We start from the raw sequence: 57,671 nt of genomic DNA, 5'->3' as shown, positions 1-57,671 counted from the left end.
TATACGCTGCGTTCGCTGGAACGTGGAAGAAGATCGTTCGCAACGTCAAGGCAGGCAACCGGGCTAGTACGTTGGCGCCGGCCCGCACCGGAGGCGGCGGGCTCATTGCCAACCCTGACGGTGAGGGCAACGGATACAACCACGTCGATATCCTCGATGCGTGGAAGGTTGGAGACAAGGCGGCCGTCGGCGATCTGATCGGATACAACGACCTGTCTGGGAACCAGACCGGCGCGCACGTGCACTTTGAGATGTGGAAGGACTGGGAGGACCACAACTCAGATTACGATCCTCGCGACGCATTCGATGCTCACGGCGTGCGGCCAGGTTCCGCACCCAAGGGGATCATCACGCCCGTTGCCTCCAAGCCAAAGCCGAAGCCGAAGCCCAGCACCTCGAAGCCGAAACCCGCCTCAAGCGTCAACTCTCGAGCAGACAACACCGCCATCCAAACTGCCCTGACTTAGATGGGCATCCATGTTGGCCGTCAGGACGGCGTCGACGGCAACCTCATGAAGGCTGGCGTCAAGGTCTTCCAGAAGGCCCACGGCCTCCACGTGGACGGCAAGTGGGGGCCGAAGACTCAGGAAGTATTCGAGCTCAACGAACGCATCCAGCAAGCCCTCCGAGATAAGGGCTACACCATGCAGATCGTCGACGGTTTCAAGGGCGCGCAGACCACCGCCAACATCCGTGACTGGCAGGGCCGCAAGGGCCTGTACGTCGACGGCATCGCAGGCCACAAGACACAGAACTCACTCGGACTCTAGGAGCCAACATCGAAACCGAACTACTCACCACCGTCATTACCGCAGTGTTCGCAATCATCTCCCCCGTCGTCATCCAGTGGCGGAAGCAACCGGGCTGGCCCACCCTGATCAAGGTGGGCTTGCCTGTCCTGGTATCGCTGTTTATCGCTATCGGCTATCTCATGGCCTCGGGCGCGCTGGCAGAGCGGCAGCTCCTCCCGGCCTTCCTCATCATCTACGGCCTGCAGCAGCTCGTGTTCAGTACCATCGTCAAGAACATCGCTGCATTACGCGGCAACGATGGCAAGCACGAAGTTGACGAATCCCTAACGGACGATCAGTAATCAATAGCTCCCCGCCCTCATTCGTGAGGGTGGGGAGTCGTTGTGTGCGGTGCTGATATGAGTATCGCTAAGAATGTGTGGCGCTGAAAGTTGAGAGTGATGTGACGAGAATCTTAGCCTGAGCGAAATATGCAGTGTGTTCCCATACCGATGGGGCATCATAGACATATGACGAGCTCAAATATAGTACGGTCGCAGATCCTCAAACCTGCTGATATGGCTCTCACCTCGAACCCTGTCAAGGGTGGGCACTTTGAAGACTGCATTATCCAAGGACCTGCCGTCATTACTTTTTTAGGAAATACTGAGCTCACTGGATGCGTGTTCGAAGGTAACGCCGAGAGTCTTCTCTGGGAAATTGATGCCGAAAGAACATCGATTCTCGGTGCTGTGGGGTTTGAAGATTGCCAATTTACACGGTGCCATTTTAGAGGCGTAGGTGTCGCAGGGAACCGAGAGTTTCTTGACTCCTTTATTCAACTGTCCGCGTTCGGAGATGATGTCAAATGAGCACTTTCGCTTTGACAATGCCATCAAAAGACAAGCAGCCAATTCTGCACGCTGCAAATCTCCTAGTGGAATCAGCCGGCACATTGCGTGAAATTAATCTACGTGTGGATGAACTGCCTGCTGTCGGACACGCGGATAAAGGATTAGCTGTTTTCAGGTTTGCAGGGGCTGAAGAAGAGCTAATGAAAGTCACTGGCCTAATTGGTACCCGGATCCGCGTCCAAGACGTGTCTCTGACCGCCATGGCCCAGTTTCCAACTCCTCAAATAAGTAGGGCCGGTGAGGATGTGACCAGAATTCAACATCCGAACTTGAGTTTTCGCCAAAAAGTGAGTCTTTTCCTTGATGGGGCCACCTCGATCATGACTCTCGGATCTGAGAAGCCAAAGAAGCTATCTGACGCAGAAGTCCAGAACAGAATTCAACGCCGGCGCAACTCCTACCGGCGGTACATCGGAGGTCGTGAAGAGTGATCTCGCAGCGGACACACGACCAGAAGATCGAGTATGAAACGATGGTGCACGATCAGGCCCTCGAAAATCGTCGGATGACTTACTGGATGCGGGGACAAATCTGGGCTGGTTGTATCACTTCCGTAGCCATCGGAGGAAGCATTGCCGCTCTCTTCTACGGAGCAAACGGCTGGGCTGTAGGAATCATAACTACAGAGTTCGTCGCACTCATGGCACTGTTCCTTAGAAAGCAAAACAAGAAGGACTAAAAGTTTCAAGCCTGCAAAATATTGTCACACCCAAAATCGTGGGTATGTTACAGCAACCACGAATGCGCCCCACCCCTCACCAGGTGGGGCGCAGTTGTGCGCTCAGGAGGATCAAAACTCGGTCGCTAGTTCGCCCCGCGACTAGTCAGATCCGTTCGGTTGGAAGCCACTAATGGAAGCCGCCCAAGCAGGAATCTGGTGCGTACTGACCAATCTGCGTCCAAATGCCCTTTCGGCAAGGCGATCCCTCATGCCGGTGTCAGGCACGGTCGGCAAGCCGGCTCCTTCAAACGAGACCTTAACGGTGTCGCCGATCCGGCGGATAGCGGCGAATTCAATTTGCGGATCTTCTTCCTGCGCCATTGAAGTTATTTCCCGCCATCCAGTATCGCCAAAACTCATTTCTTCACCAGATGATGAAGTAATAACGGCACGCCAGGTTCCCGGATCAATTTTCGCCAGAAATTCTCCATTGCCAACCGTTGCTTCAGGTCCTACGAACTCCCGGTGCAACCCGCGGATACGCAAGTAGATGGGGGCGCCATTGCCAACCGCGTCCACAATAGGAGATAGCATCTTTCGTTCTTCCAAGTGACCGCCCAGAATGACCTCATGCACGCCACTCAATGCGTTGTCCCACGTCACCATGGCTTCACGTTCGCCCTCGGCGCGCTTCGACAGTTGCTCCACTAAGGTGCGGAGGCCTCCAACGCAGGATTCCAGCCCGGCAATCAGTTCATCGATCTCGTCAATCGTCACGGATTCGTGGGCCGGTTTACGACTGCGGAACAAGCGCTTCTGGTCCCCTTCGCCTCGCTCATAGTACGAGTGGACGACACGGTCCCTCATATCATTTAGCTTTTTGATCTCAGCGAGAAGCTGACGAAGACTCATGCCCGGAGAAACTTCAGTATCTATGGGAAAACCAGATTGCCCGGTCAGATCTTTAACGAGTGCCCGTTTCTGATCAAGAGAGTTCTTCCCGACAAGCAGCTGGACACGAGTCGGGTCCAACGGATGGAGTAGGGCGATGAGCGCCTCAACTAACCATTCGTCGACTTCCGCTTGTGTAAGCGCAACGAGACCAACCCTTTGGGCCAGGTCATTGACGCCGCTCATTTACTGCTCGGTGATGTCGAGTTGTGCTTGCGTTCTATGACGAGCGAGTCTCTCATGTGAGTGATCATATCCCAGGCCGCTAGACAGCCTGCAGAATAATTTCCGCGCACAAATCAAATATCAGTTGAATGAGGGGGTGTGCGAATAGCCCGCCTTGGCGATGATGGTGCGGCTGTTCTGGGCTATGCCGCAGCCAGTTTCGGTTCCCGAACGCGCCAGCCGCCGGTGGGCGCATGATGGATCAGCTCCCACGTGACCGGCTCCGATGTCCTGGCACCCAATGAGACTTGGACCTGCCACACAAGCGGATCGATCCGGAACGGGGAAATCTTAGGCGCACGCAGCTCAGACTCCAACCAGTTGAACCGTTCGAACCATCGTGTAGGCTCGGCGACTATATTCCACACGCGCCCCTGCCGACGCACCCTCAACGGCTGGCCAGCCGTCGTGAACTGAACTTCCACACTTTCCATGGGAACGAACATATGATGCGCTTCCGACAGGATAGAACTAGGCTTCGATTCCCACCTCGAAAAGTGAGCGGATTCTGTAGCGGTTTTGTAGCGGATGAGGCGCGACACGCCGGGCTTTTGGGGGCTATTAGACTCCAAGTTGAGACTGTACAAAACAGCCTGCATCCCTTATAAACATAAGGACTACAGGCGGATTGAATGGACGGGATGGCGCGTACGCCGGGTTTTGTACCGCGGTCGGTTACCCGAATCGCGGCGGCGATCATCTATCTAGGAGTACCGTTGCCGGCACCCTCAAGCGGTCCACCCGACTACATAGAGCGAACAACCCAGTAGTCTGTCTGACCTTGCTCCGGGTGGGGTTTACCAAGCCATTCCAGTCACCTGGAATGCTGGTGGTCTCTTACACCACCGTTTCACCCTTACCCGCATGAATGCGGGCGGTCTATTCTCTGTGGCACTAGCCTGCGGGTTACCCCGAGTGGGCGTTACCCACCACCCTGTTCTGTGGAGCCCGGACGTTCCTCGGGCCACTTACGTGACACGCGATCGTCTGGCCATCCCGTCCAGCAAACAAGTCTAGTCGTATTTGAGTGTGCACCTAACCAGATGAACAGCTCCTCAGCACCAAACGAAGGGATCACCACCAGCCGTTGCGTATAACAGCGGGAGGCAAATAAGAGAATGCCCCCACCTCCGACTAGGCTTGATGGGTGCTGATTCTGCTTCCGCCCTCAGAGGGCAAACAACCTGCCGAAAACGGTGCTCCCTTCGACGCTGAGACTCTGCAGTTTGCGGAATTGAATCCGTACAGGCATCAACTGCTCTCGGCCTTGGCTGAAGTTTCCAGCTCGGAGAATGCACTCGAACTACTGGGTGTCGGCAAGTCATTGGTGGCCGAAGTAGTCCGCAACATCGGACTCCATACAGAGCCGGCCGCTGCCGCACACACCGTCTATACCGGTGTGCTTTACGAGGCGCTTGGCTACGAACGCCTCGATGCCGAAGCCCGCCGTCGAGCCGATGCCTCCATTTTGGTCATCTCTGCCTTATGGGGTGCCGTTGGTTTTGCCGATCGGATTCCGGCCTACCGGCTCTCGATGTCAGTGAATCTTCCGGCCATCGGCAAACTGGCTAGTTGGTGGAAACCAAAGCTTACGCCTTCGCTTAATGCTCGCGCGGGAGATGAATTGGTGATCGATTGCCGTTCCAGCACGTATGCCGCAGCGTGGGTGCCACCGGTCGAAACAACGGTCACAGTTTCCGTGTTCCAGCTGCGCGGAGGAGTGCGCAAAGTCGTTTCCCACTTCGCGAAACACACCCGCGGTGAATTTGCCGCTCATCTGCTGACCCGTAAGCAGGAGGTGAGGACCGCCGAGGAACTGCTGGTCGCCGCCCGCGAACGCTGGGATGCTGAACTCGTTACGGGCACCGCGAAAAAGTCCCACCAACTGAATATCATCTTGCCCGAGGACCACGCCTTCCGAGCCGTCGGCAGCTAACGATGCCGCTTCACCGGAGATGCACCACCGGCACGGCATTTATGTTGCCGGGCAATTTTCAGCAGTAGGTTCAACGCCTGGAATCAATTCGGCCGCAGAGTCGAAGCCATCGGCCACCAACTCAATCTCAAAGCGGGTAGCATCTTCAAGATAAGCGGCATAGTGATCCGGTCCCCCGGCAAACGGATGATCCTTGGCGAAGAGCAGCTTGAACCCGCGATCTAGTGCGAGTGTGGTGAGCTCATCAACACGTATGGCATCACCAGCCACGAACGCCAGGTGGTTCACCCCCGGAGCCCGACGGCGGTGGGGTTCAGCGAGCACGTCGGGACCGGCTTCCAGAACTATGTATTCGTCGGTGCCGCGGTAGCTCACTCCGCAAGCCCACGGCTCCCCCGCTACGTAGCCAAGTTCCTCAAAAAGCCAGCCGAGTGTGGCCCGCGCGTCCGCCAAATCCCGAACCCAGATTTCTACGTGATGCAACCTTGACGCACGCCGTTCTCCGGACACGCCGGAGTCGGCGGCGACATCTGGGCCAGATACTTTCGGGTCGGCTTTTTCTACCACTCGGTGCTGCGCACCAGAATGGCACCGGTGTCCGGGCAGAAGACAATGTCATCGGCCGCAGCTGCCTTGATTTCGCTCAGGTCACCGGGGGCCAGCGCCATGCCGCTGGCCTCGGAAGTTCCATGGAACAGACGTGCAGCGCCAACGCCGTTGCGAGTGCGTAGTCGTTCGTACGTGTTGATGAGCGATTCCTCAAAAGTACCTACAAGTTCTGCGCGAGCGGCTTTCGTTGTGGCCAGCTGGTCCTGAATCTCTTTCACCGCTGCGTCGCGGCGCGCAAGGTGCTGATCGTGATCGCTGAGCTTGGCTGCCGTTTCTGCGGCGACGACGGCTGCCTGCTCTTGAACTTCCTCAAGGGTGCCCATGAGTTCAAGCTCATTGTCTTCAAGTTCGTTGCGGCGCACCGTTAGCGAGTCAATCTCGTGGGACAGGGCCATCAGATCGGTGGCAGTTCCGGAATTCGAGTTAATGCGCGCCTGATCCTTGGCGATGTGGGCGGCAACCTTTTCAACCGCCAGTTCCGATGCCTTCAGAGCTGCTGCTGCGGAATCTAATTCCTGCTTGACCTCAGCTTCAGCAGCGCGCGCCTCCGTAAGCGCGGTATGTGCAGCAGCAAGATCTGCGTCCGCTTTCGCCACATCGATCTGGTGGGTGAGCTTGGTAATTTCCGAGTCAAGTCCTGCTACGTCCAAGAGTCGAAGCTGTTCCGCTGGTGCTGCCTTTGCCATGCTGTCCTCCGCTGTGCGCGCCGTGGCGCTGCCAATCCTCATAATGATCCAGCGATCAAGGACCGCTTAGCCCTAACAGTAGTCAGTTGCGCAACTTGGCGCCGCATCTGACCCGCCGAACCAATGGGGCAACTGGGCAGGTCTCGGAGCGTGACGGTGGAGGGCTGCACTTGCGACAGGTTTCTGCCTTGCGCTGCGCGGCGACGGGTGAGGAGGGGGTCAGGCTGCTGCGGCTTCCGGATGAAAGACCCAGTTCCGCATTGGCCTTTGAATCGGGTCCCGCGATTTGGGCAACACCACATACGGAAGGCCATCGATCACCCTGATGGTGAAATGTCCGGCGTGGAAAGCCGTATGGCAACGAATACATAGGAGCAGGCCATTGCCAATGTCGGTCTTACCGCCTTGGGAGAACGGCACGATATGGTGCACTTCGCTGCGATGTGGAGGCATGGAGCAGCCAGGGTTAGCGCACCCGCGATCACGCGCTGAAATGGCGCGCTTTTGTGCCCTTGAGAAGAAGCGTCGTCGTTGGCCTAAATCAAGTGGTTGGCTTGCGCCGCCCATAACGATGGGCAGAATTCCAGCGTTGCATGCCAGGCGTCTGGCTTCGGCGGCGGAGATCTTTTCACCTCGAGCCGTGATCCCGGGCTTCTGTGACAATCCGGTAAGCACATCGTAATCAACCATCACGAGCAGTTCTACCCGAGATCTCATCGGCGTATTCGGGCCATGGGGAGTTTCTGGATCAAGACTAGAACGGATGGAGTCAAGCACGGCCTGGCCAAGGTGTTGAGCCCGGCGGCGGGCATTGGCTGCTTCTGGGCTCTCCCCTACCAAGAGATCTGGGATCCCAAACCCCCATGGGTCCACTCCACTGGGTCGTTGCCCGACATCGGTGAAGCCTGCCCGTGGCCGCAATGCCTCGGGCATATCCGGATTCACGGCCCACGCAGGAATCAATGGTGGCTGGTCGGCCGCATTCGTCTCGATTTGTCCGATGTCAGCGGAAACGCTGCGCTCAGCGGTAGTGCCGGTCCCCGAACGCGGGGCTTGAGTGGGCTTGCCCGATGCGGTGCGTGGGTTGTTTAGATCATCGGCCATGGTGCAGAGCAGTTCATGTCCTTCGGCGTCAACGGTCATTTCCCAGAGGAATCCTGTGGGCTTGTCGCCACGGAATCGAAGCCCCAAGAAGCGCGCGGTGAGCTCCTCAGCGCGTTCGGTGATGGAGGTTTCGAGTCTGATTCGCTCTTGCTTAATGAATTTTCCGACCGTTGCCTCATCTGCAGTGGCCAACGTACGGGCAATGCGCGCTTCAAGGCCGGAACGTGCAGCTGCGGGGTCGGGCTGAGCATCGAGTGCCGGATCGAGGGCGACAAATTTTGCGGCTGCGTTAGCCACCATTCGCGGATCAATCGCACCCTGGGCCAAAATCTGAGCCAGATGCGGACAGGTCGGCGGGTTGAGAGCACCGCTAATCCCGCGGTGGTAGGTCAGCCGTTTACTGCTGTTGATACGGTGCTGGGCTTGGAAGTAGCCGAGATGAAGTTGGGTCTTCAGGAATTCGGCCGGATCGTGATGCAGCGGCTTACGGTCCGCACCGGTGACAGCGTCGGGCGGAAGCGTTACCGCTCCTGAGGCGAAGTCTCCCAGGTTGGCTAGGGTCTGATTCAAAGCACTGAGGCAGGACTCTGTGAGCGTGTTTGCCTCGGTCTCAGCACAGGCGCCGGCGGCCAAAATCTGGCCGTGGGAACCGCTGCGGTAGATACCTTCGGCCAGCTGAGTCAAAGCTGCGGCCCGCACCGGTGACCCATGCACACTGGCAGCTGCATCGTTCATCGCTGCATTGATGGCCAACTGTAATAAGGCAAGTTTCCGTAGCGGATCCACGGGTACGGATTCGCTGCTGGGGGCTTGCCCGGTCCGCGAATCGGTACCCGCTGCGGCGTTGATGGATTCAAACACCGCGGCCACGAGTTCTGCCGACGTCTTCATGAACCCCATGGTGCGCGATGGGCCAGTAGCCGGGCAACCATCACCTCGACAACTGTGGATAACCCCGGGGCACTACGGAGTGAGGATGAAATCCCAAGGATCGGTGTTGATGGCCGAGACCCCAACTTCCACCTCGTGGCCCAAATCCTGCAGGACATTCTTCAACGATTCGGCTGCTGTGGGTAGCCAGAGCCATTCGGAGGCGAAGTGTGAAACGTCGATCAGGTACGGCTTGCCATTTAATGCCGCTTCACGGGCCTCGGAGGCCGGATGATGGCGCAGGTCGGCGGTGACGTAGACATCGGCCTCGGCGGCGCGAACGGCGTCAAAGAGCGAGTCTCCCGCCCCGCCGCAGACGGCGACCTTGCGCACAATCCCTGCGCGTTCCCCTGCTACCCTCACGCCACCGGCAACGGCCGGCATGGCGGAGAAAACGCGTGAGGCGAATTCGTGGAGCTGCAGCGGTTCCGGGAGCATGCCGACGCGCCCGATTCCCTCCTCCGGAAGCCCATCCTTGGACGGTGCAAGCGGCTGAGTATCGGTGAGGCCAAAGATGTCGGCCAGCACGTCGGACACTCCGCCAATGGCCGAGTCCGCATTGGTATGAGCGGTCAGCAGGGCGCAACCTGACTCGATGAGCAGGTGCACCGCTTCGCCCTTAAAGCCGGTTGCTGCGACGGAGTTAACCGGGCGCAGCAAGAGCGGATGGTGAGTGATCAAGAGATCGGTGCCGCGGGCAACGGCATCGGCCACCACTTCTAAGGTGGGGTCAACCGCAAACATGATCCGCTTAACCTTGCGCTCAGGGCGCCCAACTACCGGTCCTACGGTGTCCCACGATTCTGCCAGGGAGGCGGGCCAGAGCTCCTCGACGGCCACCATGACTTGACCCAGCGTGGGGGTGCTCAAGGCGGGCTCGGTTTCTTGCTCGTTCACCGCGTCGGTGACGGGCAAGGATCCGGTGGTCGCTGCCGGTACCCCCTCGGGCTGTCCCGTCTCACCGGAACCGCTGGAGATCCCCGAAGAATCGTTAGAGGAGGAGGCATCCGTCACCGTCGCCGAAGCATCGGTGGATCCGTTTTCTGCCGCATCCGCCCCGGAGACGATTCGCATGCCTTGGGTTTGCTGCTTGTTGCTCTGCATACGTCTACCGTATCCGGATCGGTGGCGATTGACTGCATGAAGGCACGTGCACAAAACCACAAAATATGCGCTTTTCGCCACTGTTATCGCTCGGTGGGAATGAAATGCGCGCGAAGGTGATTGAGTGTAGGTGTGAACGAATTCTCAATCTCCAGCACGCCTATCCGCTTTTCACCGCAAAGCACTGGACCCGATGGTGCAGCGCTGACTACCTTTGTCTTGGCCGGCGGCTGCTTCTGGTGCCTCGATGCGGTCTATCAGCGCACGCGTGGGGTCACCTCGGTGGTGTCCGGATATACCGGCGGCAGCGATCCGGCGCCCAACTACCGAGCCGTCTGCTCGGGAACTACCGGCCACGCCGAGGCGGTGGCCGTAACATTCGATCCCACGGTGGTTCCGGCGGAGGTCATACTTGACATGTTCTTCACCACCCACGACCCCACAACGCTGAACCGTCAGGGCTACGATGTGGGCACGCAATATCGCTCAGCAATGTTCCCTCTGGATGCGGAGCAGGACGCGATTTTCCGTGCCAGTGCACGGAAGTTCGAGGAGATCTACCCCGATCCTCTGGTCACCACCTACGAGGCGCCCGCCGACTTCTTCGTGGCCGAAGGTATCCATCAGGATTACTACAATCGCTTCCCCGATGAGGGGTACTGCCGGGTCATCATCGACCCTAAGCTCGCGAAAGCCAGGAAATATTACGCAACATGGCTCGAAGAGCCCACCGAACCGCGCTCCTGACTAGGCTTGTGGTGAGCATTTCTGCAGTTATTCGGCTGCCGTAGCGAAACCCGCAAGGCCCAACGCCGACCGCCATCTCCCAAGGACTAAGGACACCATGTCGAAGATTTACAACGACGTCACGCAAATTGTTGGCCGCACCCCGCTGGTGCGGTTGAACCGACTGGGCGCCGGACTGCCGGGGAACATCGCGGTGAAGCTGGAATTCTACAACCCGGCCAACTCAGTGAAGGACCGTATCGGCGTGGCCATCGTTGACGCCGCCGAGGCCTCCGGTGAACTGCACCCGGGCGGAACCATCGTTGAGGGAACCAGCGGTAACACCGGCATCGCCCTGGCCATGGTGGGTGCTGCCCGCGGTTACAAGGTCGTATTGACCATGCCCGAGACCATGAGCACCGAGCGTCGCGTCATGCTCCGCGCCTTCGGTGCCGAGATCGTGCTGACCCCGGGTTCCGAGGGTATGCGTGGCGCTGTGGAGAAGGCCAAGGAGATCGTTGCTACCACCGAGAACGCCATCTGGGCCCAGCAGTTCGCCAACGTCGCCAACCCGGCGATCCACGAGACCACCACCGGTCCGGAGATCTGGGAAGACACCGACGGTGAAGTAGACATCTTTGTTGCGGGCATCGGTACCGGCGGAACCATCACCGGCGCCGGCCGATTCCTCAAGAGCAAGAAGGCCTCGGTGCAGATCGTTGCCGTTGAGCCGAAGGATTCGGCAATCCTCAACGGTGGCAAGCCGGGCCCGCACAAGATCCAGGGCCTGGGCGCCAACTTCATCCCCGAGGTACTGGACACCGAGCTGTACGACGAAGTGCTTGACGCCTCGATCGAGGATTCGGTATCCACCGCCCGTGCGTTGGGTGTGCAGGAAGGCATCCTCGGCGGTATCTCAGCTGGCGCGGCCGTCTGGGGCGCCCTGGAAATCGCCAAGCGCGAGGAGAACGCCGGCAAGCTCATCGTCGCCGTCATCCCCGACTTCGGCGAACGCTACATCTCCACGTTGCTCTTTGATGACATCCGTGGCTAATAACAGCTAGCTAGTTCAATTGGTGTCCGGCGCTGCGGGTCAGAAATTTCCCGTAGGCGCCGGTCACCTTTTGGCTTCCACCCGCACTGTTGATCGACATGAGTTCGATCTTCGTCGCACAAACAAAGGCAAAGGTGTGCGTTTCCTTTCCCGACTGTCCGAAGACCTGCAGGGGGCGAGTTCTCACGATCCTGCTGCACGTGGCAACACCGAAAACTTCCTGGCCTATTCAGGGCTGCATGCGATCTGGATCCATCGGCTCACCCACCGGCTGTGGCAGAACCCTCAGACGCGTTTCCCCGCCCGTCTACTCTCGCAGTTCGGACGTTTCCTCACCGGAATCGAGATCCACCCCGGTGCCACCATTGGACGGCGTTTTTTCATCGACCACGGCATGGGTGTGGTCATCGGCGAGACCGCGGAGATCGGCGACGATGTGATGATCTATCACGGTGTCACTCTGGGGGGTCGATCACTGGCCAAGACCAAACGCCACCCGACGATCGGTGACCGCGTGGTCATCGGCGCCGGGGCAAAGGTACTTGGCCCGATCACCATTGGCGCGGATTCGGCGATCGGTGCCAACGCCGTGGTGGTCAAGGATGCTCCCGAGGGGTCGATCATCACCGGCATTCCGGCGAAGAACCGTCCACGGACCGCCGATGAACTTGCTCCGGCCGTTGACCCAGCCGAGTACATCGACCCGGCCATGTGGATCTAAGTTCCTGATCTAAATACTATGAACGGCGTCGGTACCTAGCCCAGTGGTAGGTACCGACGCCGTTTGTTATTTCTGGGCCGGCGCCTGTCCCAACCGCAGCTTTTGACTTGAACTACTAATTGACTGAACAGCAGGGAACGGATTGTCCAGCGATGGATTGTCAGAGATTCGTCGGCGTTCTCCATTTCGGAAGGAATCAACCCGATAACAATTAATCCATGAACTTCTCTTAAGCTATTCGATGTCAGTAGGATTTGAGAACGTCCTAGTCACTGACAGATCGAGTATTCAACTATGAAGCATCGTGCAAAGAATTCCGTTGTTCTCGGCAGTCTCTTATCCGGACTTGCGATCATCGCCCTCAGCGCATGCACGTCAACACCGCCATCACCGGAACCAACGGTTACTCAACCTTTGGAGACTGGGGCAAATAGTGTCCCGTTGAGTCAGTCACAGACACCGTCGCATACGCAAGCTGCCGCTTCAACGCGCTCTAGCCCCCGTTCCTCCGGCGAACTAACTTTCTCTGCAAACTCGATCAAGATCATCGACCACAAAATTGTCGATGATCCGACGGGCAAAAATCTGCAAGTCAAGGTCCGAGCGCCACGCAACACCAGCTTTTTCAGCGGAACCGATGAGGCTGCTTGTAAAGCCAACGTTATCGAGCCTACTTCGGTGGTACCGAGCGATTCCGGCGACGATGCCGAACCTCGAGTGACCTACGAGCTCCAATGCCAAGACCTGAAGCCAACCACGGTAATCACCGCGAACATCAGTTACGGAGATTTTGACTACGAGTTCGTAGTCCCGTTGAAGTAGCACCGTCGTCGGTCATCAGATCGTGGTGGATATCGCCCCAGAATTCAAACAAGCTTCCAGTACAGACGGCTCGTCCCTAGCCCCTGCCTTCCGATAGGCGCTTGCCGGCACTCGCCAGACCTGGACCAGTCTTGAGGGGAAGTGCCCTCGCGTTGGCGATGGATGCCGCGCTGAGCTATCCAACTCAACACCCCAGACAACACCATGCCGTTGTGTAATTAGAGGTTTCGTGCGGGATGTATGTGAGGCGAAAGCCGTCGAGTGGGCAACTTAGTCGCACGATTATTTTCCGGCGCTCGATTCGTTGCCGCGTGAGTCAAACACATGATCATGAACATAGTTCAGCGATCCTCCCAAAATTCCTCCGTTGAGAAGAAGCCACGACATTTTCCTTGACCACTGTGAGTTATTCATGAAGGATTCATTTCAGTGTGTTTGGCTCGACTACATGACTGCCGTGCTGGTCGAATGACTTGTCCATGAAAAGTACCTGACCAGCTTGCAAAATGCACACCATCATCACTCACGGCGCCAGCGCGTCCCACACTCTCGAGAGTTGAAATAATGACGAGGAAAAACTTCATTAGGGCGGGGATTGGGGCCACTTTGGCCCTCGGCCTAGCCGTGGCCCCGGTGGCGATCCCACCGGCATTGGCTTCCCCCGGAGCAGCACCTGCAACAACGACTTCTGCTTCCGTAGATCAGACCACAGCAGCAACGGCTACTCCTACTGCCTCTGAAGCTCCGACCACGGTGGCTTCTGCCTCTGCCTCGGAAGCACCGACCGTAGCGGCAGTGGAAACTCCACATGTGATCATCAATGAGGCCTACGTCAACGGCGGCAGTGCCAATGCTAGCTACAAGAACAAGTACGTAGAGCTGTACAACCCCACCAGTGCAGATATCAACCTCACCGGCTGGTCCTTGCAATATCGCTCGTCCACCGGGCAAGTAGCCCCCACCGGGTTGGCCACTCTTTCGGGCACCATCAAAGCCAATGACTATTTCCTGATCAAGGGAAATTCCAACGGCGTCGTAGGCAGGGACATTCCCACCAGCGATGCTGATGCAAGTGGCTTCTCCTTTGCCGGTGGCGGCGGAACCTTGATCCTCTCGGACCAGGCCGCCAGACTTCCTGCGGACCTGGCCACCGGATCACTGGTAGGCACCGCTAACATCGTTGACTTACTCGGCTACGGCTCCTCGAACACCTTCGAAACTGCGGCCTCCTCGGCGGCAAGCGTGAGCACCTCGCTGAACCGCACCGAATTTGCCGATACGAATAGCAACGCAGCGGACTTCACCCGGGCTGACCCCACACCCATTGGCACCGGTGGCGGTGACGAACCGCCCCCACCGCCGGCGGACTCCGGAACAAAGACAATCGCCGAAATTCAGGGCGAAGGAGCCACTAGCCCCTTGGTCGGTACCACCGTCACGACGACGGGTAAGGTCACTGCTGCCTACCCCACCGGTGGCTTCAACGGATACTTCATCCAAACACCGGGTACCGGCGGTGACCTTGACATGGCAACTCACAAGGCTTCCGATGGAGTATTTGTGTACTCCCCCGCCACCGACGCCGACGTCAAAATCGGCGATTATGTTCAGGTAACGGGACTTGTTAAAGAATTCGGCGGAGCCTCTGACACGGCAACCACCACCGAAATTGATGTCCCCGCCGGTGGCATGACACCACTAACGGAAGCCACCGCCGAGGTGAAGGCAGCTGTCATTTCGGTTCCAACCTCCGTGCAAAAGCGCGAAACCCTTGAGGGCATGCTGGTAGCTCCACAGGGCGATTTCACCATCACGGATAACTACACGCTTAATAACTACGGCGAACTCGGCTTGGCCACGGGAAAAACACCGTTGGTGCAGCCCACCGCCGTGGCCCCCTACGGTTCGGCAGACTACACCGCAGCCGTCACCGAGAATGCCGAACGCGCCATCAAACTTGATGACGGAGCCAGCACCAACTTCTTGAGTGCCGGCGGCTCGGTAGTTCCACTTCCCTGGCTGAGCCATGAAACACCCATGCGTATTGGGTCCACCGCCGAGTTCACGGCCCCGGTCATCTTTGACAACCGCAATAATGCCTACAAATTCCAGCCCTTGGAGGCGCTCACCCCGGCCAATGCCGGATCGGTGCAGCCCATCGTCTTTGGGAATAATCGACAGGACGCACCGCAGCCGGTGGGTGGGGATCTGAAGGTAGCCTCCTTCAACGTGCAGAACTACTTCACCGAAACCGGTGACAAGAACCCCGCCTGCCAGTTCTATACGGACTACAACGGCAACAAGATCAGCGTTCGTGGTGGCTGCGACCAGCGCGGTGCCGCCGATGCGGAGAATCTGCTCAGGCAGCAGGACAAAATCGTTGCTGGTATTAACGCCTCCGGCGCAGACGTTCTCTCGTTGGAAGAGGTCGAAAACTCCGCCAAGTTTGGCAAGGACCGCGACAGCGCCCTTTCCACGCTCGTTGATGCCCTGAATGAGGAGACACCGGGAGTCTGGGACTATGTTCGCTCCCCCGCGGCCGACCAACGACCGGCAGTTGAGGTCGAAGATGTCATCCGCACCGCGTACATCTATAAGAAGAACGTCGCCGAACCAGTGGGCGATTCGGTGATTCTTGATGATGAGGCCTTCACCGGCATCGCCCGTCAGCCCTTGGCACAGTCCTTCAAGCTGGTGGGTGCCGAGGATTCATCCAAGGTCCTGCTGATTGTGAACCACTTCAAGTCCAAGGGTTCGGCGATCGGCAATGACACCGATCAGGGACAGGGCAATTCCAATCTGGCCCGCACGGCTCAGGCCGAGGCGCTCATTGCCTTCTCCACCCAGTTGCAGGCGGAACAGGGCACCGACAAGGTGCTGCTCATGGGCGACTTCAACGCCTATGGCTTTGAAGATCCGATCAAGGTGATGACCGATGCCGGTTATGTTGATCAGGATCCCAAAACGGGAAAGCATTCCTACAGTTATGGCGGGATGGTCGGTTCCCTTGACCACGTCTTGGCATCGCCGGCCGCCGAGGCAATGATCACCGGCGCCGATATCTGGAACATCAACTCCGCCGAATCCATCGCCATGGGTTACAGCCGTTACAAGTACAACGCGACGGATTTCTACACCCCCTCCGCGTTTGCCGCATCCGACCACGACCCGGTGGTTGTCGGATTGTCCATGGATTCCAGCGAATCGAGCACCAAGACGATCAATCTGCTGAACATCAACGACTTCCACGGTCGTATTGATGCCAACACGGTAAAGTTCGCTGGCACCGTCGAGCAGTTGCGTGAAGCATCCGGAGCGGCCAACACCGCTCTGCTCTCCGCAGGTGACAACATTGGCGCCAGCGTCTTCGCTTCGGCATCCCAGGATGATAAGCCCACCATTGATGTTCTGAACGCGCTGGAATTGAAGACATCGGCCGTGGGGAACCACGAGTTCGACAAGGGTTATGCCGACCTCGATGGACGCGTCACCGAGGCCGCCAACTGGGATTACCTCGGAGCCAATGTCTACGCTCAGGGCACCACCACCCCGGTGCTTGATGAATACAAGATCATCACTCTCGATGGCGTGAAGGTCGCAGTAATTGGTGCCATCACCCAGGAAACTCCCTCGCTGGTGACACCGTCGGGGATCTCGATGCTTGAATTTGGCGACCCCGTTCAGGCAGTTAACCGCGTCGCCAAGAAAATCACCGATAATGATTTGGCCGATGTGATTGTGGCCGAATACCACGAGGGCGCCGGAGCAGGAACGCCGGAAAAGGCTACCTTGGAGGAGGAAATCGCCTCTCCTGGTGCGTTCCAGGACATCGTGACGAAGACCAGCCCCACGGTAGACGCCATCTTCACGGGGCACACGCACAAGCAGTACGCGTGGGATGCACCGATCCCGGGTGTTTCGGCTGACGCCGCAGTGAAGACCCGTCCGGTGCTTCAGACCGGAAGCTACGGCGAATTCATCGGACAGATCACCCTGAGTGTGGATACCGCTACCGACGCGGTGACCTCCTACACGCAGGAAAATGTGGCCCGCACCAAGACCGATGACGCGGCCCTGGTAGCCAAGTTCCCGCGGGTTAAGGCCGTCAAGGCCATCACCGATGCGGCCCTGGCCGACGCCGAGGTGGCCGGAAGTGTTCCGGTGGGTCAGATCTCCGCCGATATCACCACCGCTCAGACCCTCGATCCGGTCACCGGAAAATACATCCGCGATGATCGCTCCAGCGAATCAACGCTGGGCAACCTGGTCGGTGACTCCATCCTGGAGGCGCTGAGCTCGGAGCAGAGTGGTGGAGCCGAAATCGGTGTGGTGAACCCCGGTGGGTTGCGCGCCGATCTGCGCTACAGCAACGACGGCGTGAAGGATGGGGTTATCACCTATGCCAACGCCAACGCGGTATTGCCGTTCGTAAACAACCTGTGGACCACCTCCCTGACCGGAGCACAGGTCAAAACCATGCTGGAACAGCAGTGGCAAACCAATGCCGATGGTTCGATCCCGAGCCGCCCGTTTTTGAATCTGGGGCTGTCTTCCAACATGGACTACACCTACGATTCGACCCGTCCGATGGGTCAGCACATCACCTCCGTCACGATCAATGGTGCGCCGCTGGATATGGAGCGTTCCTACCGTGTAGGTACCTTCAGCTTCCTAGCCACCGGCGGAGATAATTTCCGCGTCTTTACGCAGGGAACTAATACCAAGGATTCGGGTCTCATTGACCGCGATGCGTGGATCAACTACCTCGGTGAGCGCTCGGAGGAATCCCCGATAGCCCCCGATTTTGCCCGCCGTGGTGTGGAGGTCATCGGGAATCCGGAAACCGTGAAGGCCAAGGGAGCCGTCAGTTTCAAGCTGAACAAGCTGGATCTCACCTCGCTGGGTAGCCCCAAGAACACCAGTGTGGTGGTGGAGTTCACCGACGCCAAGGGCAAGCGCCGCGTGGTTGACACGGTGGCTGTGACTGATGGATCGGCCAAGGTTGCTTTCACGCTTCCGGCCGATGCCCGCACCAGCGGCACCATCACGGTCAAGGCCGCACCCAGCGGCACCACGGTGAAGCTGCCTCTGCGCATCATTAACCCGAATGAAAAGTGCCAGAGTCCCGCGAAGGTTAAGGCCTGCGCCTAATCCTTCCCGGTCCTAACCAACGGTGCCCGCACCTCCCAGCCATAACTGGGCGGTGCGGGCACCGTCGTGTCTGGGCTCTGTGTGGGGAAAAACAAACGGGGTGGCAACCTCCGTCATGGACGGAGGCTGCCACCCCGTTGAGGTGTGAAGCGTAAAGACTAGTGGGTGTCTTCGGCTTCGATTTCGGTCTTGTCGCCGCTCCACTGGGTGTGGAACGAGCCCTCGGTGTCGATGCGGTTGTAGGTGTGCGCACCGAAGAGGTCGCGCAGGCCCTGGGTCAGCGCGGCCGGCAGGCGCTTGCGGCGCAGGCCGTCGTAGTAGGCCAGCGAGGAGGAGAACACCGGAACCGGCACGCCCATCTGGACGGCGGTGGCAACCACGCGGCGCCAGGCCGGAAGGGCCGTGGCGATGGCTTCGGCGAAGGCCGGAGCGAAGAGCAGGTTGGCTGGCTTCTCGTCCGCGGCGTAGGCCTTGGTGATGTCGGCCAGCAGGGCCGCGCGGATGATGCAGCCTTCGCGCCAGAGCGAGGCGATCTCGTCGAGCTTCAGCTCCCAGTTGTATTCCACACCGGCGCTGGTGAGCATGTCCAGGCCCTGGGCGTAGGAAACGAGCTTGGAAGCGAAGAGTGCCTGGCGCACGTCCTCGACGAAGTTCTCGTCCAGCTCGACGGCGATCTCGTGTCCGGCCAGGACTTCCTGGCCGATGGCGCGCATCTCGCGCTGCGAGGACAGGCCTCGGGCGAAGACGGATTCGGCGATGGCAGAGATCGGGGATCCCAGGTCCAGGCCGGACTGCACGGTCCAGCGTCCGGTGCCCTTCTGGCCCGCGCTATCGACGATGACGTCAACCAGCGGCTCGCCGGTCTTGGCATCGGTGTGGGCCAGTACTTCGGCGGTGATCTCAATGAGGAAGGAGGCGAGCTCGCCCTTGTTCCATTCCTCAAAAATCTTCGCCTGGGCGGCGGGCTCAAGGCCGGCGCCGGTGCGCAATAGGTCGTAGGCTTCGCCGATGACCTGCATGTCGGCGTATTCGATGCCGTTGTGGACCATCTTCACGAAGTGGCCGGCGCCGTCGGTGGAGATCCATGCGCAGCACGGGGCACCGTCGATGGCCTTGGCGGAAATCTTTTCGAGCATCGGGCCTAGGGCGTCGTAGGACTCCTTGGAACCACCGGGCATGATCGAGGGGCCGAGCAGGGCACCCTCTTCACCGCCGGAGACACCGACGCCAACAAAGTGCAGGCCCTTGGTGGCCAGTGCTGCCTCACGGCGACGAGTGTCTTGGAAGTTGGAGTTGCCACCATCGATGATGATGTCGCCCTCTTCGAGCAGCGGAACCAGGGAGTCGATGACCGAGTCAACCGGTCCGCCAGCCTTGACCATGATCATGACGCGGCGCGGAACCTCGAGGCTTGCCACGAGTTCTTCCATGGTCTCGGTGCGGATGAAGTCGCCCTCATCGCCGTGTGCGGCCAACAGTGCGTCGGTTTTGGCTACCGAGCGGTTGTGCAGGGCAACGGTGTAACCGTTACGTGCGAAGTTACGGGCAAGGTTTGCGCCCATGACGGCTAGGCCGGTGACGCCAATCTGTGCAGGCATGAAGTCTCCATCGGTTGCGATTATGTTGAGCCGGGCATGACCGGCACAACGAGCACCGGGGACACGGCTCCGTGACTTCTACCTACTTTAGTTTGTTCGCCCCTCCCAAGGCCAAACGAACACGCTTCGTTGGCATAAATTGCCCCGAGATGACGCGCATTGCTGCGCCTTTCGCTGCCGGTTTGCTAGGAGTTTTAGCGATAGGGTTGATTCATGCCCACTAGCCTGCATCAACAAGCCGTTGACCACCTTGGAAGCCGCATCATCGATGGGTCTGTACTCCCCGGAGAAGTTGTCCTCGCCTCCGAGCTGGAAGATGAGTTGGGCTTCTCGCGATCGGTGATTCGCGAGGCGGTGCGGGTGCTAGCCTCTGCCGGATTAGTGGTTTCAACCAAACGGGTGGGCATCAAGGTGCAACCCGCGGAACACTGGAATCCCTTTGATCCACTGGTCATTCGCTGGCGTCTGGCATCCGAAGGTCAGGGTGCTCAATTGCGTTCACTGACCGAGTTACGGGTGGCGGTGGAACCCATGGCCGCGGAACTTGCTGCCGAGCATGCCCCGGCGGAATTTTGCGCCGAGCTTCTGAACCTCGCCGCACGGATGCGCCATGCCGGCCGCGAGGGAGATCTCGATTCGTTCCTAGAACTCGATATCCGTTTCCATGCGTTGGTTTTGGCGGCATCGGGTAACGAGATGTTCGCCAATCTGGCCCATCCCATTGGCGAAACGCTGCGTGGGCGCACCGAGCTCGGCTTGATGCCCGAACATCCTCATGAGGAGGCGCTGGCCTGGCATCAGGGGGTTGCGGACGCGATCTCGGCCCACGATCCCAAACGCGCCCGCGAATCCATGGAATTGATCATGCGTCGAACCGTGCAAGAAATTTATGAGGTGTGGGCACATAAGCCCCGGCTTTTCCCTCGCCCCGTCCGCTAACCGCGACTTGTCTTCGGCCCGAGCGCCGAGCTTAAACGACAGGCGACATCCGACTCCCCCCATGGTGAGGTATCGAATGTCGCCTGTGGTGTTCCGGCCGGAGGCCAGCTGGCCCGGAGCCGAGTGATTAGGTGAACTTCAGCAGTACCTTGCCGGACTGCGCAGAATCCTTCGCCACGGCGAACGCTTCCAGCGCGTGCGCAACGTCGAACTCGTGGGTGATGATCGCAGCAAGATCCAGAGACCCGTCGGCCAGTGCCAGGAGCACTTCATCGATCTCGTCGTTGAATCTAAAGGATCCAACCAGCTCCAATTCCCGGGTGATGGCCAGGGAGATCAGAGCCGGTTGCTCGCCGGAGGGCAGCAGGCCCACCATGACGATGCGGCCGCCGCGACGTGCACCACGAATGGCCGAGGCCAGTCCGCGATAATTTCCGCTGGCTTCGATCACCACGTCGGCTTCGACCGCGGCGATGGCCTCAAGATCATCGGCCTTCAACGTGGAGGTCGCGCCCGATGCTGCCGCAATTTCTAAGGGCTTATCAAACATGTCCACCGCGATAATTTCGCTCGCACCGGCACGTTTCAGCACCGCAACGCTCAGGGCTCCGATGGGCCCGGCGCCAATGACCATCACTCGCTTGCCGGACACCTCACCGGCCCGTGAAACCGCATGCCAGGCAACCGCCGCGGGTTCGGCCAACGCTGCATCACGCAGCGAAAGCCCTGCCGGCACGGCGCGCAGCATCCGTGCGGGCAGATTTACCGTGCTGGCAAATGCCCCTTCGGTATGTGGGTAGCGCGCGGCAGAACCCAGGTAGGTGCAGCCCGGGGACAGATTCGGGCTCTCCTTGGGGTAGCGGGCACCGGTTCCACCGGGGGTGGCCGGGTGCACGGCAACGTGGGTTCCTGCGATCGGTCCGCTTCCATCGGCCGCGGCACTACGTACGACACCGACGATCTCGTGACCAAGAATCATCGGAGCCTTCAAGATAGATTCACCGGCTGCCCCATGCATCCAATAGTGCAAATCCGAACCGCAGATGCCCCCGTAGGCGATCTCGATTTGTGCCTCGTCGGGCGCCGGAGCACTGACGGTGATGCTTTCAATCCGCAGGTCATCCGCGGCATGGGCGATGACCGCCGTGGCGGTGGTGTTAGACAACAACGCTCATCCCTCCGTCGATAAAGATGGTTTGGCCGTTGATGTAGTTCGAGCCATCCGAGGCCAGCCATACGGCCGGTCCGGCGAGGTCTTCAACACTGCCCCAACGCCCTGCCGGGGTTCGACCCAGGATCCAGGAGTTGAACTTTTCATCGTCCACCAGATTCTGGGTCATCTCCGTGTGGATATAGCCCGGCGCAATGCCGTTGATTTGTAGTCCGCTTCCGGCCCATTCGGCGGTCATGGCGCGGGTGAGGTTGCGCAAGCCACCCTTGGCCGCCGTGTAGGCCGAGATGGTGGGTCGAGCCAGATCGGTCTGCACGGAGCAGATGTTGATGATCTTGCCTTCTCCGCGCTTGAGCATGCCCTTGGCGGCCTCGCGGCCCACCAGGAATGCGCTGGTCAGGTTGGTGTCCAGTACGCGCTGCCAGTCGCTCAGGGCGAGTTCAAGCATCGGTTCGCGGTGTTGAATCCCCGCGTTGTTGACCAAGATCCGTAGCGGACCCACCTCGGCCTCGATGGTAGCTATATTTGCTGCCACTGCCGCCTCGTCGGTCACATCAAAGGCGTAAGAGAAAATTCGTTCGGTTCCGTAATTCTTTTGGAACTCGGCGGTAGTGACCGCCAGGGTTTCGCTATTACGTCCGTGCAGCACCAGGGTGGCACCCGCATCGGCCAATGCCTTGGCAAGTTCCTTACCGATACCGCGCGAGGACCCGGTCACCAGTGCAATGCGTCCGGTCAGGTCAAAAAGTTTGCTGCCCATCATCAGTCCTTCGTGTGGGTGGAAGTTAGAACGCTGCGGCGACGGCGAAGATCAGGTACGCGATGGCGAAACCAACAACACCCACCAAAGCCTGACCGACGGTCCAAACCTTCAAGGTGGTCTTCACATCCATACCGAAGAACCGGCTGACCAGCCAGAAGCCGGAATCGTTGACGTGCCCGGCGAAGACCGAACCTGCGGCAAGGGCCAAGACGATGGCCACAACTTCGATGGAGTTCAAATCGGCGTTACCCACCACGACCGGCTGGACGATGGCCGCGGCCGTCGTCAGCGCGACGGTAGCCGAACCCTGGGCAACACGCACGACAGCGGCGATGATGAAGCCAGCGACGATGATCGGCAATCCGAGAGCGTCCAAGGAGTCGGCCACCGCGTCACCGATGCCGCCGGCGCGCAATACTGCACCGAACATGCCACCGGCGCCGGTGATCAGGATGATGGAACATACCGGGCCAAGCGCGGAGTCAACCACGGTTTCAATGAGGGTCTTGTCCTTGTTCTGCTTGTATCCCAAAAGGAACATGCCCAACAGGACGGTGATTAGCAGTGCGACGGGGGTTTCACCGATGAGGCGAAGGATCTGAACCCACTGGGTGCCCTTGTCAACAACTCCGGCCGAGGCCAAGGTGTTCAGGCCGGTGTTCATGAAGATCAAGATCAAGGGAAGCAGCAGGAGTGTCACCACGGTGCCCAAGGACGGCTTGGAGGCGAAGTCGTGGGATTCCTTGGCCGAACCGGCCAAGATGTCCGGGATGGCAATGTTGTACTTGCGGCCCACGTACTTGCCAAAGAGGTGTCCAACAAAGAACCAGGTGGGCAGCGCAACGACGAGGCCCAGCAACAGAACCAAACCAACGTTGGCCTCAAGCAGGCCCGAAGCTGCAACCGGACCCGGGTGCGGGGGTACGAAGATGTGCATGACCGAGAAGGCAGTGGCTGCCGGGAAGGCGTAGCCCAAGAATGATCCGCCCAGGCGACGTGCCACGGTGAAGATGATCGGGAGCATGACCACAAGGCCAGCGTCGAAGAAGATCGGGAAGCCGAAGAGCAGTGAGGCAACCGAAAGTGCCAGCGGCGCGCGCTTTTCACCAAACTTGTTGATCAACGCGTTGGTCAACACCTCGGCGCCGCCGCTGGTCTCGAGCATGCGGCCGAGCATGGCGCCCAAGCCAACCAGCAGGGCCACGGTGGCAAGGGTGCCGCCGAAGCCGCCGGTGAGTGTGGGAATGATCTGTCCCACCGGGATTCCGGTTGCTACTGCCGTCAGCAGCGAAATTACTACCAGCGCCACAAATGCGTGGATGCGCCATTTGATGATGAACAGCAGCAGTAGCAGGATGGCTCCCACTGCTATGGCGAGGAGCGCGGGGGTACCCAGCGTCCAGTTCATGACTAACTCGTCGGTCATCTTTGTCCTTCAGAGGTGTTGGTGTGTCAGCGGAAGTGACGGAACCGGTCGGTTCCGCGGAAGTGCGGTACTACTTGGCAGAAAGGTTCAGGGCCACCAGGTCGACGATATCTTCGGGGCTGAGCCGGACATCAACTTCAATGGCGGGTTCGTCGGCCTCGATGGCTTCCAAGGTGCTCAGCTGTGATGCGAGCAGCGTCGGAGGCATGTATTCGTGGTTTCGTTCGTCCAAGCGGTGCTGGATGAGCTCACTGGCACCGCTGAGGTGAACGAAGATCGTGGATGGTGCATGGCGGCGCAGTAGATCGCGGTAACTACGTTTGAGGGCAGAGCAGGCGATGATCGCCGGAGCGCCGTCATTCGTGCTCTCGAAGAGCGCGTCGCCGATGGTTGAAAGCCATGGTTCGCGGTCACCGTCGTTAAGCGGGTGCCCGGCGGCCATTTTTTCCTTGTTGGATACGGGATGCAGGTCGTCGCCGTCGATGAACACGGAACCGACTTTGTCAGCCAGTAGGCGCCCTACCGTAGATTTTCCGGATCCGGAAACTCCCATTACAACCATGGGCGGGTAGGCAGCGCTGTTCATCGTCACTCCATCGTGGAACCAAGGGTAATGTCGGACATAAGAACGTGATATCCGACATAAATATGATTTATACAGAGTAGGTCGACTCTGCGGCGTGTGTCAACCAGGTTGGCACAGCATTTTTTCGAGATTGTTGCGCCCCCTCAACTTCCCCGGAATAACAATGATGCGGCGATTCGGAAAGGCCCTAGTTAGGTACTGTTTGAGCGTCCCTTAAGCCTCTACCCAGCAAGCTCCAAGGTTCGCTTCATAACGTAGTTCTGTACATGCAGGATCGACGAAGGGAATTCAGTAATGGGACTCGGAGACAAGATCAGCAACAAGGCACAGGAAGTTGTCGGCGGCGCCAAGGAAAAGCTAGGCGACGTCACCAACAACGAATCTCTTGAGGCCGAGGGCATTAAGGAGCAGGCCGCTGCGAAAGCTAAGCAGGCCGGCGAGCATGTTCAGGACGCTGCCAAGGACGTTTTCGGCGGCTAGCCTCGGTAGATCAAGCAGAATGAATCAACGTTTCGGCGCCCCGACTTCACGGGGCGCCGAAACGCTTTAAGGCGGGCCCACCTCCAGCGAGCCTCTCCCCAAGCAACAAGCCAGTGAATTCAAAATCAGCACCTGATGCTTAAACGAAAAAGTTCCCTTGCGGAAAGATTCTCATCTTTCCGCAAGGGAACTTGTCTGTGGGCCCTACCGGGGTCGAACCGATGACATTCACGGTGTAAACGTGACGCTCTACCAGCTGAGCTAAAGGCCCTCAGTACAACAACATTCGCTTGCTTTGTTTCAAACGACTGCGTTGCAACAAGAGAATACTCTAGTACACACATCCCTGACTTGGCAAATCGCCCGTCTGGGACGAACCGATTTGGGACATTTGGCCAACTTGAGCCTATGGCCGCCGGATCACTGCACGGTGAGATCCGGCGGCCTGGCGCGGTGATTACGGCTGCAAATAGCGCTTGCGCACGAAGTACAAACCCACAAGCGAAATGACGGCGATGGCCATGTAGTAAAGGCTCGGCGCGTTCAACGAACCCGTGATCGCCAACAACCATGTGAGCACCAGTGGCGCGATGCCGCCAAGCAGGGTGACTCCGACGTTGTAGGTGACGGCCAGCCCGGTGCCACGAATGGCTGCCGGGAACAACGATGACAACAAAGCCGGCATCGGGCCGAAGTAGAAGGCCATGATCACCCCAAGCAACGCAATGACTACCACCATAACCGGGACGGTGGGGGTGGTGACCATGAGCTGGAATAGCGGCCAGGCCAACAGCAGTGCACCAATGGCCGCATATGTCATGACCCTGGCCGGACCCACGCGGTCGGCCAGATGCCCCACAAACGGAACCCCAATCAGTACGATCACGCCAGCAACAACGCCGCCAAGAAATGCCGCAGTGGCAGGAATACCCAGATTCTTCACGGCAAAGGTCGGCATGTACAAGATCATATAAACAGAAATGGTGGCCACACCGATCACCGCAGCACCAGCCAACAGGCGGCCGTAATGGTGGACAACCAACACCTTCAGCGGAGCATGTTCCTTTTCGGCCTTCATGAACTCCTCGGTCTCATCGAGCTTGGCACGGATGTAGAGTCCGACCGGGCCGATCAGCAAGCCCACGAAGAACGGCACACGCCATCCCCATGCGTAGAGATCCTCTTTCGATAGCCATTGCGTGAGCCCATACCCGAAGGCGGAAGCGAGCAACATGGACGCACCCTGGCTGGCGACCTGCCACGAGGAATAGTAGGCCTTCTTGTTGGGAGCAGTTTCGATGAGGAAGGCAGTTGCCGTCCCAAACTCGCCACCGGCGGAAAATCCCTGAATGAGGCGCGAGATGAGGATGATCACGGCTCCCCACACCCCGACCTGTGCGTAGGTCGGGGCGACAGCCATGATGAGAGTGCCGAGCATCATCAGCATCAAGGTCAGCGTCAGCGCGTTCTTCCGTCCCTTACGATCTGCATAACTTCCCAGAATCATTCCGCCAAGGGGTCTGATGACGTACGAGAGCGCAAAAGTCGCGAACGTGAGCACAAGACCGAAGGTCCCGTTGGACTCCGGGTAAAAGTTCTCGGCGATGACCACGGCAAAGGTGGCGTAGACGATGATGTCGAACCATTCCAGGGCTGCACCGATCGAGCTACTGACCACTGCCTTCCTAGCAGCGGATAGCTGCGCCTTGGTGACCACTTGGGGATTGGCCATGATGTTCTCCTTAGGGTGTTGTGTGTCTTCGAAGTGTGAAGCGCTGCCTAGCGGCTCAGCGTCGTGATGAGGTTATTGATGAAGGTTTCACACAGGGCAATCTGTTCAAGGGTGATGAACTCGTCCGGTGCGTGCGCTTGGGCGATGTCACCGGGGCCGCAGACCACTGTGGGAATACCGGCATTGAAGAACAAGCCGGCTTCGGTGCCGTAAGTGGCTTTGTCGGGGCTCGGGGTTCCGCCTAATTCGGCGGCCAGCCCCACGATTCCGGCGTCTTCGGGTGTATCAAGACCTGGCGACTGGGCCAGCACCTCAAGTTCAACGCGTGCCTCGGTGTTTTGCCGTTGCATGTCAGATTCGATGCGCTTCGCCTCGGCGCGGAATTTCTCGATCAACTCCACGGGGTCATCAGCCCCAATCGAGCGGAACTCGAAATGAAGCGTGCTATCGGCCGGAATCGTATTAATGGCGATCCCTCCAACGATCTTGTTGACCGTGGTGGTGGTGCAGGGCACGATGTACGCTTCGTCAAACGGACCGGCCGCCTTGAAGTCGCTGGCTACGGTGTCGACGAAACGGGTGAATTCGGCGGCCGCGGAAATCGCGTTGACGCCCTGTGTTGTCAACGACGAGTGGGCAGCGATGCCGTGAAAATCGATGCGCATGACATTCACCGATTTGTGACCACGAACCACGCGCATGCTCGTGGGCTCCCCCACGATGCAACCGCGTGGGTTGAGTCCCGAATCGGTGATGGCGGAAACCAAGTCAACGGCACCGATACAACCGACCTCTTCGTCATAGGAGAATGCTAGGTGGATCGGTTCGCGCAACGGAGCGTGGGCGATCGATTCCAACTGCGCCATGATCACTGCCAAAAAAGACTTCATGTCGCTGCTGCCTCGGGCATAAAGACGGCCGTCCCGGATCTCGGGGACAAACGGGGCGCTACTCCACACCTGCCCGTCAACGGGGACCACATCGGTGTGCCCCGAAAGTATGATGCCTCCGGTGCGCGTGCCGTCAGCGGCCGGGAAGGTTGCCAGAAGATTGGCCTTGGTACCTTCGGCGTTGTGAATGAGGGACGATTCGATGCCAACGGATGACAGCCGTGAGACTACATAGTCAATCAAGGCCAAGTTGCTGTCCCGGCTCGTGGTGTCGAAACCGATCAGCTTCGAAATTTCAGCCATGGTCGCTTGGCTGGGTGACTGTGACATTGCTACTCCTTGTGTTCATGGACTGGCCATATTGCCCATGGTAAACCTGAAAAGGCCGCAAAAAGTGTCTCATTCACCGGCGAAGAAGGCGTCGCGTGTGAATGGTATTCGTAACGACGGAGGGCGCTTTGCCGCCCAAAGCGATTTACCAGTGGGAAGGATCACATATAAAGCCATGGTTCGCTGTGGCGCCCCTGCTGATGCGCTGCCGCTCGATTGGCCATTTGAAGCCCCACCAACCGAATTCGCCGAGGCTCGAAGCGCAGGAATGGACGGTTGATTTAGCGGGGACGAGCGCATCACGAGCCGAGCCGCTGCGTCCACAAACCCTGTGATATTTGGTTCGCTCACTTAACTGCGGATGCTTTGCGATAGCTGCTCATATCATTGCCAGCGGTGGCGGTGGCACATTCTCACCGGCACGTTGATCAGGTCGGCGCGGGGCCAACGCACATCCGGCGACGATTTCCTTGAGACGCCAAGGACGATGGCCCCTGTGATCCCAGCAAGCCGTGCGACGATGACAAAATGGTGGGCCCTACCGGGATCGAACCGATGACATTCACGGTGTAAACGTGACGCTCTACCAACTGAGCTAAAGGCCCTGGCACTACTGAGTTCATTGGGTGGTAACCCGCCGAAGCGTTCGTGACAAGAATATGAAGGTGGCGGTGTACCTGCCCGAGCTGTCGAAATAGACGCAAAGATTCTTCGACAACTATGAGGTGAGTAGGTCCAACGCCTGTCGATAGCGCGCGATGGCGCGCGCCTGATGGATGGGTGAACTAAACGAATCCACTACGCATTCGTGCTGTATGAGGAACGTGTGGCGCGTCGCCGCGCCAGATTCAGGATTAAATGCTCCGTAGCTGGAGGCAACTGCACCATGTGGCCAAAAATCGGCCAGCAGGTCAAACCCGAAGTGGGCCTGATCCGCGTAGGTCCGCAAGACAAATTTGTGATCCACCGAAATGGCCAGAAAGCGGACATTTCGTGCGGCAAATTCTTCACGAACATTTTCAATCTCTTCAAGTTCCGACCCACAGACCGCGGAAAACGCGTAGGGATAGAAAACGAGAAAATAGGCTTGCTCCCCCAGCCCTCGGGACTCGATGAGTTCCCCGTGCTGATTATGTAGAGCAAACCGTGGGGCCGTTTCACCGGCTGATGGCGCCAAGGAATCATTCCCCGACACAGGGTTGAGTGAACCCACAGCGCTAGTTCTTGCGGCGCGCAACAAGTCGGGTGGCCGACCAATCCTCGGAAACACCCTCGGTGTTGGTCACGTGCAGACCAGCGGTGGGGGCATCTGTTTGGATTACTCCGGGTGCCACGTGACCGTCTCGACCCGGCTTCGGGGTCAAGAGCCACACAACGCCCTTCTCATCTAGGTTGACCAACGAATCGACCAGAGCATCAATAAGATCCCCGTCGTCCTCGCGCCACCAGTAGATGATTCCGTCCACAACTTCGTGGTCTTCCTCAGTCAGTAGTTCTGAACCCACTGCGTCCTCTAGGGAATCGCGCAGATCAAAGTCCACATCGTCGTCGTACCCGAGTTCCTGGATCAGGTCCCCGTCTTTGAAGCCCATTTTCTGTGCGGCTTCATGCTTTGCCGTTGCGGCGTCGCTCACGTCACTCCTCCTGCTGCTGTATAGCGTCTGGTTACAACCAAACACCCTTTTTGCGCCTTCATCAAGCGCAGAGGCCTCAACACGCCGAAATAGTGATGACTTCGACCCCTTTTGGCTCTCGGCGCAGTGGTTGTGTAACTCCAAAACGTCGCATGAGCTGTGCCCAGATACGTTTTGGACGCTCATGCGCATTAGAGTGTAACCGGCGGTCCGCGACCAACCACCCTTGGGGAACGGGCCACACTTTGGCGCTTGCACCGCCACTGCGGCACGAGACATGCAAAATTGAGCTCTTTCCGCAGTCCCCGCTGTACCCCATAACGAGGAGAAGATGGACGTGGCTGTAGAGGAACATATTTCTCACATCCGCAGCGGCTTGACTAGCCAGTTGCCTGACCGAGATCCGGAGGAGACCGCCGAATGGATTGAGTCCTTCGATGATCTGGTCGAAACGCAGGGCACCGAACGTGCCCAATATATTGTTCGTTCACTGCTGCAGCGCGCAGGCGCCAAGAGCGTGGGCGTCCCCATGGTCACCACCACGGACTACGTGAACACCATCCCGGTGGACCAGGAACCCGAATTCCCGGGCGACGAGCAGGTTGAACGTCGCTACCGCGCCTACATGCGCTGGAATGCAGCGGTCATGGTGCACCGCGGCCAGCGCCCCGGCGTCGGTGTTGGTGGTCACATTTCCACCTATGCAGGCGCCGCGACGCTGTACGAAGTTGGTTTTAACCACTTCTTCCGTGGCAAGTCGCACCCGGGCGGAGGCGACCAGGTCTTCTTCCAGGGCCACGCGTCCCCCGGAATGTACGCTCGTGCCTTCCTCGAAGGCCGCCTGAGCGAAGACGACATGGACGGATTCCGTCAGGAAAAGTCCCGCGAGGGTCATGCTTTGCCGTCCTACCCGCACCCGCGTTCGCTTCCTGACTTCTGGGAATTCCCGACCGTGTCCATGGGCATTGGTCCGATGAACGCGATCTACCAGGCGCAGTCGAACCGCTACCTGCAGAACCGCGGGATCAAGGACACCTCCGACCAGCACGTCTGGGCCTTCCTTGGTGACGGCGAAATGGACGAGCCGGAATCTCGTGGCCTGCTTCAGCTTGCCGCGAACGAAAAGCTCGACAACCTCACCTTCGTCGTGAACTGCAACCTGCAGCGCCTCGACGGACCGGTACGCGGTAACGGCAAGATCGTCCAGGAACTTGAAGCCTTCTTCCGCGGCGCGGGCTGGAATGTCATCAAGGTCATCTGGGGACGCGAGTGGGATGCCCTGCTCGACAAGGACGAAGACAACTCGCTGGTTGACATCATGAACCAGACCCCGGACGGCGATTACCAGACGTACAAGGCCGAAAATGGCGCCTTCGTCCGCGAGCACTTCTTCGGCAAGTCCCCGCAGACCAAGGAATTGGTCGCGGAACTCACCGATGACGAAATCTGGAACCTCAAGCGCGGTGGCCACGATTACCACAAGGTATTTGCCGCCTACAAGGCAGCCACCGAGTTCAAGGGCAAGCCGACGGTCATCCTGACCAAGACCGTTAAGGGGTACGGCCTGGGCCCGCACTTCGAGGCTCGCAACGCGACGCACCAGATGAAGAAGATGACCTTGGAGGACCTCAAGGCCTTCCGCGATCACTTGCGTATCCCGATCACGGACGAGCAGCTCGAAGCCGATCCGTACCTGCCGCCGTACTACCGTCCGGAGCAGGACTCGAACGAGTACAAGTACATGATGGAACGCCGTGACGCCTTGGGTGGCTCGGTTCCGTCTCGTCGTGTGGTTTCCAAGGAAATTCACCTTCCGGAGGACAAGGCCTACGAGGTTGCGGCCCGAGGTTCGGGCAAGCAGCAGGCAGCCACCACCATGGCCTTCGTGCGCTTGCTCAAGGACTTGATGCGAGATAAGGACTTCGGCAAGCGAGTTGTGCCGATCGTTCCCGATGAATCGCGCACCTTCGGCATGGATTCCTTCTTCCCGACGGCAAAGATCTACAACCCGGATGGACAGAATTACTTGTCCGTGGACCGCGAATTGGTCTTGGCCTACAAGGAATCCCCGCTGGGTCAGCTGATCCACCCGGGCATCAACGAGGCCGGCGCAGTTGCTGCTTTTACGGCCGCTGGCACCTCGTACGCAACCCACGACGAACCGTTGATCCCGATCTACGTGTTCTACTCGATGTTCGGCTTCCAGCGCACCGGCGATGCCTTCTGGGCAGCCGGTGATCAGATGACCCGCGGGTTCATCATGGGCGCCACCGCGGGTCGCACCACGCTGACCGGTGAGGGCCTGCAGCATGCTGACGGTCACTCCCCGATCCTCGCCTCCACCAACCCGGCAGTCGTTACCTACGACCCGGCCTATGGATACGAGATCGGTCACATCATGAAGGCCGGCCTGGAGCGCATGTACGGCGGCAAGCATGAAGACCCGAACGTGATGTACTACATCACGATCTACAACGAGCCGTACCAGCAGCCCAAGGAACCGGAGAACTTGGACGTTGCCGGCATCCTCGGTGGCATCTACCTGGTTTCCCCGGCCAAGGTTGACGGACCGCGCGCGCAGCTGCTCGCTTCGGGCGTTTCCGTGCCGTGGACCATCGAGGCTCAGCGCTTGCTGGCCGAGGACTGGGGCGTATCGGCTGATGTTTGGTCGGTCACCTCGTGGAATGAACTGCGCCGCGACGGCCTCGCCTGCGAGGAAGAAGCATTCATGAACCCGGGCGCCGAGGTACGCGTTCCGTTCGTGACGCAGCAGCTCGCCGGCGCCACCGGCCCGATTGTTGCCGTTACCGACTACATGAAGGCCGTGCCGGATCAGATCCGCCAGTTTGTGCCCAACGAGTTCGCCACCCTCGGCGCCGACGGTTTCGGTTTCTCCGATACCCGAGCCGCTGCACGTCGCTTCTTCAAGATCGACGCGCACTCGGTGGTAGTTCGCACACTGCAGATGCTGGCCAAGCGTGGCGAAGTTGACGCATCGGTACCCGCAGCAGCCTTCGCCAAGTACAAGCTTGACGAAGTCAGCGCCGGCACCAGCGGCAACGCAGGCGGCGACGCCTAGCCACTGACGGCTACCAAAATTGGCGGTGGCGTGGTTATCTCCTCACGGGGAATCCACGCCACCGCCTTTTTTAAGCCCCCGAAGTGCGAACGGCGCGCTGGTGATGCGCCCCACAATGCTTTCCCGGTCACGTGCATCACGGTAGCTCCACGCGCGTTGTACGAAGTCTACAAAATAGTTCACCGGCTCGATGATGCGTATGCTCGTTCCATGAGTAATGAGCAAACGTCGAATCCAACACAAAGGATTCGACCATTCCGGCAAGCAAAAGCGAGCCCGGAAACCCTCAAACGGCTCAAACAGCATTTGGGCGTCCTCTCCACCGTGGCACTGAAACATCTTGACCAGTCACTGCCCTGGTATCGGGGTCTACTTCCCGAAGAACGCGCAGCCCTCGGTCTCGTAGCGCAAAAGGGAATTGCCTCCTTTGTTTCTTGGTATGAGCGACCCACCACCTCACCCCAGTGGGTACTCAACGACGTATTCGGCGCGGCTCCCACGGAGCTCACCCGTTCGATCAGTCTGCAAAAGGCTCTCCAACTAATTCGCACCATCGTCGAAGTTGTCGAGTCTCAGGTTCCGGACATCGCACCGGAGGCCGAACACACACAATTGCGCGAGGCAGTGCTGCGCTATTCGCGAGAAGTCGCCTTCGCTGCAGCAGACGTATATGCCCGCGCCGCAGAGACCCGTGGCGCCTGGGATTCACGCCTTGAGGCACTGGTGGTGGACGCGGTGATGCGCGGCGAATCACAGGATTCCCTGCGCTCACGCATCGCCGCGGTCGGCTGGAAATCTCACGAAAACATCCTCGTGATGATTGGCGCCACCCCAGCGTCTTCACAGGTGGGATTTGTGAGTGAACTCCGTCGAGCCGCCGCACGATATGCCCGAGACTCCTTGGTCGGTGTCCACGGTGAACGTGCCATTCTGATGCTCGGTGGTGTGGAGGCGGACCGTGCCGGACTCGATCGGCTGGCTTCCTTCTTCGGTGACGGACCGGTGGTTTACAGCCCCCTGGCCCCCACCCTCAAAGAGGCCTCGACCTGCGCGAAGGCAGCCTTTGCAGGGATCGCCGCGGCCAAGGCCTGGCCACTTGCTCCGCGCCCCGTAGACGCGGACGATCTGTGGCCCGAACGTGTCATGAACAATGACGTGGAGGCCCGCCAAGCCCTTGTCGCTGGCATCTTCAACCCGCTCATCAAGGCCGGCAACGGTTTGCTTGAAACACTCTCGAGCTACCTTTCACTCGGTCATTCGCTGGAAGGCACGGCTCGTGAGCTCTTTGTCCACGCCAACACCGTGCGCTACCGACTCAAACGAGTATGCGACGTGACGGGGTGGGATCCGCTGGTGCCGCGTGAAGCCTTTGTGCTCCAGACCGCCTTGGTGGTCGGTCGTTTAGATACCGAAGCGTCGGAAAACATGCCCGAAACGCGGCATGCGGTGCCGCGGAAGGCCTCAACCGCCTTGTAGACTTCCTACAAAACCATGCCGTCAAGTCGGTGTGCGAAAACAGCCGTCGCGAGCGATAACTTTGGAAAGCTGGAATAGTGCTAGCAATCGTGTGCCCTGGACAGGGCTCCCAGACCCCCGGATTCCTTTCTGCGTGGCTTGAAGTTCCCGGTGTTTCCGAACACCTGGCAGAACTTTCCGCCATCACGGAGCGCGATCTGACCGCCCATGGGACGGTCTCCGATGAAGAGACCATCAAGGACACGGCGGTGGCCCAGCCATTGATCGTGGCCGCCGGCCTGATCGCGGCCCGAGCGCTGTTCGGCGATTCACTGCCGCAGAATTCGATCGTTGCGGGACACTCGGTTGGCGAGATCACCGCGACTGCCTTAGCCGGAGCCCTTTCCGAACAAGACGCGATGGTCTTCGTGCGTGAACGCGCCAATGCCATGGCGCTGGCCGCAGCGGCAACTCCCACCGGCATGGCTGCCGTCTTGGGCGGGGACGCTGAGGAAGTCAATGCGGCAATCCTGGCCGCTGAACTGAGCCCGGCCAACGCTAACGGCGGTGGACAGATCGTGGCCGCTGGCACGCTGGAGCAGATTGCGGCATTTGCCGCCAATCCTCCGGCTAAGGCTCGGGTCATTCCGCTAAAGGTCGCCGGAGCATTCCACACCCATCACATGGCCCCGGCCGTTATTGTGCTTGAGGAACTTTCCGGTTCCTTGGTCGCCCATGACCCGACCACGGGGTTGCTTTCGAACTTTGATGGACAGCCGGTAGCCGGCGGCACTGAGAACCTCGCGTCTCTGGTCGCGCAGGTTTCACGCCCGGTCCGTTGGGATTTGTGCATGGAACAACTCGCAGCACAGGGCGTCACCGGCATCATTGAGTTGCCGCCGGCCGGAACTCTCGTGGGCCTTGCCCGTCGCGGCTTGAAGGGCATCCCCACTCTCGCGCTGAAGTCCCCCGAAGATCTCGAAGCCGCTCGCGCCTTCGTTCTCGAACATACCCAAGCATAGGAAGTCCCCGAATCATGACTGCAGTGATGAATCAGACCACGGCTCGCGAATTCAGCCGCATCCACGGTGTGGGATCGTTCCGCCCCGACGTCGTTGTCACCAACGAGGACGTTTGCCAGTGGATCGACTCCTCCGATGAGTGGATCCAGCAGCGCACGGGCATTGTGACCCGGACCCGCGCCGATGCTAATACTTCGCTGCTGGACATGGCTGAGGGAGCAGCACGTTCTGCCCTAGCCTCGGCCGGGATCGAAGCCAGCCAGCTTGGCGCCGTCATCATCTCGACCGTGACCTTCCCATACGCCACGCCGTCGGCCGCATCTGCCTTGGCCGATCGCATTGGGGCAACCCCGGCACCGGCGTTCGACATCTCTGCCGCCTGCGCTGGCTACTGCTACGGCGTCGCCCAGGCCGATGCCCTGGTGCGTTCCGGTATGGCCGAGTATGTGCTGGTGGTTGGCGCCGAAAAGCTTTCGGACGTCATCGACAATCACGAGCGCACCATTTCCTTCCTGCTGGGCGACGGCGCAGGCGCCGTCATCATTGGTCCCTCGGACATCCCCGGCATCTCCCCCTCGGTATGGGGCTCGGACGGCTCCAAGTGGAACGCCATCGGCATGACCCACTCACAGCTTGATCTGCGCGATGCTGTCCTGCAGGCCGAGTCGTCCCCGGAAGGCGCCTCCCTGATGGCGGCCACCGAGGCCACGCTGTGGCCGACCCTTCGCCAGGATGGCCAGACGGTCTTCCGTTGGGCCGTCTGGGAAATGGCTAAGATGGCCAAGCTTGCGCTGGAGAAGGCCGGCCTCACCGCCGCCGATCTTGCGGCATTCATCCCCCACCAGGCCAACATGCGAATCATCGATGAGATGGCCAAGCAGCTTAAACTCCCCGAATCTGTGGTTATCGCCCGCGATATCGCCACGAGCGGGAACACCTCTGCTGCTTCCATCCCCATGGCCATGGACCGTCTGCTCACAGAGAACCCCGAGCTTTCCGGTGGATTCGCTCTGCAAATTGGATTTGGCGCCGGGCTTGTCTTTGGCGCTCAGGTTGTTGTCCTGCCCTAGGCTTTAGTCTCAGGGATTCAACCCATCATTCGGACCGCGCACCTGTGGTCCGCATAGTCGTCGGGCTTGTTACCGGCAAACATAGAAAAGGAGCCACCATGGCTAGCAACGAAGAGATTCTGGCCGGCTTGGCCGAGATCGTCAACGAAGAGACCGGTCTGGAGACCGAAGCTGTTGAAATGGACAAGTCCTTCACCGAGGATCTGGACATCGACTCCATCTCGATGATGACCATCGTCGTCAACGCCGAAGAAAAGTTCGACGTGAAGATCCCGGACGAAGAGGTCAAGAACCTTAAGACCGTTGCAGATGCAGTGAACTTCATCGCTGCTGCACAGGCCTAAGTCTGGTCTTTGATGCATGCTCCCCTTGGAAGGGGTTCTCGTTACGAGCGCACCTTCCAAGGGAGCATCATCGCCGATTGTTTTTTGGTTGGTGCGGGCGCTACGCCCACCAATCAGTATTTTCGGTTTAGTCACCGAACCCTAGTTTTATGATCCAATCCGGAAACGGTGTTTTTGTCACCGGATCCGATGCGAGGATTTCCAGCTAGCTTCGCTAGCCGCTTCGTCCCACCCAGTAGAGAGTTTCAACATGGCCCGCAAAGTTGTTATCACCGGCCTTGGTGCCACCACCCCGATCGGCGGAGACGTCCCGACCCTGTGGGCCAACGCGCTCAAGGGTGTCTCGGGTGCCCACACCCTGCCCGATGAGTGGGTTGAAACCTACAACCTGCCCGTGAAGTTCGCTGCCAAGGCTTCGACTCCGGCCTCCGAGGTACTGTCCCGCGTTGAGATGAAGCGCATGGACCCCTCCACCCAGTTCGCGGTGGTTGCTGCTCGCGAGGCCTGGAAGGATTCGGGTATCGAGGAAGTTGACCACGACCGTTTGGCAGTTGCCTTCGCCACGGGTATTGGCGGGGTCTGGACCTTGCTTGATGCCTGGGACACCTTGAAGGAAAAGGGCCCGCGCCGCGTCCTGCCGATGACGGTACCGATGCTGATGCCCAATGGCCCCGCCGCGGCTGTTTCCTTGGACCTCGGTGCCCGCGCCGGAGCGCATACTCCAGTCTCTGCTTGTGCCTCGGGAACCGAAGCCATGCACATTGGACTGGAATTGATCCGTTCGGGCAAGGCTGACGTTGTGGTGTGTGGTGGCGCCGAGGCGGCCATCCACCCGATGCCGATGGCATCCTTCGCTGCCATGCAGGCGCTGTCCAAGCGCAATGACGACCCGGAGCACGCTTCACGTCCGTACGATATCGACCGTGATGGCTTTGTCATGGGCGAAGGCGCCGGCGCTCTGGTCCTCGAGGCCGAGGAACACGCTATCGCGCGTGGCGCAACCATCTACGCCGAGTTGGCTGGCACCTCGGTCACGGCCGATGCTTACCACATCACCGCCCCGGACCCGCAGGGCCTGGGCGCAACTCGCGCGTTGAAGGCTGCCATGTTTGACGGTCTGATTCAGCCCGAAGATGTGGTGCACGTCAACGCGCACGCCACCTCCACCCCGGTTGGCGACAAGCCGGAGTACACCGCGCTGCGTGCGGCACTGGGATCGCACCTGGACAACGTCTGTGTCTCTGCCACCAAGTCCCAGATGGGTCACCTGCTGGGTGCCTCGGGCGCGGTTGAGTCGGTATTGTCCGTGTTGGCCGTATACCACCGCAAGGCTCCGGTCACCATCAACTTGGAGAACCAGGATCCGGAAATCCCGTTGGATGTTGTTGTGGGCACGCCCCGCGAACTTCCGCAGGGCTCCATCGTTGCGCTGAACAACTCGTTCGGTTTCGGTGGACACAATGCCGTGGTGGCGATCCGCAGCGTCTAAGTCATAAGTTCAGGATGCACCTGAACGCCAATGAGTCGGGGCCAGCAGTGAAAACTGCTGGCCCCGACTCATTTTTTGTTGCTGTAGCTTTTGCGTCACCAACCGGATTGCTCAGGATGGGGGGAATACCCACAAGGAGATATTTCAGCCGGTGATAAATCTACCCGTTGGTATCTCCACTGGTTACGATGTTTGGCTGCAGTGTTTGCGGATCCCAGATCGACGTGCTGAAAAAGGTGTTGGTCTTAGATCACCTGGTGCAGCCAACGCACCGGAGCGCCTTCTGCTGCATAGCGGAAGGGTTCGAGTTCTTCGTCCCAGGCTTCACCTAGTGCGATGGAGAGTTCCTGATAAACGATGGCAGGATCTCCGGCGCCCTTTTCGTAGGCCCAACGGATGCGTTCTTCGGAAACCATGATGTTTCCGGCCGCGTCGGTGGTGCCGTGGAAGATGCCCAGTTCTGGGGTGTGGGACCACCGACTGGAGTCAACGCCTGCGCTGGCTTCCTCGGTTACCTCGTAACGCAGGTGAGCCCAGCCTCGAAGAGCAGACGTCAAAAGTGCACCGGTCCCGGGTTTCCCGGTCCAGTTCACTTCGGCCCGGGACATACCCGGGGCGGCGTTCTGCTCCGTCCAGTGCAAATCGGTCCGCTGGTCAACAACGGAACCGATGGCCCATTCGATGTGCGGGCACAACGCTGAGGGGGCTGAGTGTACGAAAAGTACGCCCCTGGTCAGTGCGTCAGACATGCTTTCCTCCGATGAGCTGTTGTTACGTCTTCCCCAACGTCAACAGGCACCAATGCGGAATGTTGCTAGTCCTCTCTAGTATTCTCCACGATTATACGACGTTCGGCCAGCGGTTTCCCATCATGTCTTCCGTCGCTATGCTCGCGGATGGGCTTTTTGGTAGCTGTCCTTGAGTCGTTCCACCGAGACATGTGTGTAAAGCTGCGTTGTGGCCAGCGAGGAATGCCCCAAAATCTCCTGGACCGCACGAAGATCCGCACCTCGGTCCAGCAGGTGTGTCGCCGCAGTGTGGCGTAAAGCGTGAGGTCCGCGAGCAGCGGTGTCCCCCAGCGCTTCAAGGGCGTCTGCGACCACTTGGCGAGCTTGGCGAGCATCTAGGCGCCCTCCGCGCGAACCCAGCAGCAGGGCGGTACCGGATCGATCGCTTCGTAACACCGGTCGAGCTCGTCGAAGCCAATCATCAATCGCGTGCAGGGCCGGTTGCCCGAAGGGGACGGTGCGTTCCTTGTTTCCCTTACCGATCACTCGCAGAGTTCTCCGGTCCAAATCCAGATCGTTGATATCTAAGGAGACCAGCTCTCCCACTCGAATGGCCGTGGCGTACAGCAGTTCCAAGATCAGCTTGTTTCTATCGGCGAGCGCGAGCTGTTCGAGGCTGGGTTCGGAGTTTTTGCCCTCGGATTGCGGGGGTGCTGGAGCAGTGGGTTGAAACATGCGTTCTATTTGATTGTTTTGCAGAATGTGCGGCAGGCGATGTTCGCGTTTGGGTGATTGCAGGCGGATCGCTGGGTTGGTCTGGATGAAGTTTTCGCGTACTGCCCAACTGAGGAAGCTGCGGATGGTGGCGGAGCGTCGGGCGAGGGTTGCTCGGGCGAGTCCGGTCTCTTGCAATTCCATGAGCCAGGAGCGCAGGAGCGTGAGGTCTAGGCCGGCAAGGTTGCTGGCACCGCGTGGGATCGCGTAGGCGTAAAGGTTGGTGATGTCGCTTGAGTAGGCGCGGAGCGTATGTTCGCTGCGTTCGCGTTCTAGCTCCATGTAGCGCAGGAAGCCCTTGTGGGCGTTGTTGAGCTCGGTAGGGATCTCTACGGATTCGCTTTTTTGTTCGATTGGCTCTGACACGTATCCACTTTCTCCCCCCGGGATGCTTCCTGCAATGAAGCCACGCCGGTTGCCTCGCGGGTTCTGGGATTCAGGGTGCGCTTGGTGCTCCGCGTTGGGGTTCGGGTCCGCGGGGGAAGCGCCGTATCCATCCGTTGCCGGTGCGTTCTGCTAAGTGGCGGGCGGAGAGTCGGGAAAGTCCGCCGAGGATGGATCCCATCCCCAATCCGGCCAAAACGGCAAGCTGGTCTGCGGTACGGGGGCTGCGTAGGGGCAGGGCGTCAAGGAGCAAGAGGTCTTGCACGGGCAGGCCATCATAATCACGGGCATCTTCCGCGCTTTCGCTTCTCCCCTGCCGTTGCGCTATCCCCGGTGAAAGTTCGGGCGGACGTTGGGCTGTGGTGAGCATTTCGATGACTTCTGCGGCGTCGGTGACCAAGGTTGCTGCGCCCTCACGGATGAGTCGGTGGCAGCCAGCGGAGTTGGCAGAGAATACCGATCCTGGAGTGGCTCCGACGTCGCGGCCCATTTCTGCTGCGTGGTGCGCGGTACTCAGTGCTCCGGAGCGCCAGCGGGCTTCGGTGACGATGGTGATGGCGCACAGGGCGGCGATGAGCCGATTGCGTTGCAGAAAGCGCCAGCGTGTGGGTGTTGCGCCGGGGGCGACCTCCGCGATGAGTATGCCGTGGTTGTGTACGCGCTGGAGCATCTCGTCATTACCGGATGGATAGAACCGGTTCAGTCCCCCTGCCATGACGGCGATGGTTGAGGTGGACGGTGGGTCATCAACCCCCAGTGGCGGACCGCTCTCGGCGAGCGCGGCTTGGTGTGCCTGAGCGTCGATCCCATAGGCGCCGCCGGAGACGATGCAAAGGCCGCGCGCTCGGAGTCCTTGAACGATTTCGGCGGTGATGGTGCGCCCATACTCTGTTGCGTCGCGTGATCCGACGATCGCGACGAGGCGGGCTGGATCACGCAGGATGCGCAGGTTTCCGGTGCCGCGATACCAGAGGGCCAGCGGTGCTCCTAGTCCGAGGGCTTCGAAGCCGAGGGGCCAGTTTTCATTTGCTGGGGTAAGCAATCCTCCCCCTAGGTCATTCATGCATTTGAGGTCCGATTCGGGGTCGGCGTGGGCGGCTCGGGCTCTCCAGCGTTCAAGTCCGGCGTCAAGGCGTAGCGAGCTTCGGTTGGCGCCGTTGGCGTCGAGAAGTTCTGCTACCTGTTGCTGTTCATTGGCTGGGGCCGGGCCGCTGTGTTCGCGAATGATTCGGTAGGCCTCAGGTGCACCGGCGACTTGAACGAGTGCGGAGCCGGTGAGGTCATTGGGTTCGATGATGTGGCTGAGCCCGGCTCGCGCAAGGGTCTCGGCGTGTTGCTTGTTCATGGGTGTTGGTGGCTTCCGGCTGGGATGATCCCGTGTAGCGCGGTGTGTGCTTGCGTTACCTAGGGCGAGTGCTGCTGCCTCTAGCGTGTGCGCGCTAACCCTGTAGCCTGCACGGGGTGCGTACTGACTGTGGATCGACTCAACGCCCTACCCAAGACGGGCGCATGTTGTGTGGGTAAGTGATGTTGATGTGTGCGGCGCGCGGGGGCGAAGATGTTGCTTGTGGGCACTCACATGGGTAACGATGGTTTTAGCCCCGCTCCGCGGCGATCTCGCCCTCGGGCGGACGGTTTGGCAATGATCCTTCTCAACGAAATTAGGCCTGACAGATGACGAAGATGAAGTTACCCCTTTTTGCGGCACTGTCCATGGTGGCCGGCTCGCTGGTGCTTGCTGGTTGCTCTAATCCCACGGCGGCCACTCCGAGTGAGGATGGCGCGAGTTCCAGCACGGTGACCGTCTCCTCGGCGAACTTCCCGGAGTCGGAAATCATTGGCAATCTTTACGCCGAAGCGCTGAAATCCAATGGCTATACGGTGGAGACGAAATTCAACATTGGCTCGCGCGAAGCCTACATTCCTGCGCTTGCCGACGGCTCGATCGACCTGATCCCGGATTACACCGGGAACCTATTGCTCTTTATTGACCCGTCGGCGGATGTTTCGACCCCCGCGGCGATTCTTAGTGCGCTCCCGAAGGCCCTGGAGAGCAAGAGCTTGAGTATGCTCACCGCTGCTGAGGCAGAAGATAAGGATGCGGTAGTTGTCACTCGTGCCACGGCGGAGAAATGGAAGCTCACGAGCATTGCCGATTTGGCCGCACACAATGACGAAGTCGTCATGGCTGGACCGCCGGAATTCAAGGAGCGTGCCGTGGGGCTACCGGGACTAGAGAAAAACTACGGTTTCGTTCCGTCGAAGTTCGAACCCATTTCCGATGGTGGCGGCCCGGCCACGGTGAAGGCCTTGCTTGATGGGAAGGTCACCGCGGCGAACATCTTCACCACCAGCACCGCGATCCCGGCCAACGATCTTGTAGTACTCGAGGATCCGAAGAATAACTTCCCAGCCCAGCAGGTAGTTCCGGTGGCAGCCGCCGGGAAGTTGGATGATGGAGCGCAAAAAGCCATCGATGCGATCTCGGCAAAGCTGAGCACCTCGGAACTGATCAAGCTCAACGAGCAGGTCTCCGGTGATGCCAAGGTGGAGCCCCAGCAGGCAGCCATCACCTGGTTGACGGATCAGGGCCTGCTGAGCAAGTAGTTGCCCTACCGCACGACATTCGAACACTAGAACAAGTGTTCGAATGTCGTGCGGATCGGCTTACCCGCCGGTGGGAACCCACCATCTGGGAGCCGAAATTCCGCGTCATTTAGCCACCGCCCAGGAGCCACGAGCCACCCATGATCACCTTTGAATCAGTATCCAAGAGCTATCCCGGGGGAACTCGGGCGGTGGATGAGCTCAATTTAGAGATCGCCACCGGATCCTTCACGGTGCTCGTCGGACCCAGCGGCTGCGGCAAAACAACATCGATGCGCATGATCAATCGAATGGTCACCCCCAGCTCCGGACGGGTGCTGATCGATGGGCAGGATGTTTCGGGTATTCGCGCAGTAACCCTGCGTCTGGGCATCGGCTACGTGCTGCAAAATGCTGGGCTCTTCCCTCACCGCACGGTCTTAGATAACGTGGGCACCGTTCAGCGCCTACTGGGACTGAACAAGGCTCAGGCCCGAGCCAAGGCTTATGAAGCCCTTGAACGGGTGGGGCTCGACGCGTCCCTGGCCTTGCGCTACCCCGCCCAGCTTTCCGGCGGACAACAGCAGCGCGTGGGGGTGGCCCGAGCGCTTGCCGCCGACCCACCGATCTTGCTCATGGACGAGCCGTTCAGCGCTGTTGACCCGATCGTTCGGCTCGAGCTACAGCAGGAGGTTCAACGCCTGCAAGCCGAGATCAAGAAAACGATCGTGATGGTCACCCACGACATCGACGAGGCGCTGACCCTCGGAGATAAGATCGCGGTATTGGCACCGGGCGGGGTGCTACAGCAATATGCCGATCCACTATCCATCCTCACCCGACCAGCCACCAACTTTGTCTCAAGCCTCGTTTCCAAGGACCGTGGCTTCCGCGCCCTGTCGTTCGAATCACTGACCGGCCTATCCACCACCGAGCTTCCGGCTCCCGACACCGCCGGCCGCATTCACCTGCCCACACTGGGCAACGGGTTCAGCGCCGAAATCAACCATGACGCCGCAACCGTGTGCTGGAGTGACGGCGTCACAGTCCGCTCGGCACCGCAGCCGATCATACGGCCCGGGGATTCTCTGCGCACGGGGCTTGATGCCGTCCTCGCCTCCCCCTCGTCCGCCGCACTGCTGGCCGATCACGATGGAAACATCGGCTCGTACTTCACTCTGGCGGACCTTCAGCCGCTACTGAGCAAGGCAACGCGGGTTAGCTCATGAACTGGCTACTGGCCAACTTTCCCCAGACCTGGGAGCTAACCACTGCTCACCTGTACCTGAGCCTGGTTCCGACGGTGATCGGTGTGGTGCTCGCGCTAGGACTTGGGCTGATCTTTGGAAATCGGCCGCGCAGCAGGGCCGTCATCACCTCCATCGCCAGCGCCGTTTTCACCATCCCGTCACTCGCGCTCTTTGTGGTGATCCCCTCGCTGATCGGCACCCAGATCCTTGACCCACTCAATGTTTTGATCGCCCTGAGCCTGTATTCGTCCTCGCTGCTGGTTCGCACGGTCTTTGACGCGTTGGATGCTGTAGCCCCCGAGGTACTCAGTGCCGCCGAAGCGCTGGGCTACTCGCCGGCTCGCCGTCGCGTTTTTGTTGACCTTCCGCTGGCACTGGGTCCGCTGGCCGCAGGCACCCGAGTGGCAGCGGTAACCAACGTGTCGCTGGTGTCCGTCGGCGCAGTCATCGGCGTTGGCGGGCTGGGACAGCTTTTCGTTTCCGGCTACCAACGCAACTACCCGGACCAAATCCTGGCGGGAATCATCATGATCCTGATTCTCGCGCTTATCTTGGACCGACTCATTGCCGTAGGTGCACGCCTGGCCACCCCCTGGCTCCATCAGGGAGCGACTGCTAAATCGTCAACGAATAACGCACCGCGGAACCCCAGCATTAGCACCGGCGCCAACACTGAAGGAGTGAGCTCATGATCAACGACATGCTCTCCTACCTCGGTGATGCAGCAAATTGGACTGGCACAGCCGGAATCCCCGCGCGACTCGGAGAACATCTCTGGTATTCGTTCCTAGCCGTGCTCGCCGCATCGATCATCGCCGTCCCGCTGGGGGTCTTCATTGGGCACACCGGCGTGGGCAAGGTGATCCTCGTTTCGGCCTCCAACGTCCTGCGAGCGCTGCCGTCCCTGGGCATCATGACACTTCTGGTCCTCCTGATGGGCGTCGGGTTATTGCCTCCGGTCATAGCACTGGTTCTCATTGCCGTACCCCCGATCTTGGCTGGCGTGTATGCAGGTGTTGCCAATGTGGAGCCAGCGGTGGTGGATGCCGCCCGAGCCATCGGCATGAAGGACTCACGCATCATCCTCCAAGTTGAACTTCCGCTGGCTCTCCCGTTGATCTTGGGCGGGCTGCGCGGCGCCATCCTGCAAGTCATTGCCACGGCGACCATCGCCGCCTACGTCAATCTGGGTGGGCTGGGGCGTTATATCTTCGATGGGCTGGCCTTGTACGACTACGGGCAGGTGTTGGTCGGTGCCGTCCTGGTCACGGCCTTGGCGCTGGTTCTCGATGGGCTGTTGGCCCTACTGGCCCGCGTGCTATCGCCTGACCGCCGCCTGGTTTCACGCTAGCCCACGTCACCCTTGCCGTGTTGGCGTAGCTGGATCGCCACATCGATATCGTCGGTCGTGGGACACGCATGCTCATTCAGATCGGCGATTGACCACGCGATCCGCAATACCCTGTCGTGCCCGCGGGCACTAAGCCGCAAAGATTCGGCGGCCGCATTCAATCCGGCCGTCGTGGCCAACGGCAAAGACAGTTCATGGCGCAGCACCGCGCCACTGACTTCGGCATTGGTGACCCAGCCCCAACGTTGCAACCGCTCGCTGGCCGCTGAGCGTGCGGCACGAACTCTGGCAGCCACCAGGACCGATGACTCTGCCGGGGCCCGCAGAGCGAGCTCACGGGCCGATAGAGCAGGAACAAAGAGTTGCATGTCGATCCGATCCAGCAACGGACCAGAAAGCCGGGCCAAATAACGGCGGCGCTGCATCGGGGTACAGGTGCAATCGGTACCCTTACCCAGGTTTCGTCCGCAGGGACACGGATTCGCCGCCATCACCAGTTGAAAGCGGGCCGGGTACGTTGCGGCGCCTGCAGCGCGGTGAATGGTGAGCACTCCAGATTCCAAGGGCTGGCGCAATGCATCCAACGCTTGCGCCGAAAACTCGGGAGCCTCATCCAGGAATAAGACACCGCGGTGGGCACGGGACGCAGCTCCGGGCCGCGGGATGCCGCTGCCCCCGCCGATCAGGGCAACCATTGAGGCACTGTGATGCGGTGCTTCGAAGGGCGGGCGGCGGATCAGTGCGGTGATCAGGCCGCCACCTGAGGCCAGGGAATGCACCGCGGTGGTTTCCATCGCTTGGGTGTCGCCCAGATCCGGGAGCAGCCCGGGTAGGCGTTCGGCCAACATGGTTTTTCCGGCGCCCGGCGGGCCGGTGAGCAATAGGTGGTGGCCGCCAGCGGCCGCAACCTCCAACGCGTAGCGTCCCTGTCCCTGCCCGATGACCTCGGCAAGATCCAACGCCCCGGACTGCCTCGTACCCCAATCGGTATTTCGCGGTCGCGGGGAATGGTGTCGGGCACGAAATTTCAGGTCGGCCGGGTCGGCCCCGTAATCGGCAAGTAGTTGTGAAAGGTGGGCATAGGAGCGCACCTGGGCTCCCGCCACCAGTTCCGCCTCGGCCTGGTTGTCGCCCGCGACCACGATTCTCGGGTAGCCGGCTCGCACGGCGGCCATGACCGCCGGCAGCACCCCGGCTACCGGACGCAGTGATCCATCAAGGCCCAGCTCCGCCAGATACACAATATCGGCAGGTAGCGTGATCGACCGATCGGCGGCAAGGGTGGCCAACAGGATGGCGAGGTCGAAGCCGGATCCTCGTTTGTGCATGGTGGCGGGTGTCAGATTTACGGTGATGCGCCGGTTGGGCATGGGTAAGCCCGAGTTGCGTGCCGCCGAGCGAATCCGTTCCCGTGACTCGTTCAGTGCAGCATCGGGCAACCCCAGCAGGATGAATCCGGGAATGCCGTTGCCAATGTCGGCTTCGATTTCAATGAGTTGGCCGTTGAGCCCGTTCAGGCCGATGCCAAGAGTCCGCGCCAGGCTCATGACTCCACGCCGATCAGGTGTTCGATTTCCGGATCCCGTCCCGGGGCCATAAGGATAGCGATCACATCCACGCGCGCTGTATTTGGATCCCTGCGGTGTGCAGCGCACCACCGACGCACTAGTCGGGAGATCCTGCGCAGCTTCACGGGGTTTACCGCCTCGGCCGGATGCCCAAAGCCCAATGACGAGCGGGTCTTCACCTCCACGCCGATGATTTGCCCGGAGTTCTCGGCCACGATGTCCAGTTCTCCCACGGTGCAGCGCCAGTTGCGACTCAACACCGTGTAGCCAGCGTTGGTGAGATACACGACTGCCAGCTCTTCACCTGCAGCGCCGAGCTCTTGGTTGTGATTCACGTGCACACGCCCCTTGAGAGATGCGGCCCACCCGGTCGTCCGGAGTCGGACCGCTAACTTGATTTCTCTTAGCGTGGGTGCCGTGGTGCCACGGAGCTCGACTGACCCGCAGTGCTGTTGATAACGCACGGCGATCCTTCGGCGAGCGCCATCATTCAGCGTAGGCTCCTGGGCACACAACCAACGCAGCGCTGCCGATGAGACGTGATTCTCATCGACAGCGCCCTGTTTTCGGCTTTCACCTACTTGTTCTGGCTACCCTCCATAGGGCCAGGACCAACCGCCGTTTCCTTCGGGGTCGTAGGCGACCTTGCCGCTCACATCGGCGACATCAAGAACAACCTTCCCTCGAACGCTCTGCCCGGGATTTACCACCGCGGGAAGTAGCGCCGAATCATCCAGACACCCCCACGCTGTTTCGGAGGTGAGGTTTTTGCGTACCTCCCCGCTGCCGGTAGTGATGGAGAAGGCCTCGGCGACCAGCGGCATGTAGAGGTCCCCAGTTTTCTCTCCGACCTTCTCAGACACGGAGCTCGCTAGGCTGGCCTTAACATCAAGGATGAGAAACTTTGTTCTCGTGGGACGAAGCTGGCCCGCTCCAACACGCGCATCACACCGATCCGCCAGTTCGGCATGAGTGACCTGGATCGTGAAGTAGGTCTTTTCGGTAGATTCATCAACAAGACCCGCAATTTCTCCGGCGGCCTTTTCAACATTGTCGAACCGATCCACCTTCACTTCCGCTCCGGTCATCGGATGGGTGCCCGCCGCGGGCGTTCCAACGTCAAGACCAGATGGGCTCTGCCAGATGTTGCCACTGGCTGCTGTCGCAACCCCGACACCGACGGCGGCAATGGCTAGCACCAATAAACCCGAGTTCAGTGGGCTGATTTTTCTGCTGTGATTTTTCATCGTCAGTACCGTTTCAGGTAGTCGCCGGAATTAACCCGAATTCCATTCTGGGTCAGGTATTTGCTGATCTTGGATCCACCAAGGTAGGCCCAGGACTTTCTGCCGTTGATGTCGGTGACAATCTTGCGGTTGTAATTCTGGTCCGCCAGGGGCTTATTGGCGTCATACCGTTCCCATTTGTCGAGGGAAGCTAGCGCACTCTTGTAGCTTTCGGGTTTGATGTCCATGCGCTCCACCACGACGGTGCGTGATTTTGTTGTTGTGGGAACGATGAATGACCACCAGGTTTGGTTTGGCTTGAGGTACATGTTGAATGCCGAGAGTTTGGTGGTGCTTTCCTTTACCGTGCGTCCCCGCAGCAGGTGGTACGCCGATTGGCCCTTTCGCAGCGTGCCATATACCGACACCGCGTATTGCTCATTGGTCTTCAGATATTTGCTGGAGATCCAGCCCGTCCCCTTCGTAGTTTTGACCTTTGACCAGCCCGATGAACTGGAAATATAGGTCACCCGTTCGTTAAACGGAACTACTCCGAGGCTCGCGTAATGTGTGCGGTTACCCTTTCGCACGTTCACGTTGGCCGTTGTCCAGCGGTAGCTAAGCGAAGGTTTTGTCGGCGGCTTGCTCCCCGTGACATTTTTTAGGTAGGCGCTTGCTACCCAGCCAGATCGACTCTTGTAGCTGGTTTTGCTCCAAGTTCCACTGGTTGATGTGACCGAAATGGTGGTGCCCTTGGGGATCGAGAGCAAAATCTTCGACGAAGTGCAATTGGCTTGGCGAAGATTTAGATTGTTGGTCGTGATCTTCTTGACCGCAGTTGGCGTGGTGGCCGGTGCATTCTTGAGATAGGCCGATGACACCCACCCCGATTTGTTCTTGTGTGTCGTTTTACTCCAGTCACCAATGACTTCGGTGATGCTCAGTTTCGTGTTTTGCGGGATCGTCAATATCACCGCTGAGGAGGTGCTTCTGCCAGATCTCAGGTTCAGATTGTTCGTGGTGACTTTCGTCAGTTTGACCGTCGTCGCGCCAATGCCGAGGGCTGCTAGCGTCACTGGCGCGCTTCCTGGCGGTAAGGTTCGCGACACTTCCGCGGCATGAGCATCCACAATCCCGTGGACCCCAGCACCACTACCGGTCACGACGATGGCCAGTACCAATGCCGTGATCATTCGCTGCTTCGGCAATCGAATCTCCCCCGTCAAATAAAGGTTCACAAAAGACCGCGCACTACCGAAGCGGTCACGAGATGCTCCATACGACCCTCGGCTGACGAAGCAAAACACCAGTAGACGATGCCCTGCGCTCATTAACGACGAGTGATTGATTTATGCTCTCATCGAAGTAGTGTCCATGACTAGAGAAAAGGTGACGCAACTGATCAATCTAATTTAATTAAATTCGTAGCCGCATGATGCCGATCGTCACTTCGAAAGAAGTTGAGACTATCTCCGCTAGTGACGTACCTGCAGCACCTCGCCGGCGAGCGCCCTCGTGCTACTCGCCTGGTCACCTGTCGCTTTATCTCGCGTAGATGCGGTGCGTGTACGACCGCGGAGGCAGAAACTCCATTGAGCTGGGAGCGCTCGCCGGTGGAACAATCAAAGGTCGGGTCGCGATCACCTGGCAGCTTGTGGGGCCAAAAACCTGAGGGAAGCCGTGGCTCGCACAGCGCGGCCGATAAACGAGCCCGTCAGCCGTTTCCGGCGCTGCTGCAGTTTCGTAGACGTCAAATTCTGGGCCGTTATCGGTGCCGTGTAGCGTGAATCGAAGCGCGTTGGTATCGGAGGCTGGCGGAACCGACTAGTCCGATTGTCTGAACGATGCATTGCCGCCCTCGTTGGCCTCACTATCGTGCAGCCCTCTGCCGGTGGTGAGCGTCGTCAAAAAGGATCCGGTTGAAGTCCAGCACATGCGGCAGCTCATCCATCGATAACCGGTCACCCAAGGACTGGTGACTTATGCCGGGTGTTCGTGGTTTCCGAGTCTGCGTACCCGCGGCACCGCGTCCTTCAGTGATGAAATATCGAGCGTAAAATCCACGCGCAGGGGTTTGTTGTTTCCGTCGGCGTCGGGGAGATTGTTCACCGTGACGCTTCCGGTCAGCTCCCGGGCTTCCAGCGCGCGGTGAATCCCGATTCTATGGTTCAGCCGGTAACACGCACGATCACTCCCCGCGTCGCCACCGTTGATCTCTCCGGGGTAAATATTCTCTGCACTGGGGTCACGCAACTCGACATCAAGTTCAGCGCCGCTGAGCAGTTCATTGCTTCGGCGGTACCAAGCTACGGCGTCTTCATGAGCCCCACGCAGATTGACGTAGTTAAACTCAAGCAGCACCCCGTTGCTGTGTACCCGAACCGTGTCCAGGCGCAGAATCCCCTGCTGGCTTTGGTGCAGTACCTCATCCACAATGACGATCACGGGCAGTTCATCAAGTCGAGGTTCACAGGACGCTTGGTCATCTGCTCTTTGCTCGTCGGCTTCCAGCAGCTGGGCCATGGCCACAGGATCGTCAAGGATCTCGGGTACGTCGCGATACAGCGGACCCGGTAGGAAGCTATGCCCGGTCCACGCCCGATGTGACAGTCCCAGACGCTCGAAGGCCTCCTGAACGTGATCGGAGGCGGCGAAAAGCCCCGAATCTTCGTTCCCGGCGATAAAAGACCGCCCGGCGTCGATGCCGAGGGCAGCAACCACGCTCCGGTAGCTGGCTAGAGCACCGTGCAAGGCGGTGATGGCCGAGGCAAAGGCGCGACCCCCCGCCTGCTGGTCCGGTACCCCGTCATCAAAGTGGTAGTCGAGCGTGCTGAGGTAAGGCAGCCCGTTCAGAGTGCCGCCCGAGACCCGGCCAAAGGAAACTGTGCCGAAGTCTTCTGCGTTCGCGGCCGAACCCTCGTGGTCTGCTGGATTCTGCTGCTCTGGTTGCTCGCTCATTTGCACGATGCCTCCCCTCATGACGGCCCACATCTTTTGACCGAGCCTAACAGCAGGGGAATTTCGCGCGGTCGTGAGGCATCGCTGACACAAGAAGGACCTCGCTGGACCTAGTTCAAACCGTCCTTGGGGATCGAAAGGTCCTCGACGCGGTTCAGTTCCTCGATGTTGACGTCCTTAAACGTTACGATCCGCACCGACTGGACAAAGCGGCCCGTGCGATAAACATCCCACACCCACGCGTCGGTGAGCGTCAGATCGAAGAAGACCTCGCCGTCGGACGAGCGGGTCTTGAGGTCAACATGATTGGCCAAGTAAAAGCGGCGCTCGGTTTCAACAACAAAGTTGAAAAGGTTTGCAACGTCTTTATATTCACGGTAGAGCTGCAGCTCGAGTTCGGCCTCGTAATTCTCCAGATCCTCGGCACTCATGATGCACTCCGCCCTCACCCTATGAATCGATGGTTGCGCCCCGGCCATAGGGGGTGGTTCGCGCCGGGAATGCCAACGGACCGTCTGGCCTGTTCCCCCTACGGTACGCCGCCGGACCGCTCAGCGCGGACATTGAGCCGAGTCTTATTTGCCTTCTGATCCACGAACGATCAAAAGGTCGGCAAGGCGCTCACTGGCACCTTGCCGACCTGGGTTATTTCAGTTCGAGCCCGCTCTTGGGAATCGTGAGCTCTTCGGTTCGGTTCAGTTCCTCGATGTTCACGTCTTTAAACGTGACGATGCGTACCGATTTCACGAAGCGGCCGGTGCGATAGACGTCCCAGACCCAGGCATCGGTCAGCGTGAGGTCGAAGAAGACCTCCCCATCGGCCGAGCGGGTCTGAAGATCGACGCCGTTGGCGAGATAAAAGCGGCGTTCGGTCTCCACCACGTAGCCAAAAAGCCCGGCCACATCCTTGTATTCGCGGTAGAGCTGGAGCTCAAGGTCGGCCTCGTAGTTCTCAAGGTCTTCGGCACTCATTCTTTTCCTTCACCTTCCTAGGAGAGTTATTGGCCCTTGGGTGTTAATTGCCAGCTGCGGCGGTGGTAATCGGTGGCCCCATGTTCAAGAATTGCCTGCCGGTGAGATTCTGTCCCATAGCCCTTGTTTTGGATCCAACCGTACGCTGGGTAGGCCCGATCATAACTATCCATGAGGTCGTCGCGCTCAACTTTAGCGAGGATGGATGCGGCAGCGATGGACAGTGCCAGCAGATCGCCCTTGATCAGGGTTCGGACCGGTATCTGCAGGCCGTCAACATCTTCGGGGTCACCGAATCCCGGAAGCAGGGAATCCAACAGGGTGGGTTGGATGGTGGCCGAAAGCCAGTCGAGGTTTCCGTCGAGCAACACGGCGTCCGCCGCTTGTTGCTCGTGCGCGAAATTCACCGCTCGCAGTCCCGCCAGCCGCAGTGCTGCGACGAGGCCCAAGGCATCAATTTCCGCGGCACTGGCGTGCCCGACTCCCCAGGCAGCTACCCAGGATTTGATCGCCGGAACCAGCTCATGGCGCACCGAATCTGAGAGTAATTTGGAGTCCCTGACCCCGGGCAGCAACGGGACGTCGGCCGGGTCAATGACCACGTAGCCGACGGACACCGGACCCGCTAGTGAGCCGCGCCCCACCTCATCGGCCGCACCAATGTAGCGGTGACCACGCTCCGAGGCCAGTGCACGTTCATGGATGAGGGTCGGCGCCACCGACGCCACTATTTGACCGCGGCCGGAACGTTGGCGAAGACCTCGTCGTGTCCGGAAATCCCGCCGATGCGGTTCAGCGGCCAAGAGATTACTGCGGCGCGACCCTCAATGGAGGAGATGTCGACAAAGCCGTCCTGAATATCCTCGTGGTAGCGGGAGTCTGCGGAGGCTCCGCGGTGATCGCCCATGACCCAGACCTTGCCTTCGGGAACAAGCTTGCTGAATTTGATGTCCGAGGGATTATCCCCGGGGTAAATGTAGGACTCGGTGATCTCTACGCCGTTCACCGTGAGCTTGCCATTGGCCGAGCAGCATTCCACGGTGTCACCGGGCATGCCGATGACGCGCTTGATCAGGTGTTGGTTGGACGGATCGGGGGAAAGCCCAACAAAAGTAAAGAAGTCCCGAACGGGGTTGGAGGGAGCCGCTGCCACCGGTGGCAGCCACCCCAGCTCATCCCGGAAGACCACCACATCGCCACGTTCCAGATCAAAAAGCCCCGGTGCCATGAGGTTCGCGAAGATTCTGTCGTCAACCTGAAGGGTTTGCTCCATGGAGCCGGAGGGAATGTAAAACGCCCGGAAGAAGAAGGTCTTAACAACAAGCGAGATCACCAGCGCGGCGATGACAATGATGAGGATCTCCCGAATGGAAGCCCACACGGGGTTGCGGTGCTTGCGCGGTCGGTCGGGTGTTGCTGCGGGGTCGCTGGCATGGCTCACGTGTGTGCAGGCCCTTTCCATTAATTCTGATTCGTTGCCGAGGTGGCACATGGTCGTATCTGCCGGCCATCGGTCAACGCAGAGCCTGATCGTGCTCCTTCAGCTATAACCCTACGTCGCGCGGCGCCTACCGGTGCCTCATGGCGCGCCTGCGGGTATCCCGAGGCACGTCATGAGGCTTCCGACGCCCGGTTAGCTAGAGGCTGCGGGGCTGGCGATGCCGGAGGATTCGATGAACTTGAGGGCAATATCGCCGGTGACATCAGCTGCAGACAGACCGGTCTTGATAGTTTCCAGCTGAGCTGGGTCCACTGCCAACGTGATGGTCCCGTGGCGTCCAGAGGGTACGTATTTGTGGATGGCTGTAGCAACCGATCCACCTTGTGCCTTCTGCCAGGCCATGATCTTGGAAATCGTGGCGTCGAGTTCGGCGGCCGAGTGCCTGGCGAGATGAGCGACGGCTCCGGCCGCAGTCACTTCGTCCGCGGATTTCTGGTCAGTGACGGCGACATGGAGTTTGTTTTCCGCGATCCACCCCTCCGCGTATTTCTCGCCGAGCGAATCTTTCAGGTTTGTATTAAGTTCAAGCAATTTTGGATCCTGGGTCTCATTCTGGCTAGTGCTGGCGGTGGGGGTTGGCTGCGTGCCTACCTCACTGCCGCAGGACGTGAGCGCGAAGGCTCCTATCAAAGCTGCTGCCCCCAGCATGGTGCGGGCTTGAGATTTCTGCATGGCTAAACCACCTTTGATTTGGACCGATTCTATGGGCCGAACCCGGGCATTGGCTGATAATCGCCGGGGAATTAAGAAAGGGGGGTCTTGTACGTAAATCCCTTGTGGATTTCGTACAAGACCCCCCTCGGTTATCGGGCGCGACTAGCTTTGCGCCAGATGGTTATGCTCCGTGGCTGCCCTTGCGGCGGAAGAGCAGGAATGCACCCGCTGCAACCAACAGGGCACCACCGGTAGCGATGAACGGCAAAGCGACGTTCGGACCGGTGTTGGCCAGAGGATCTTTGTCACCATTGTTGTTGGTGTTGCCCTGGGGTTCCACTGGTGCCTTGGTCGGCTCTTGAGTCGGCTCAGGCGAGGTAGTCGGCTGCTCAGACGGCTCAGGCGAGGTAGTCGGCTGCTCAGACGGCTCAGGCGACGTGGTCGGCTCCTCAGACGGCTCAGGCGAGGTAGTCGGCTCCTCAGTCGGCTCAGGCGAGGTAGTCGGCTCCTCAGTCGGCTCAGGCTTAGGCTCTGCGGCAACGTTGAACGTAATGCTCACAGCGGCCGAGGTAGCCTCGTCGATCACCTGGACGGCAGTGACCTTGTGGTCACCCTCGCCAAGATCGGACGGAACCATCACGGTCCAGGCGCCGTTGGCAACCTCAGCGGTCAATTCAACATCACCAATGGTCACCTTGACGGTGGCACCGTTGATACCGAAACCGCTAATCGAGGTCGGGGCCTTGTCGAAGGCGAAATCCTGGCCATCGGCCGGGGAATCAATCGACGGGGCAGCAGGAACAACCTTGAAGTCGCTCTTGACCGATGCGGAGGTATTCTCCCCCGAGGTCTGCACGGCGGTGATGCTGTGCGAACCGTAGCCAAGGATTTCGGTGAGCTTGATCGTCCACGTTCCGTCAGCTGCAACAACAACGTCCTGCGTGACCGAGCCGGTCAGCTTCACCGTGGCACCGGCAACGCCGGTGCCCGAGATCTGCGACCGGGCGGAGGTGTAGGTCTTGCCATCGGCCGGAGCGGTGATGGCCGGTGAAACCAGCTGGACAGTGAAGGAACTGGTCGCTGCCTTAGAGGTTTCGCCGCCCTTTGCCTGCGTAGCCGAGATCGTGTGCTCGCCATAGGACAGCGCGGTGGGAAGCTTGATGCTCCACTTTCCGTCGGCATCCACAACGGCGGTTCCCGTGGCATCGCCAGCGAGAGTAACCGTTGCTCCGACAACGCCGGTACCCGAAACGGTCGAAACCGGGGTGTTAAGCGTTGCGGCGTTCTTCGGGGTGCTGATGACCGGTGCGCCGATAACTACGTTGACCGACCCTGCGGTGATCTCCGACTCATTGAAGCCCTTGATGGTCTGCAGGGTGAAGTCGAACTTGCCGTAGTTCGCCGGTACCTTGAAGCTGAACGCTCCGGAGGCGACCTTAGCGGTCGCGACTGCTTTGCCGCCGGACATGACCTTGACGGTGGAGCCCGTGGGGGCTCCGGCAACGGTGCCGGTGATGGTTGAACCGGCGGCAACATCAGATCCCTGAGCGGGTGCCTTGACAACCGGCGCGTTCAGGAACATCGCGATGGAGTAGTTATCGGTGTGGTCCAGAGCATCAACGATGTCGGTGAAGTATGCACGTCCGCCTTCGGCGGGTGCAATGGCGCTGGTGACGCCGACAGCGGTACCGCCGGAAATCACCGATCCGCCCGAGTCACCCTCGTTGGCCTTGGCGTAGTCGACGTTTGGCATGCCGAAGCCGCGTACGCCGCGGGCATCGTCAGCACCGTTGTAGCCACCAACCAGGAAGATGCCGACTTCGTCAACGGTTCCGCAGGTCCAGCCGGTGGTTCGACCCGACTTGCAGATATCGGTACCTGCGACTGCCGCAGCAACGCCGGTGACCTTGGTGCCGTGGTCACGAACATCCGCCGTCGTCCAGTCGGAAACCAAGGCCTTCAGGGTCAGAGCCGGATTGATCTGGTCGATGACCGAGATATCGGTACCGACGTTGCCAAGGTCATCTACGCTCTGTGCATCATCAAGACCGGTGACCGAGCTGTTGTTAGGTCCGCCAAATTGGGAGAACCCAAAGGTTCCAAGAGCCGCACCCGGTCCGGAGAATTCATTGGGGGCACTGTGCTCAAGGATCTGCACATCGGTGATGTCGCCGTCGTGCTCACAGTGACCTGCCGAAATGGCTGCTTCGTCGCCGCCGCCGTTATAGCCGGTGAAACCAATGGAACAAACGCTGTAACCGTTGGCATTTGGAGCACCGTAGCCCATGCCGCCGAGTACATCGGTGGACGCAGCAGTTTTTGCCGGTCCGTCGGCTACCTCGACGGTGACCTTGGTGTATTGCTCTGCGAACTCTTCGGCCGTCAGCTTGTCGCTGAAACGCAGGGACGAGGCCTTCGGGCTATCCGAAGTCTTCTTCTTTTCGGTCTCAGCTACGCCACCGGTGCGGATGACGAAGGTGCCGTCCGAGCTCTTCATGATGGCCTGCAGCTGCGAAACAGCTTCTGGCTCAACTGCCGCAACGTAGGCGTCTAAGAGGGCGTCAACGTTTTTCGGGTTCGCCTTGGCCTGAACTTCCGGAGCAACCTCGGCCTTGATCTTCGGGCTTTCGGCAACCTTCAGGTCTTTGGACTTGGGAGTGCTGGATGCTTTGGCTTCCGCAGTACTGGGAGCCGTAGCTTCCGGCGCGATGGATGCTTTAGCTTCCCCGCTTGCATCCGCAACTGGGGCCGAAGAGGTATCGACCTTCGTCTCGGCTTCTTCCTCGGCAACGATGTCGACTTCGACGCCCGTGTCCTTAGTCAGCTCGTCAAGCTTCTCGGTGACGGCTTTTAGTGACGATGCAGCAACGGTGACGTTGATCTTTTTATCGGCAATCGCAAAGTCGGCTACCAGCTTGGCCTGCTTCAATTCCTTAGACAGTGTCTCAACAACCTCATTGAGCTCACCATTTTCGTAGAACTCTTCGATGCTGATGCCAAGATCGCGCTCAACAGCTTCTTCAAGTCCTTCAGGAAGCGTCGCTACATCCGGAGCGGTCGAAGACTCCGGGCTCGGCACGGCGGCAGATTCGCTGGACGTCGGTTCTGGGGTGGCAGTCGCGGTAGCGATAGCCGGGGCGGCCATGAAGCTGCTGCCAATCACTAGTGCGGTTGCGGCAGCGATACTGCCCCGCTTCAAGAGCGCACGTGATGAATCGTGCATATAGGGTCTCCCAATTCAAGGTGTGGAACCTCGCAGGTGTGTGCGCCAAAAATGTCTCTGAGACATCAGTTGGGCACACCGCGAGCAATGAGTGTTACCGAAACGAAACACTAACCTGTTTATATATCCAGACACAAACATCCGGGGTGCCTAAAATCCACCA

At 59.4% G+C, this 57,671-nt stretch carries 50 protein-coding genes, 2 tRNA genes and 1 other RNA gene (1 of these 53 only partly in view); 22 read left to right on the top strand and 31 right to left on the bottom strand.

Features of this window, described 5'->3' with window-relative positions:
* The 4 genes from HED64_RS16975 to HED64_RS16960 form a co-directional block, all read left to right on the top strand.
* On the top strand, window positions 1–467 hold the end of the coding sequence (locus tag HED64_RS16975) for an N-acetylmuramoyl-L-alanine amidase (protein ID WP_168153155.1). It extends 592 nt beyond the left edge of the window; the window shows 467 of its 1,059 coding nt (coding positions 593–1,059); its start codon lies off the left edge, out of view; its stop codon occupies window positions 465–467.
* Window positions 468–770, top strand: coding sequence for a peptidoglycan-binding domain-containing protein (locus HED64_RS16970; protein ID WP_281069256.1), 303 nt, complete (start codon window positions 468–470; stop codon window positions 768–770).
* A gap of 119 nt (window positions 771–889) precedes the next feature.
* Complete coding sequence (locus tag HED64_RS16965) at window positions 890–1,093, top strand: hypothetical protein (protein WP_168153154.1); 204 nt, start codon at window positions 890–892, stop codon at window positions 1,091–1,093.
* Window positions 1,094–1,599: 506 nt separating this feature from the next.
* Window positions 1,600–2,076: a hypothetical protein gene (locus HED64_RS16960; protein WP_168153153.1), complete on the top strand. Its 477-nt coding sequence runs from the start codon at window positions 1,600–1,602 to the stop codon at window positions 2,074–2,076.
* 389 nt (window positions 2,077–2,465) lie between these two features.
* Here the strand turns inward: HED64_RS16960 and HED64_RS16955 are convergent, their stop codons facing one another.
* Entirely contained in the window at window positions 2,466–3,443 is a 978-nt protein-coding gene (locus HED64_RS16955) for a hypothetical protein (protein WP_168153152.1), read from the bottom strand.
* A gap of 672 nt (window positions 3,444–4,115) precedes the next feature.
* Window positions 4,116–4,481, bottom strand: an RNA gene (gene rnpB, locus HED64_RS16950) — RNase P RNA component class A.
* 148 nt (window positions 4,482–4,629) lie between these two features.
* Here rnpB and HED64_RS16945 point away from each other — a divergent pair.
* Entirely contained in the window at window positions 4,630–5,418 is a 789-nt protein-coding gene (locus HED64_RS16945) for a peroxide stress protein YaaA (protein WP_168153151.1), read from the top strand.
* 39 nt (window positions 5,419–5,457) lie between these two features.
* On the opposite strand, the gene HED64_RS16940 is transcribed toward HED64_RS16945, so the two are convergent.
* From HED64_RS16940 to HED64_RS16925, 4 genes are all read right to left on the bottom strand, one after another.
* Complete coding sequence (locus tag HED64_RS16940; protein ID WP_245326066.1) at window positions 5,458–5,901, bottom strand: VOC family protein; 444 nt, start codon at window positions 5,899–5,901, stop codon at window positions 5,458–5,460.
* Between the two features lie 77 nt (window positions 5,902–5,978).
* Window positions 5,979–6,713: a zinc ribbon domain-containing protein gene (locus tag HED64_RS16935; RefSeq protein ID WP_168153150.1), complete on the bottom strand. Its 735-nt coding sequence runs from the start codon at window positions 6,711–6,713 to the stop codon at window positions 5,979–5,981.
* A 219-nt stretch (window positions 6,714–6,932) separates the two neighbouring features.
* Window positions 6,933–8,708, bottom strand: a complete 1,776-nt coding sequence (locus tag HED64_RS16930) for an HNH endonuclease signature motif containing protein (RefSeq protein ID WP_168153149.1) — start codon at window positions 8,706–8,708, stop codon at window positions 6,933–6,935.
* 72 nt (window positions 8,709–8,780) lie between these two features.
* Window positions 8,781–9,851 (bottom strand): Nif3-like dinuclear metal center hexameric protein, encoded by a 1,071-nt coding sequence (locus tag HED64_RS16925; RefSeq protein ID WP_245326065.1) that lies wholly within the window; start codon window positions 9,849–9,851, stop codon window positions 8,781–8,783.
* Window positions 9,852–10,055: 204 nt separating this feature from the next.
* Between HED64_RS16925 and msrA the strand changes: the two genes are divergently transcribed.
* From msrA to HED64_RS16900, 5 genes are all read left to right on the top strand, one after another.
* Window positions 10,056–10,598 (top strand): peptide-methionine (S)-S-oxide reductase MsrA, encoded by a 543-nt coding sequence (msrA, locus tag HED64_RS16920; protein ID WP_168153177.1) that lies wholly within the window; start codon window positions 10,056–10,058, stop codon window positions 10,596–10,598.
* Window positions 10,599–10,695: 97 nt separating this feature from the next.
* A complete protein-coding gene (cysK, locus tag HED64_RS16915; protein WP_168153148.1) occupies window positions 10,696–11,631 on the top strand; it encodes a cysteine synthase A in 936 nt (311 codons plus the stop codon).
* A 136-nt stretch (window positions 11,632–11,767) separates the two neighbouring features.
* Complete coding sequence (epsC, locus tag HED64_RS16910) at window positions 11,768–12,352, top strand: serine O-acetyltransferase EpsC (RefSeq protein ID WP_168153147.1); 585 nt, start codon at window positions 11,768–11,770, stop codon at window positions 12,350–12,352.
* Window positions 12,353–12,793: 441 nt separating this feature from the next.
* Window positions 12,794–13,174 carry a hypothetical protein gene (locus HED64_RS16905; protein WP_168153146.1) on the top strand — a complete coding sequence of 127 codons (381 nt, stop codon included), beginning with the start codon at window positions 12,794–12,796 and terminating at the stop codon, window positions 13,172–13,174.
* Between the two features lie 564 nt (window positions 13,175–13,738).
* Window positions 13,739–18,325 carry an ExeM/NucH family extracellular endonuclease gene (locus HED64_RS16900; protein ID WP_168153145.1) on the top strand — a complete coding sequence of 1,529 codons (4,587 nt, stop codon included), beginning with the start codon at window positions 13,739–13,741 and terminating at the stop codon, window positions 18,323–18,325.
* Between the two features lie 158 nt (window positions 18,326–18,483).
* On the opposite strand, the gene gndA is transcribed toward HED64_RS16900, so the two are convergent.
* Window positions 18,484–19,923 (bottom strand): NADP-dependent phosphogluconate dehydrogenase, encoded by a 1,440-nt coding sequence (gndA, locus tag HED64_RS16895; protein WP_168153144.1) that lies wholly within the window; start codon window positions 19,921–19,923, stop codon window positions 18,484–18,486.
* Between the two features lie 213 nt (window positions 19,924–20,136).
* Here gndA and HED64_RS16890 point away from each other — a divergent pair, with 213 nt between their 5' ends.
* The gene (locus HED64_RS16890) at window positions 20,137–20,862 is read left to right on the top strand and encodes a FadR/GntR family transcriptional regulator (RefSeq protein ID WP_168153143.1); all 726 of its coding nucleotides are present in this window, start codon (window positions 20,137–20,139) and stop codon (window positions 20,860–20,862) included.
* 127 nt (window positions 20,863–20,989) lie between these two features.
* Here HED64_RS16890 and HED64_RS16885 read toward each other — a convergent pair whose 3' ends face one another.
* From HED64_RS16885 to HED64_RS16870, 4 genes are all read right to left on the bottom strand, one after another.
* Window positions 20,990–22,027 (bottom strand): L-idonate 5-dehydrogenase, encoded by a 1,038-nt coding sequence (locus HED64_RS16885; protein ID WP_245326064.1) that lies wholly within the window; start codon window positions 22,025–22,027, stop codon window positions 20,990–20,992.
* Window positions 22,020–22,793, bottom strand: a complete 774-nt coding sequence (locus HED64_RS16880) for an SDR family oxidoreductase (RefSeq protein WP_168153141.1) — start codon at window positions 22,791–22,793, stop codon at window positions 22,020–22,022. Before HED64_RS16880 ends, HED64_RS16885 begins: the two co-directional genes overlap by 8 nt.
* Window positions 22,794–22,818: 25 nt before the next feature.
* On the bottom strand, window positions 22,819–24,222 hold the full coding sequence (locus tag HED64_RS16875) for a GntP family permease (RefSeq protein WP_168153140.1): 1,404 nt from the start codon (window positions 24,220–24,222) through the stop codon (window positions 22,819–22,821).
* 70 nt (window positions 24,223–24,292) lie between these two features.
* The gene (locus tag HED64_RS16870) at window positions 24,293–24,808 is read right to left on the bottom strand and encodes a gluconokinase (RefSeq protein WP_168153139.1); all 516 of its coding nucleotides are present in this window, start codon (window positions 24,806–24,808) and stop codon (window positions 24,293–24,295) included.
* 294 nt (window positions 24,809–25,102) lie between these two features.
* On the opposite strand from HED64_RS16870, the gene HED64_RS16865 reads away from it, so the two are divergent.
* Window positions 25,103–25,288, top strand: coding sequence for a CsbD family protein (locus HED64_RS16865; RefSeq protein WP_132357840.1), 186 nt, complete (start codon window positions 25,103–25,105; stop codon window positions 25,286–25,288).
* 198 nt (window positions 25,289–25,486) lie between these two features.
* Here the strand turns inward: HED64_RS16865 and HED64_RS16860 are convergent.
* The 6 genes from HED64_RS16860 to HED64_RS16835 form a co-directional block, all read right to left on the bottom strand.
* A tRNA-Val gene (locus HED64_RS16860) sits at window positions 25,487–25,559 on the bottom strand.
* 186 nt (window positions 25,560–25,745) lie between these two features.
* Window positions 25,746–27,020 (bottom strand): MFS transporter, encoded by a 1,275-nt coding sequence (locus tag HED64_RS16855; RefSeq protein WP_168153138.1) that lies wholly within the window; start codon window positions 27,018–27,020, stop codon window positions 25,746–25,748.
* A 47-nt stretch (window positions 27,021–27,067) separates the two neighbouring features.
* Window positions 27,068–28,240: an acetylornithine deacetylase gene (gene argE / locus HED64_RS16850; RefSeq protein WP_168153137.1), complete on the bottom strand. Its 1,173-nt coding sequence runs from the start codon at window positions 28,238–28,240 to the stop codon at window positions 27,068–27,070.
* Window positions 28,241–28,769: 529 nt separating this feature from the next.
* Window positions 28,770–28,845 (bottom strand) — tRNA-Val (locus tag HED64_RS16845).
* A gap of 113 nt (window positions 28,846–28,958) precedes the next feature.
* The gene (locus HED64_RS16840) at window positions 28,959–29,453 is read right to left on the bottom strand and encodes a redoxin domain-containing protein (RefSeq protein WP_342590759.1); all 495 of its coding nucleotides are present in this window, start codon (window positions 29,451–29,453) and stop codon (window positions 28,959–28,961) included.
* Window positions 29,454–29,457: 4 nt separating this feature from the next.
* Window positions 29,458–29,832 carry a DUF3052 domain-containing protein gene (locus HED64_RS16835; protein WP_132360975.1) on the bottom strand — a complete coding sequence of 125 codons (375 nt, stop codon included), beginning with the start codon at window positions 29,830–29,832 and terminating at the stop codon, window positions 29,458–29,460.
* A gap of 373 nt (window positions 29,833–30,205) precedes the next feature.
* Between HED64_RS16835 and aceE the strand changes: the two genes are divergently transcribed.
* The 6 genes from aceE (at window position 30,206) to fabF (ending at window position 38,333) form a co-directional block, all read left to right on the top strand.
* Window positions 30,206–32,953 carry a pyruvate dehydrogenase (acetyl-transferring), homodimeric type gene (gene aceE, locus HED64_RS16830; RefSeq protein WP_168153136.1) on the top strand — a complete coding sequence of 916 codons (2,748 nt, stop codon included), beginning with the start codon at window positions 30,206–30,208 and terminating at the stop codon, window positions 32,951–32,953.
* A 210-nt stretch (window positions 32,954–33,163) separates the two neighbouring features.
* The gene (locus HED64_RS16825; RefSeq protein WP_168153135.1) at window positions 33,164–34,429 is read left to right on the top strand and encodes a PucR family transcriptional regulator; all 1,266 of its coding nucleotides are present in this window, start codon (window positions 33,164–33,166) and stop codon (window positions 34,427–34,429) included.
* Between the two features lie 77 nt (window positions 34,430–34,506).
* Window positions 34,507–35,430 carry an ACP S-malonyltransferase gene (locus tag HED64_RS16820; protein WP_168153134.1) on the top strand — a complete coding sequence of 308 codons (924 nt, stop codon included), beginning with the start codon at window positions 34,507–34,509 and terminating at the stop codon, window positions 35,428–35,430.
* Between the two features lie 14 nt (window positions 35,431–35,444).
* Window positions 35,445–36,500 (top strand): beta-ketoacyl-ACP synthase III, encoded by a 1,056-nt coding sequence (locus tag HED64_RS16815; protein ID WP_132357850.1) that lies wholly within the window; start codon window positions 35,445–35,447, stop codon window positions 36,498–36,500.
* Between the two features lie 98 nt (window positions 36,501–36,598).
* Window positions 36,599–36,844, top strand: coding sequence for an acyl carrier protein (locus HED64_RS16810; RefSeq protein ID WP_132357851.1), 246 nt, complete (start codon window positions 36,599–36,601; stop codon window positions 36,842–36,844).
* 250 nt (window positions 36,845–37,094) lie between these two features.
* The gene (gene fabF / locus HED64_RS16805) at window positions 37,095–38,333 is read left to right on the top strand and encodes a beta-ketoacyl-ACP synthase II (RefSeq protein ID WP_132357853.1); all 1,239 of its coding nucleotides are present in this window, start codon (window positions 37,095–37,097) and stop codon (window positions 38,331–38,333) included.
* A gap of 245 nt (window positions 38,334–38,578) precedes the next feature.
* Here the strand turns inward: fabF and HED64_RS16800 are convergent, their stop codons facing one another.
* From HED64_RS16800 to HED64_RS16790, 3 genes are all read right to left on the bottom strand, one after another.
* Window positions 38,579–39,082, bottom strand: coding sequence for a DUF3145 domain-containing protein (locus HED64_RS16800; protein WP_168153133.1), 504 nt, complete (start codon window positions 39,080–39,082; stop codon window positions 38,579–38,581).
* A gap of 135 nt (window positions 39,083–39,217) precedes the next feature.
* Window positions 39,218–40,201, bottom strand: coding sequence for a tyrosine recombinase XerC (locus HED64_RS16795; protein WP_342590758.1), 984 nt, complete (start codon window positions 40,199–40,201; stop codon window positions 39,218–39,220).
* 70 nt (window positions 40,202–40,271) lie between these two features.
* Window positions 40,272–41,564 carry a DNA-processing protein DprA gene (locus HED64_RS16790; RefSeq protein ID WP_168153132.1) on the bottom strand — a complete coding sequence of 431 codons (1,293 nt, stop codon included), beginning with the start codon at window positions 41,562–41,564 and terminating at the stop codon, window positions 40,272–40,274.
* Window positions 41,565–41,893: 329 nt separating this feature from the next.
* Between HED64_RS16790 and HED64_RS16785 the strand changes: the two genes are divergently transcribed.
* From HED64_RS16785 to HED64_RS16770, 4 genes are all read left to right on the top strand, one after another.
* Window positions 41,894–42,826: an ABC transporter substrate-binding protein gene (locus HED64_RS16785; RefSeq protein WP_168153131.1), complete on the top strand. Its 933-nt coding sequence runs from the start codon at window positions 41,894–41,896 to the stop codon at window positions 42,824–42,826.
* 140 nt (window positions 42,827–42,966) lie between these two features.
* Window positions 42,967–44,034 (top strand): ABC transporter ATP-binding protein, encoded by a 1,068-nt coding sequence (locus tag HED64_RS16780; RefSeq protein ID WP_168153130.1) that lies wholly within the window; start codon window positions 42,967–42,969, stop codon window positions 44,032–44,034.
* Complete coding sequence (locus HED64_RS16775) at window positions 44,031–44,747, top strand: ABC transporter permease (RefSeq protein WP_168153129.1); 717 nt, start codon at window positions 44,031–44,033, stop codon at window positions 44,745–44,747. The genes HED64_RS16780 and HED64_RS16775 overlap by 4 nt, the downstream gene beginning before the upstream one ends.
* Complete coding sequence (locus HED64_RS16770) at window positions 44,744–45,406, top strand: ABC transporter permease (RefSeq protein ID WP_168153128.1); 663 nt, start codon at window positions 44,744–44,746, stop codon at window positions 45,404–45,406. Before HED64_RS16775 ends, HED64_RS16770 begins: the two co-directional genes overlap by 4 nt.
* Here the strand turns inward: HED64_RS16770 and HED64_RS16765 are convergent.
* The 11 genes from HED64_RS16765 to HED64_RS16715 form a co-directional block, all read right to left on the bottom strand.
* Entirely contained in the window at window positions 45,403–46,953 is a 1,551-nt protein-coding gene (locus HED64_RS16765; RefSeq protein ID WP_168153127.1) for a YifB family Mg chelatase-like AAA ATPase, read from the bottom strand. The genes HED64_RS16770 and HED64_RS16765 overlap by 4 nt on opposite strands.
* Window positions 46,950–47,309 (bottom strand): YraN family protein, encoded by a 360-nt coding sequence (locus HED64_RS20100; protein ID WP_168153126.1) that lies wholly within the window; start codon window positions 47,307–47,309, stop codon window positions 46,950–46,952. Before HED64_RS20100 ends, HED64_RS16765 begins: the two co-directional genes overlap by 4 nt.
* 255 nt (window positions 47,310–47,564) lie before the next feature.
* A complete protein-coding gene (locus tag HED64_RS16755) occupies window positions 47,565–48,221 on the bottom strand; it encodes a hypothetical protein (RefSeq protein ID WP_168153125.1) in 657 nt (218 codons plus the stop codon).
* 2 nt (window positions 48,222–48,223) lie between these two features.
* Window positions 48,224–49,393 carry an SH3 domain-containing protein gene (locus HED64_RS16750; protein ID WP_168153124.1) on the bottom strand — a complete coding sequence of 390 codons (1,170 nt, stop codon included), beginning with the start codon at window positions 49,391–49,393 and terminating at the stop codon, window positions 48,224–48,226.
* Window positions 49,394–50,180: 787 nt separating this feature from the next.
* Entirely contained in the window at window positions 50,181–51,158 is a 978-nt protein-coding gene (locus HED64_RS16745) for a hypothetical protein (RefSeq protein ID WP_168153123.1), read from the bottom strand.
* Window positions 51,159–51,268: 110 nt separating this feature from the next.
* Entirely contained in the window at window positions 51,269–51,589 is a 321-nt protein-coding gene (locus tag HED64_RS16740) for a DUF2469 domain-containing protein (protein WP_132357879.1), read from the bottom strand.
* 214 nt (window positions 51,590–51,803) lie between these two features.
* Window positions 51,804–52,130, bottom strand: a complete 327-nt coding sequence (locus HED64_RS16735) for a DUF2469 domain-containing protein (RefSeq protein ID WP_168153122.1) — start codon at window positions 52,128–52,130, stop codon at window positions 51,804–51,806.
* Between the two features lie 26 nt (window positions 52,131–52,156).
* A complete protein-coding gene (locus HED64_RS16730; RefSeq protein ID WP_342590757.1) occupies window positions 52,157–52,849 on the bottom strand; it encodes a ribonuclease HII in 693 nt (230 codons plus the stop codon).
* Between the two features lie 8 nt (window positions 52,850–52,857).
* Window positions 52,858–53,571 carry a signal peptidase I gene (gene lepB / locus HED64_RS16725; RefSeq protein WP_168153120.1) on the bottom strand — a complete coding sequence of 238 codons (714 nt, stop codon included), beginning with the start codon at window positions 53,569–53,571 and terminating at the stop codon, window positions 52,858–52,860.
* 192 nt (window positions 53,572–53,763) lie between these two features.
* Window positions 53,764–54,303, bottom strand: coding sequence for a hypothetical protein (locus HED64_RS16720; RefSeq protein WP_168153119.1), 540 nt, complete (start codon window positions 54,301–54,303; stop codon window positions 53,764–53,766).
* A 163-nt stretch (window positions 54,304–54,466) separates the two neighbouring features.
* Window positions 54,467–57,508 carry an Ig-like domain-containing protein gene (locus HED64_RS16715; protein ID WP_168153118.1) on the bottom strand — a complete coding sequence of 1,014 codons (3,042 nt, stop codon included), beginning with the start codon at window positions 57,506–57,508 and terminating at the stop codon, window positions 54,467–54,469.
* Window positions 57,509–57,671 lie beyond the last annotated feature (163 nt).

Source organism: Paeniglutamicibacter terrestris (assembly GCF_012271785.1).
GTDB classification, from domain to species: domain Bacteria; phylum Actinomycetota; class Actinomycetes; order Actinomycetales; family Micrococcaceae; genus Paeniglutamicibacter; species Paeniglutamicibacter terrestris.
The sequence above is the reverse complement of the archived record's forward strand: the minus strand, read 5'-3'. Positions and strand labels throughout refer to the sequence as shown.

Excerpts from the sequence above, each read along its gene's own strand:
- HED64_RS16970 (WP_281069256.1), top strand. The coding sequence starts at position 468 with ATGGGCATCCATGTTGGCCGTCAGGACGGCGTCGACGGCAACCTCATG.
- HED64_RS16960 (WP_168153153.1), top strand. The coding sequence starts at position 1,600 with ATGAGCACTTTCGCTTTGACAATGCCATCAAAAGACAAGCAGCCAATT.
- HED64_RS16955 (WP_168153152.1), bottom strand. The coding sequence starts at position 3,443 with ATGAGCGGCGTCAATGACCTGGCCCAAAGGGTTGGTCTCGTTGCGCTT.
- HED64_RS16935 (WP_168153150.1), bottom strand. The coding sequence starts at position 6,713 with ATGGCAAAGGCAGCACCAGCGGAACAGCTTCGACTCTTGGACGTAGCA.
- HED64_RS16930 (WP_168153149.1), bottom strand. The coding sequence starts at position 8,708 with ATGAAGACGTCGGCAGAACTCGTGGCCGCGGTGTTTGAATCCATCAAC.
- HED64_RS16925 (WP_245326065.1), bottom strand. The coding sequence starts at position 9,851 with ATGCAGAGCAACAAGCAGCAAACCCAAGGCATGCGAATCGTCTCCGGG.
- cysK (WP_168153148.1), top strand. The coding sequence starts at position 10,696 with ATGTCGAAGATTTACAACGACGTCACGCAAATTGTTGGCCGCACCCCG.
- HED64_RS16900 (WP_168153145.1), top strand. The coding sequence starts at position 13,739 with ATGACGAGGAAAAACTTCATTAGGGCGGGGATTGGGGCCACTTTGGCC.
- gndA (WP_168153144.1), bottom strand. The coding sequence starts at position 19,923 with ATGCCTGCACAGATTGGCGTCACCGGCCTAGCCGTCATGGGCGCAAAC.
- HED64_RS16890 (WP_168153143.1), top strand. The coding sequence starts at position 20,137 with ATGCCCACTAGCCTGCATCAACAAGCCGTTGACCACCTTGGAAGCCGC.
- HED64_RS16880 (WP_168153141.1), bottom strand. The coding sequence starts at position 22,793 with ATGGGCAGCAAACTTTTTGACCTGACCGGACGCATTGCACTGGTGACC.
- HED64_RS16875 (WP_168153140.1), bottom strand. The coding sequence starts at position 24,222 with ATGACCGACGAGTTAGTCATGAACTGGACGCTGGGTACCCCCGCGCTC.
- HED64_RS16870 (WP_168153139.1), bottom strand. The coding sequence starts at position 24,808 with ATGAACAGCGCTGCCTACCCGCCCATGGTTGTAATGGGAGTTTCCGGA.
- HED64_RS16865 (WP_132357840.1), top strand. The coding sequence starts at position 25,103 with ATGGGACTCGGAGACAAGATCAGCAACAAGGCACAGGAAGTTGTCGGC.
- HED64_RS16855 (WP_168153138.1), bottom strand. The coding sequence starts at position 27,020 with ATGGCCAATCCCCAAGTGGTCACCAAGGCGCAGCTATCCGCTGCTAGG.
- argE (WP_168153137.1), bottom strand. The coding sequence starts at position 28,240 with ATGTCACAGTCACCCAGCCAAGCGACCATGGCTGAAATTTCGAAGCTG.
- HED64_RS16835 (WP_132360975.1), bottom strand. The coding sequence starts at position 29,832 with ATGGGCTTCAAAGACGGGGACCTGATCCAGGAACTCGGGTACGACGAC.
- aceE (WP_168153136.1), top strand. The coding sequence starts at position 30,206 with ATGGACGTGGCTGTAGAGGAACATATTTCTCACATCCGCAGCGGCTTG.
- HED64_RS16825 (WP_168153135.1), top strand. The coding sequence starts at position 33,164 with ATGAGTAATGAGCAAACGTCGAATCCAACACAAAGGATTCGACCATTC.
- HED64_RS16815 (WP_132357850.1), top strand. The coding sequence starts at position 35,445 with ATGACTGCAGTGATGAATCAGACCACGGCTCGCGAATTCAGCCGCATC.
- HED64_RS16810 (WP_132357851.1), top strand. The coding sequence starts at position 36,599 with ATGGCTAGCAACGAAGAGATTCTGGCCGGCTTGGCCGAGATCGTCAAC.
- fabF (WP_132357853.1), top strand. The coding sequence starts at position 37,095 with ATGGCCCGCAAAGTTGTTATCACCGGCCTTGGTGCCACCACCCCGATC.
- HED64_RS16800 (WP_168153133.1), bottom strand. The coding sequence starts at position 39,082 with ATGTCTGACGCACTGACCAGGGGCGTACTTTTCGTACACTCAGCCCCC.
- HED64_RS16790 (WP_168153132.1), bottom strand. The coding sequence starts at position 41,564 with ATGAACAAGCAACACGCCGAGACCCTTGCGCGAGCCGGGCTCAGCCAC.
- HED64_RS16785 (WP_168153131.1), top strand. The coding sequence starts at position 41,894 with ATGACGAAGATGAAGTTACCCCTTTTTGCGGCACTGTCCATGGTGGCC.
- HED64_RS16780 (WP_168153130.1), top strand. The coding sequence starts at position 42,967 with ATGATCACCTTTGAATCAGTATCCAAGAGCTATCCCGGGGGAACTCGG.
- HED64_RS16775 (WP_168153129.1), top strand. The coding sequence starts at position 44,031 with ATGAACTGGCTACTGGCCAACTTTCCCCAGACCTGGGAGCTAACCACT.
- HED64_RS16770 (WP_168153128.1), top strand. The coding sequence starts at position 44,744 with ATGATCAACGACATGCTCTCCTACCTCGGTGATGCAGCAAATTGGACT.
- HED64_RS16765 (WP_168153127.1), bottom strand. The coding sequence starts at position 46,953 with ATGAGCCTGGCGCGGACTCTTGGCATCGGCCTGAACGGGCTCAACGGC.
- HED64_RS16755 (WP_168153125.1), bottom strand. The coding sequence starts at position 48,221 with ATGAAAAATCACAGCAGAAAAATCAGCCCACTGAACTCGGGTTTATTG.
- HED64_RS16750 (WP_168153124.1), bottom strand. The coding sequence starts at position 49,393 with ATGATCACGGCATTGGTACTGGCCATCGTCGTGACCGGTAGTGGTGCT.
- HED64_RS16745 (WP_168153123.1), bottom strand. The coding sequence starts at position 51,158 with ATGAGCGAGCAACCAGAGCAGCAGAATCCAGCAGACCACGAGGGTTCG.
- HED64_RS16740 (WP_132357879.1), bottom strand. The coding sequence starts at position 51,589 with ATGAGTGCCGAGGATCTGGAGAATTACGAGGCCGAACTCGAGCTGCAG.
- HED64_RS16735 (WP_168153122.1), bottom strand. The coding sequence starts at position 52,130 with ATGAGTGCCGAAGACCTTGAGAACTACGAGGCCGACCTTGAGCTCCAG.
- HED64_RS16720 (WP_168153119.1), bottom strand. The coding sequence starts at position 54,303 with ATGCAGAAATCTCAAGCCCGCACCATGCTGGGGGCAGCAGCTTTGATA.
- HED64_RS16715 (WP_168153118.1), bottom strand. The coding sequence starts at position 57,508 with ATGCACGATTCATCACGTGCGCTCTTGAAGCGGGGCAGTATCGCTGCC.